Origin of the sequence: Paenimyroides marinum (assembly GCF_900108395.1) — a bacterium.
Taxonomy (GTDB): domain Bacteria; phylum Bacteroidota; class Bacteroidia; order Flavobacteriales; family Flavobacteriaceae; genus Flavobacterium; species Flavobacterium marinum.
In genome coordinates this window covers 1-49,626 of record NZ_FNXE01000025.1, presented here as the reverse complement: position 1 = coordinate 49,626, position 49,626 = coordinate 1, and the positions used below count along the sequence as shown (strand labels likewise).

The 49,626-nt window shown below is 35.6% G+C and carries 44 protein-coding genes; 16 read left to right on the top strand and 28 right to left on the bottom strand.

Annotated features, from left to right (window positions below; genetic code table 11):
• Positions 1 to 84: 84 nt before the first annotated feature.
• Positions 85 to 1,539, bottom strand: a complete 1,455-nt coding sequence (locus BLW20_RS09350) for a SusD/RagB family nutrient-binding outer membrane lipoprotein (RefSeq protein ID WP_091099570.1) — start codon at positions 1,537 to 1,539, stop codon at positions 85 to 87.
• A gap of 98 nt (positions 1,540 to 1,637) precedes the next feature.
• Positions 1,638 to 4,859 (bottom strand): SusC/RagA family TonB-linked outer membrane protein, encoded by a 3,222-nt coding sequence (locus tag BLW20_RS09345; RefSeq protein ID WP_091099567.1) that lies wholly within the window; start codon positions 4,857 to 4,859, stop codon positions 1,638 to 1,640.
• Between the two features lie 256 nt (positions 4,860 to 5,115).
• Between BLW20_RS09345 and BLW20_RS09340 the strand changes: the two genes are divergently transcribed.
• Both BLW20_RS09340 and gcvP read left to right on the top strand, forming a co-directional pair.
• A complete protein-coding gene (locus tag BLW20_RS09340) occupies positions 5,116 to 6,681 on the top strand; it encodes a calcineurin-like phosphoesterase C-terminal domain-containing protein (RefSeq protein ID WP_091099564.1) in 1,566 nt (521 codons plus the stop codon).
• A 191-nt stretch (positions 6,682 to 6,872) separates the two neighbouring features.
• On the top strand, positions 6,873 to 9,722 hold the full coding sequence (gene gcvP / locus BLW20_RS09335) for an aminomethyl-transferring glycine dehydrogenase (RefSeq protein WP_091099561.1): 2,850 nt from the start codon (positions 6,873 to 6,875) through the stop codon (positions 9,720 to 9,722).
• Positions 9,723 to 9,847: 125 nt separating this feature from the next.
• Here the strand turns inward: gcvP and BLW20_RS09330 are convergent, their stop codons facing one another.
• The 7 genes from BLW20_RS09330 to hmpA form a co-directional block, all read right to left on the bottom strand.
• Positions 9,848 to 10,489: an outer membrane beta-barrel protein gene (locus BLW20_RS09330; protein ID WP_091099559.1), complete on the bottom strand. Its 642-nt coding sequence runs from the start codon at positions 10,487 to 10,489 to the stop codon at positions 9,848 to 9,850.
• A gap of 278 nt (positions 10,490 to 10,767) precedes the next feature.
• Positions 10,768 to 11,349 (bottom strand): hypothetical protein, encoded by a 582-nt coding sequence (locus BLW20_RS09325; protein WP_091099557.1) that lies wholly within the window; start codon positions 11,347 to 11,349, stop codon positions 10,768 to 10,770.
• Positions 11,346 to 11,918, bottom strand: coding sequence for a hypothetical protein (locus BLW20_RS09320; protein ID WP_143037768.1), 573 nt, complete (start codon positions 11,916 to 11,918; stop codon positions 11,346 to 11,348). The genes BLW20_RS09325 and BLW20_RS09320 overlap by 4 nt, the downstream gene beginning before the upstream one ends.
• 7 nt (positions 11,919 to 11,925) lie before the next feature.
• Positions 11,926 to 12,924, bottom strand: a complete 999-nt coding sequence (gene lpxD, locus BLW20_RS09315; RefSeq protein ID WP_091099551.1) for a UDP-3-O-(3-hydroxymyristoyl)glucosamine N-acyltransferase — start codon at positions 12,922 to 12,924, stop codon at positions 11,926 to 11,928.
• 175 nt (positions 12,925 to 13,099) lie between these two features.
• On the bottom strand, positions 13,100 to 13,690 hold the full coding sequence (locus BLW20_RS09310; protein WP_091099548.1) for a Crp/Fnr family transcriptional regulator: 591 nt from the start codon (positions 13,688 to 13,690) through the stop codon (positions 13,100 to 13,102).
• 94 nt (positions 13,691 to 13,784) lie between these two features.
• Positions 13,785 to 15,041, bottom strand: coding sequence for a chloride channel protein (locus BLW20_RS09305; RefSeq protein ID WP_177165065.1), 1,257 nt, complete (start codon positions 15,039 to 15,041; stop codon positions 13,785 to 13,787).
• A gap of 65 nt (positions 15,042 to 15,106) precedes the next feature.
• A complete protein-coding gene (gene hmpA, locus BLW20_RS09300; protein ID WP_091099546.1) occupies positions 15,107 to 16,309 on the bottom strand; it encodes an NO-inducible flavohemoprotein in 1,203 nt (400 codons plus the stop codon).
• Positions 16,310 to 16,534: 225 nt separating this feature from the next.
• Here hmpA and BLW20_RS09295 point away from each other — a divergent pair, with 225 nt between their 5' ends.
• Positions 16,535 to 17,038 (top strand): hypothetical protein, encoded by a 504-nt coding sequence (locus BLW20_RS09295; RefSeq protein ID WP_091099545.1) that lies wholly within the window; start codon positions 16,535 to 16,537, stop codon positions 17,036 to 17,038.
• A 125-nt stretch (positions 17,039 to 17,163) separates the two neighbouring features.
• Positions 17,164 to 18,234: an NADH:flavin oxidoreductase/NADH oxidase gene (locus BLW20_RS09290; protein WP_091099544.1), complete on the top strand. Its 1,071-nt coding sequence runs from the start codon at positions 17,164 to 17,166 to the stop codon at positions 18,232 to 18,234.
• Between the two features lie 9 nt (positions 18,235 to 18,243).
• Here BLW20_RS09290 and BLW20_RS09285 read toward each other — a convergent pair whose 3' ends face one another.
• From BLW20_RS09285 to BLW20_RS09275, 3 genes are read right to left on the bottom strand one after another with little or no spacing between them, the layout of a single operon-like run.
• Positions 18,244 to 18,969, bottom strand: coding sequence for a YqjF family protein (locus BLW20_RS09285; RefSeq protein WP_091099543.1), 726 nt, complete (start codon positions 18,967 to 18,969; stop codon positions 18,244 to 18,246).
• Between the two features lie 11 nt (positions 18,970 to 18,980).
• Positions 18,981 to 19,547, bottom strand: a complete 567-nt coding sequence (locus BLW20_RS09280; RefSeq protein WP_091099535.1) for a DUF1572 family protein — start codon at positions 19,545 to 19,547, stop codon at positions 18,981 to 18,983.
• 8 nt (positions 19,548 to 19,555) lie between these two features.
• A complete protein-coding gene (locus tag BLW20_RS09275; RefSeq protein WP_091099534.1) occupies positions 19,556 to 20,440 on the bottom strand; it encodes a DUF72 domain-containing protein in 885 nt (294 codons plus the stop codon).
• Between the two features lie 88 nt (positions 20,441 to 20,528).
• Here BLW20_RS09275 and BLW20_RS09270 point away from each other — a divergent pair, with 88 nt between their 5' ends.
• On the top strand, positions 20,529 to 20,906 hold the full coding sequence (locus BLW20_RS09270; RefSeq protein WP_091099532.1) for a hypothetical protein: 378 nt from the start codon (positions 20,529 to 20,531) through the stop codon (positions 20,904 to 20,906).
• A gap of 58 nt (positions 20,907 to 20,964) precedes the next feature.
• A complete protein-coding gene (thiL, locus tag BLW20_RS09265; protein ID WP_091099530.1) occupies positions 20,965 to 22,011 on the top strand; it encodes a thiamine-phosphate kinase in 1,047 nt (348 codons plus the stop codon).
• Between the two features lie 34 nt (positions 22,012 to 22,045).
• Here the strand turns inward: thiL and aspA are convergent, their stop codons facing one another.
• The 3 genes from aspA to BLW20_RS09250 all read right to left on the bottom strand — a co-directional run bounded on the left by aspA (position 22,046) and on the right by BLW20_RS09250 (position 24,767).
• The gene (gene aspA, locus BLW20_RS09260; RefSeq protein ID WP_091099527.1) at positions 22,046 to 23,440 is read right to left on the bottom strand and encodes an aspartate ammonia-lyase; all 1,395 of its coding nucleotides are present in this window, start codon (positions 23,438 to 23,440) and stop codon (positions 22,046 to 22,048) included.
• Positions 23,441 to 23,512: 72 nt separating this feature from the next.
• Positions 23,513 to 23,869: a YraN family protein gene (locus BLW20_RS09255; RefSeq protein WP_091099524.1), complete on the bottom strand. Its 357-nt coding sequence runs from the start codon at positions 23,867 to 23,869 to the stop codon at positions 23,513 to 23,515.
• A 1-nt stretch (position 23,870) separates the two neighbouring features.
• Entirely contained in the window at positions 23,871 to 24,767 is an 897-nt protein-coding gene (locus BLW20_RS09250; RefSeq protein ID WP_091099522.1) for a S66 peptidase family protein, read from the bottom strand.
• Between the two features lie 211 nt (positions 24,768 to 24,978).
• Between BLW20_RS09250 and BLW20_RS09245 the strand changes: the two genes are divergently transcribed.
• From BLW20_RS09245 to BLW20_RS09225, 5 genes are all read left to right on the top strand, one after another.
• Positions 24,979 to 25,389, top strand: coding sequence for a BrxA/BrxB family bacilliredoxin (locus tag BLW20_RS09245; protein ID WP_091099520.1), 411 nt, complete (start codon positions 24,979 to 24,981; stop codon positions 25,387 to 25,389).
• 84 nt (positions 25,390 to 25,473) lie between these two features.
• The gene (locus BLW20_RS09240) at positions 25,474 to 26,205 is read left to right on the top strand and encodes a lysophospholipid acyltransferase family protein (protein ID WP_091099517.1); all 732 of its coding nucleotides are present in this window, start codon (positions 25,474 to 25,476) and stop codon (positions 26,203 to 26,205) included.
• A gap of 33 nt (positions 26,206 to 26,238) precedes the next feature.
• Positions 26,239 to 27,243 carry an acyl-ACP desaturase gene (locus tag BLW20_RS09235; RefSeq protein WP_091099514.1) on the top strand — a complete coding sequence of 335 codons (1,005 nt, stop codon included), beginning with the start codon at positions 26,239 to 26,241 and terminating at the stop codon, positions 27,241 to 27,243.
• Between the two features lie 121 nt (positions 27,244 to 27,364).
• Entirely contained in the window at positions 27,365 to 27,523 is a 159-nt protein-coding gene (locus BLW20_RS14950) for a GIY-YIG nuclease family protein (protein WP_317039283.1), read from the top strand.
• 206 nt (positions 27,524 to 27,729) lie between these two features.
• Positions 27,730 to 28,374, top strand: coding sequence for an HD domain-containing protein (locus tag BLW20_RS09225; RefSeq protein WP_091099511.1), 645 nt, complete (start codon positions 27,730 to 27,732; stop codon positions 28,372 to 28,374).
• A 47-nt stretch (positions 28,375 to 28,421) separates the two neighbouring features.
• Here the strand turns inward: BLW20_RS09225 and BLW20_RS09220 are convergent, their stop codons facing one another.
• From BLW20_RS09220 to BLW20_RS09205, 4 genes are all read right to left on the bottom strand, one after another.
• Complete coding sequence (locus BLW20_RS09220) at positions 28,422 to 29,366, bottom strand: mechanosensitive ion channel family protein (protein ID WP_091099508.1); 945 nt, start codon at positions 29,364 to 29,366, stop codon at positions 28,422 to 28,424.
• Positions 29,367 to 29,436: 70 nt separating this feature from the next.
• Entirely contained in the window at positions 29,437 to 30,630 is a 1,194-nt protein-coding gene (locus BLW20_RS09215; protein ID WP_091099505.1) for a C1 family peptidase, read from the bottom strand.
• A gap of 118 nt (positions 30,631 to 30,748) precedes the next feature.
• Positions 30,749 to 31,072 carry a magnetosome magnetite crystal formation protein family gene (locus tag BLW20_RS09210; protein WP_091099501.1) on the bottom strand — a complete coding sequence of 108 codons (324 nt, stop codon included), beginning with the start codon at positions 31,070 to 31,072 and terminating at the stop codon, positions 30,749 to 30,751.
• 37 nt (positions 31,073 to 31,109) lie between these two features.
• Positions 31,110 to 32,579, bottom strand: coding sequence for a lipopolysaccharide biosynthesis protein (locus tag BLW20_RS09205; protein WP_091099479.1), 1,470 nt, complete (start codon positions 32,577 to 32,579; stop codon positions 31,110 to 31,112).
• Between the two features lie 118 nt (positions 32,580 to 32,697).
• Between BLW20_RS09205 and BLW20_RS09200 the strand changes: the two genes are divergently transcribed.
• On the top strand, positions 32,698 to 33,177 hold the full coding sequence (locus BLW20_RS09200; RefSeq protein ID WP_091099576.1) for a methyltransferase: 480 nt from the start codon (positions 32,698 to 32,700) through the stop codon (positions 33,175 to 33,177).
• A gap of 1 nt (position 33,178) precedes the next feature.
• Positions 33,179 to 34,027, top strand: a complete 849-nt coding sequence (locus BLW20_RS09195) for a glycosyltransferase family 2 protein (protein WP_091099477.1) — start codon at positions 33,179 to 33,181, stop codon at positions 34,025 to 34,027.
• Here the strand turns inward: BLW20_RS09195 and BLW20_RS09190 are convergent, their stop codons facing one another.
• Together BLW20_RS09190 and BLW20_RS09185 are read right to left on the bottom strand one after the other, a co-directional pair.
• Positions 34,028 to 35,545, bottom strand: coding sequence for a glucosyltransferase domain-containing protein (locus tag BLW20_RS09190; protein WP_091099475.1), 1,518 nt, complete (start codon positions 35,543 to 35,545; stop codon positions 34,028 to 34,030).
• The gene (locus BLW20_RS09185) at positions 35,545 to 36,489 is read right to left on the bottom strand and encodes a glycosyltransferase family 2 protein (RefSeq protein WP_091099471.1); all 945 of its coding nucleotides are present in this window, start codon (positions 36,487 to 36,489) and stop codon (positions 35,545 to 35,547) included. The genes BLW20_RS09190 and BLW20_RS09185 overlap by 1 nt, the downstream gene beginning before the upstream one ends.
• A 108-nt stretch (positions 36,490 to 36,597) precedes the next feature.
• Between BLW20_RS09185 and BLW20_RS09180 the strand changes: the two genes are divergently transcribed.
• From BLW20_RS09180 to BLW20_RS09170, 3 genes are read left to right on the top strand one after another with little or no spacing between them, the layout of a single operon-like run.
• Entirely contained in the window at positions 36,598 to 37,338 is a 741-nt protein-coding gene (locus BLW20_RS09180) for an MlaE family ABC transporter permease (RefSeq protein ID WP_091099467.1), read from the top strand.
• Positions 37,338 to 38,099, top strand: coding sequence for an ABC transporter ATP-binding protein (locus BLW20_RS09175; RefSeq protein WP_091099464.1), 762 nt, complete (start codon positions 37,338 to 37,340; stop codon positions 38,097 to 38,099). The genes BLW20_RS09180 and BLW20_RS09175 overlap by 1 nt, the downstream gene beginning before the upstream one ends.
• Positions 38,100 to 38,106: 7 nt before the next feature.
• Positions 38,107 to 38,619: a hypothetical protein gene (locus tag BLW20_RS09170; RefSeq protein WP_091099461.1), complete on the top strand. Its 513-nt coding sequence runs from the start codon at positions 38,107 to 38,109 to the stop codon at positions 38,617 to 38,619.
• Positions 38,620 to 38,631: 12 nt separating this feature from the next.
• Here BLW20_RS09170 and BLW20_RS09165 read toward each other — a convergent pair whose 3' ends face one another.
• From BLW20_RS09165 to BLW20_RS09135, 7 genes are all read right to left on the bottom strand, one after another.
• Positions 38,632 to 39,702: a mannose-1-phosphate guanylyltransferase gene (locus tag BLW20_RS09165; protein WP_091099460.1), complete on the bottom strand. Its 1,071-nt coding sequence runs from the start codon at positions 39,700 to 39,702 to the stop codon at positions 38,632 to 38,634.
• Positions 39,695 to 40,306 carry a SprT-like domain-containing protein gene (locus BLW20_RS09160; protein ID WP_091099459.1) on the bottom strand — a complete coding sequence of 204 codons (612 nt, stop codon included), beginning with the start codon at positions 40,304 to 40,306 and terminating at the stop codon, positions 39,695 to 39,697. The genes BLW20_RS09165 and BLW20_RS09160 overlap by 8 nt, the downstream gene beginning before the upstream one ends.
• Positions 40,307 to 40,984 (bottom strand): SDR family NAD(P)-dependent oxidoreductase, encoded by a 678-nt coding sequence (locus BLW20_RS09155; RefSeq protein WP_091099458.1) that lies wholly within the window; start codon positions 40,982 to 40,984, stop codon positions 40,307 to 40,309.
• Positions 40,985 to 41,079: 95 nt separating this feature from the next.
• Positions 41,080 to 42,021 (bottom strand): M28 family peptidase, encoded by a 942-nt coding sequence (locus BLW20_RS09150; protein ID WP_091099451.1) that lies wholly within the window; start codon positions 42,019 to 42,021, stop codon positions 41,080 to 41,082.
• Between the two features lie 83 nt (positions 42,022 to 42,104).
• Positions 42,105 to 43,775: a pyruvate dehydrogenase complex dihydrolipoamide acetyltransferase gene (locus BLW20_RS09145; RefSeq protein WP_091099449.1), complete on the bottom strand. Its 1,671-nt coding sequence runs from the start codon at positions 43,773 to 43,775 to the stop codon at positions 42,105 to 42,107.
• 3 nt (positions 43,776 to 43,778) lie between these two features.
• Entirely contained in the window at positions 43,779 to 44,777 is a 999-nt protein-coding gene (gene pdhA / locus BLW20_RS09140) for a pyruvate dehydrogenase (acetyl-transferring) E1 component subunit alpha (RefSeq protein WP_091099445.1), read from the bottom strand.
• A gap of 210 nt (positions 44,778 to 44,987) precedes the next feature.
• Positions 44,988 to 49,469, bottom strand: coding sequence for an Ig-like domain-containing protein (locus tag BLW20_RS09135; RefSeq protein WP_091099442.1), 4,482 nt, complete (start codon positions 49,467 to 49,469; stop codon positions 44,988 to 44,990).
• Positions 49,470 to 49,626 lie beyond the last annotated feature (157 nt).

The window sequence follows — 49,626 nt, the reverse complement described above, 5'->3', positions numbered from 1 at the left end:
AAAAAAAATCCCGAAAATTTTCGGGATTTTTGCGTTTTGTGACTTTTTAGACAGCCTCTTTAGAAATATTAAAATTAGCATTCGTTATTTTATATCCCACCAAACACGTGTGTTTATATCATCAGGGCCGCCCATATTGTTCACGGCATCAAGGTAATTCTCGGTATTCTGGCGTTTAACATCTTGTGGATACGGATAACGCACCGGCATTTTTCCATCGTTGAAAAGATCAGGATGTTTTGGCAAATCAGGATATCCTGTTCTGTTGTATTCTAACCATTGTTGGTTATCGGTGAAATACAAAGCAAAATACTTTTGTAACATGATTTGCTCTAAAGTATTGTTATATGCTGTTTTTTCATTGCTGAAATAGTCTGCCGGCATATCAATATTCCAAATAGCCATAGCAGCTTCGGTGCCCTTTTTAAAATGGGTTTCAGCATCTCCGGCAATCAATCCTTTAAAAGCCAGTTCCGCTTTTATAAATTCAATTTCCGCATACGTCATAATGATATTTTTCATTGGAGCCTTGGCTGTATTATCATTCGGAGCGGATGGAGTATAATCAATATTGCTTTCAAACGAGTAACCTGAGTCAATCCCTTTATAACCAATAGGTTCCTTCTGCAAATTGGTTGCCTGTGTTGCCCAAAACGGTAAACGCGGATCGTTCCATTCCAGTAACTGATCTACAAAAAAGGTAGAAAGTCTTTTATCGCCTGCAGCATAATCTTGAATACGTGGCCAAGGTGTGGTATTTGGTGCTATACCGGTATTGATCAAAATGGCATCATCTGCAGATGATTCAAAAACAGGATAGGTTGCCGGATTGTTTAAAATGGTGTTTATTTTTGCTATTGACTCTGCCGATTGTACATCGCTTAAACGCAACAACATACGCAAATGCAATGAATTGGTGAGTTTTTGCCAATTTGCAACAGCTGTAATTCGTTCTCCGTATAATAAATCAGGTGCATAAATCAAGGTTTTAGATGTATCGTACAAACTATTCGCTTGTTCCAGATATTCTAAAACAGCTTTGTAAATTACTTGTTGGCGTTGGAATTTTGGTTTTACAATACCTTCGTCACCTTTTAATGCTTCTTCAAACGGAATGTCGCCAAAAACATCGGTAAGGTTCGCAAAACTCCACGCTTTTAAGGTAAGGGCAATTGCCTGATAATTTACATCGCCTGCTGTAACAGAAGCTTTTTCCATTTCATCAATATTTTTTAACCAGCGGTAATGGTTGTTCCACATGGTTTGTCCAATAGCATCGGTAACCCAGTAACGGTGATACCCCAAGGCATCGTTAGAAGGATAAGGTACAATACCCTGCATAAAATGTGCGGTGCGGTGATGCCACGCCGAATAAGAGTTGTGATTGGTTAACCCATATAAAACAGGATTTAACAACGATGCCGGACTAATGGTTTCTAATCGGTTGGGATCGGTGTTGATTTCTTCAAATTCTGCAGTACAGTTGTATAATGTGGCAGCTGCTATGAATGCTAATATGTTGTGTTTTATTTTTTTCATATATATCTATTTATTTTTTTTATTGGTTATATGGAATCGCATTATCATCATTGGTGTTTGTTTGTAACAAACCGTTTGTCCATGGCGATTTCATGATATTATAAACTTACTTTTAAATTAAAGCCATAAGTTGCAGGCGATGGCAATTGCCCCATTTCAACTCCGGGAACCATATTTGCCCCGTTTAAGGCTGCTGTTTCAGGATCGTAAATTGGGAAATCGCTCCATGTGTAAAGGTTTCTGCCAAATGCGCTTACTGTTAATCCTTTTAATTTATGACGTTCTAAAAACGATTTCGGGAAGCTGTAAGAAATACTGATCTCACGAAGTTTTACCCAGGTGGCATCAAACGTATTGGCTTCTACATTGGCACGGCGGTAATATTCTGAATAATAATCGGGTACTGCTACTTTTTTGGTATTTGGCGAGTAAGAACCATCGGCATTTTGTACCACGCCATCACCAATAATGTAACCGTCTTCTCGGCCAGGTAATGATCCGTTTAAGTGCCCGTGCTCCATCATTTTGTGGTATGATTGCGAATATAATTTTCCGCCAAAAGATCCGTCTAAAGTAACACCTAAGCTCCAGCCTTTATAAGTAAAACTATTCATCCATCCGCCTTTCCAATCGGCATACGCGTTTCCTTGATAGGTTTCTTCTGTTGGGCGAACAGGCAAACCTGTATTGGCATCGTAAATAATTTTGCCTTCTTCGTTACGAACAAATCCGTAACCGTACATATCTCCGGTAGAACCACCTACTTTACCAATAATTGACACGGTACCCGATGTTGCCAATACCTGCTCTTCTCCTCCTTCAATACCCGCTGCCAGTTCTAAGATTTCGTTTTTGTTTTTAGCGTACGTAAAAGTGGTTTTCCACTGAAAATTATTTGTTTTAATGGGCGAAAAATATAACATTGCTTCGATACCGCGGTTTTGAACTTTACCTGCATTAATGTACTGACTTGAATATCCTGTGGCATAATCTAACGGTACACTCAAAATCTGGTTGTCTGATACGGTATTGTAGTAAGCAACATCAAACCCTAAACGATCTCCAAACAAACGGGCATCGATACCAAATTCTGTTGAAGTAGTTTCTTCTGGTTTTAAATCAGCATTAAACAATTGATTATCTGTAATGGCTGATCCCACAAACGGACTGTTGTCGTAATACTTGCTTATAATGTAAGGTTGTGAATCGTTACCTACCTGTGCCCAAGATGCACGCAATTTGGTAAAATCAATCCAAAGAGGCGTTGCCACGGCATCGCTTAAAATAAAACTCAAGTTTGCCGAAGGGTAGAAATAACTATTGTTTCCTTGTGGCAAGGTAGATGACCAGTCATTACGCGCAGTAAGATCCAAGAATAACAAATTACGGTAAGAGAATGATCCTAAAGCATATATACTGTTTACCTTTTTATTTGCATCTGCCGATTCTGTATAAACATTACTGCTGGCGTTTGATAATTTATACACATCAGGCACTGCTAAACCGTTTGCAGAGGCGTCCATACGGCGGTATTTATTGCTCATAATATTTCCTCCGGCAGATAAGCTGTAATTAAAATGATCGGTTTCATTGCCTTTATAAGTCAATAAGAAATCGGTGTTGATTTCCTGAGATTTAATCATTTGACGCTCATAATATCCCGTAGCAAATTTCACTAAATCGTACGGACGTTTTAATTCTCTGAATTCGTTTTGAGAGTTGATTCCCGAGCGCATCATTAATTTTAAATTCTTAGAAAAATCTATGTCTAAACTTAAATTCCCTGTAAAAGTGTCACTGTTGGCACTGTTAATTACCTCGTTTACCAAAGCAAAAGGGTTGTCCAAATACGTACTAAACGGACTATTTAATTGGGTTTTTCCTTCATCTAACCACATTTTTCGATACCAGTCTATATTGTTATTGGCATTGGTAAGAATCATAAAGTATGATATGGTATGGTTGTTATATCCTGTTGAAGGCAGATTACCGCTGCTGCGGTTGTAGTAATTCATTGTAGAATTTAATTTAATGCCTTTAGCTATCTCGTAATCTCCTTTGGTTGATATTGCTACGCGTTCAAACCCCGTATTAGGCATGATCCATTCGTTATCAGAATAAGTTACCGATGCACGCATAGAGCCTTTATCATTACCGGCCGCGAAAGACAAACTGTTGGTTAATGTGGTTCCGGTTCTCCAGAAACCTTTGCGGGCATTGTCGTAATTTTGCCAAAGCGTACGTTGGGTACCCATAGTTCCTGTTGCGGGATCGTACTGATAATAATACTGTCCGTTAAAACGCGGACCAAAACCTAAATTACTTTGAGTGGCCGCACCGTCTTCACTTGCCTGATAAGAATAATACAGTTCGCCATTGGTGTTAAAAACTTTTCCTGTACCCGAACCGTACTGCGTTTGCCAATCGGGCCAGCGTTGAATAACATCAACACTTAGATTTGAATTAAAGGTAATTCCTAATCCTTGATTTTTTTTACCTGATTTTGTGGTAATCATAATCGCTCCGTTAGCAGCACGAGATCCATACAAAGCCGTTGCCCCTGCTCCTTTCAGAACCGTTACCGATTCGATATCTTCCGGATTGATGTCTGACATACCGTTACCAAAATCTACCGGAGAATCTGATGATAAATAACCGTTTCCTTCGCCCGAAGAAGACATTCCGGAATTAATTGGGATACCATCTACCACGATTAATGCTCCGTTTTTGTTAGAATCAACCGAACGGTTTCCACGTAAAACCACTTGTGTAGATCCCATTGGTCCTGAGCTTGACGAAGTAAAACTCATTCCCGGAACTTTTCCTTTCATGTTATCTACCCAGTTGTTCGAACGGGCATCAGTGAAGGTTTCATTTGAAAGTTTTTGTTGTGAATAGCCCAATTGCTTTTCTTCACGGGCAATTCCAAGTGCTGTAATTACAATTTCATCTAATTGTCCTTCTGTATCTTCATGAAGAACAATGTTTAGAAAATTAGCACCAGTAATGGTCTGTGTTACATCGGAATATCCTAAATAAGAAAAAACCAGAGTGGCGTTTTCAGGAACTTCCAATTCAAACACTCCCGATGCGTTTGTTTCTGTACCGTAATCTGCCCCTTTCACATAAACTGTTACTCCTTCTAACGGTTGATTATTTTTATCTACAACCTTTCCTGTAATAATTTTACCTGTTTGTTGTAATGCAATAACATTTTGTGAATGGGTGGGCGATGACCAAATGTACGATGTACTTAATGTTGCCGAGGCAAATAACATCATTTTTAGAAAATGAGCTGCCGTACGCGGATTTTTTTTCATTTCTTCTTTTACTAAAGATTAGTTAAATTTTGTTGATTAAAATGGTTAATGTGTTTGTTTTTTAAGCACAACAAAGTACGTTTGATTTTTTGAAAGCCCCGTATTTGCTGTGGTTAACAAAAATTTATTTAAATGTGTACCAAGTGTTACGAAAAACACAGCACAGCAGATTTTTATTAATAATTTCTTAAATGCAGAAAATTTGAAAAGTTGACCGTGTGCAGTTCTTTTGCAAACAACAAATTTTTATACAACTATGAAAAAATTATTTTGTGCTTCATTTGTTCTTTTAGCTTTAACAAGTATTGCACACGCACAAGAAAAAGTAAAAGGAATTGTTTATGAAGATGTAAACAATAATGGTAAAAAAGACAAAAAAGAAAAAGGACTTGCAAATGTTTTGGTAAGTAACGGAATAGATGTGATACCAACCGATAAAAACGGAAATTACGAATTAGATGTTACCAACGATTCTCCAATATTTGTGATTAAACCATCGGGTTATCAGTTTCATTTAGATAATTACAACCTACCAAAATTCTACTATCTGCATAAACCGCAAGGCTCGCCACAAAGTAAATATCCGGGCGTTCAACCATCTGGTAAATTACCTAAATCATTAAATTTTGCTTTGGTTTCGTCTAAAGAATCTTCTCAGTTTACAGCTTTCACTTTTGGTGACCCGCAAGCTTATACCAAAGAAGAAGTTCAGTATTTCATCACCGGCGTTGTTAACGAAATAGATAAAAGCAAAGCTGTTTTTGGTATCAGTTTAGGTGATTTGGTGGGAGACGATTTATCATTGCATCCGGATTATAAAAATGCCATAAAGCAAATTGGCTTGCCATGGTACAATGTAATGGGAAACCACGATATGAATTACGATGCAAAAACAGACGAACTTTCTGACGAAACCTATGAATCAAATTTTGGTCCGAATAATTTTTCGTTCAATTACGGAAAAGTACACTTCATTATTTTAGACAACATATTGTATCCCGATCCGCGTGATGGCAAAAGTTATTGGGGTGGTTTGCGCGAAGATCAGTTAAAATTTATTGAAAACGATTTAAAGTTTGTACCTAAAGATCATTTAGTAGTACTTTCTTTCCATATTCCGTTAGAAGATAATAACAACGAATGGTTCAGAGCTACTGACCGCGAACGCTTGTTTGAGCTGTTAAAAGAGTTTCCGAATACCTTATCTCTTTCTGCACATACACACATTCAGCAACAAATTTTTTACGGAAAAGACAAAGGTTGGAAACAAGAAAAACCGCATCACGAATACAATGTAGGAACCACATCGGGCGATTGGTATTCTGGCGAAATGAACGAACAGGGAGTGCCTGTTTCAACCATGCGTGACGGTACACCGAAAGGCTATGCACTGATTCACTTTAACGGCAACAAATATGAAGTAGATTACAAAGTAGCAGGAAAACCAGCAACATATCAAATCAATGTATTTGCACCAAAAGAAGTGTTTAAAGCAGAAAAAAGTCGTCATTCATTTTACGCCAACGTATTTATGGGATCGTCTGAAAACGAAGTTTTATACAGCGTGGACGGTGGTGAATGGGAAAAAATGAAATTCGCCAGTGAAGGTGACCCGGCATACGAAAGCACTTTTTATAAATGGGACGTTTCAGAAACAGCCGTAAAAGGCCGCCGACCATCAAAATCCATGTCATCAACGCATTTATGGTCTGCAAAATTACCAACCAGTCTTAATGCAGGCGAACATACCATTAAAGTAAAAGCCACTGACATGTACGGAAAAGTACATTATGGCGAAACAATATTTAAAATAACCGAATAGGTTTTATTCATTTTTACGTGTGTTAAAGCCGGTCTTTAGGGACCGGCTTTATTTTTAAAATTATGCTTACTTCATTGCTTCATAACTTGTTGCTGTTCACAAACTTTATTTTTTATTTTCGATAAAATTAATCAAATTTTAGTTGTATTTTTGCTTGCTTTAAACACAACTATAATTTTTATTAGCAGCAGATGAAAACAAACGCTTTTGCTTTAAGACATATTGGTCCGCGAGCAACCGATTTACAACACATGTTTGATACTGTGGGTGTAAAAGATATGGATCAGTTATTATACGAAACTTTTCCCGACAAAATTCGTTTAGAGAAAGACATCGTTTTAGATCCGGCAATGACAGAATACGAATATTTGGCACACGCAACCGCTTTAGGTGCACAAAACAAAGTATTCAAATCAATGATTGGTTTAGGATATAACGAGGCAATCGTTCCGGCGGTAATCCAACGAAACATTTTTGAAAACCCGGGCTGGTACACTGCTTACACGCCTTATCAGGCTGAAATTGCACAAGGGCGTTTAGAAGCTTTATTAAATTTCCAGACAACGGTTATTGAATTAACAGGAATGGAAATTGCAAATGCTTCTTTGTTAGACGAATCTACCGCAGCTGCCGAAGCTATGGCATTGTTGTTTGATGTCCGTACAAGAGATCAAAAGAAAAATAATGTAAATAAATTCTTCGTTTCTGAAGAAATTCTACCTCAGACTTTATCAGTATTACAAACACGTTCTACGCCAATTGGTGTTGAATTAGTTGTAGGAAACCACGAAACTTTCAATTTCTCTGAAGAATTCTTTGGTGCTATTTTACAATATCCGGGTAAATACGGACAAGTTTTTGATTATGAAACTTTCATTAATCAAGCACACTCAAAAAGTATTACAGTAGCAGTTGCCGCTGACATTTTATCATTAGTGCGTTTAAAATCTCCAGGAGAAATGGGTGCCGATGTGGTAGTAGGAACCACACAACGTTTTGGTATTCCGTTAGGCTTTGGCGGACCACACGCTGGTTTCTTCGCTACAAAAGAAGAATACAAACGTTCTATGCCGGGCCGTATCATTGGGGTTTCTCAGGATGCGAACGGCAACCGTGCTTTGCGTATGGCATTGCAAACACGCGAGCAACACATTAAACGTGAAAAAGCGACTTCGAACATTTGTACCGCACAGGTTTTATTGGCTGTTATGGCAGGTATGTACGCTGTGTATCACGGACCACAAGGTTTACGTCGCATTGCAAACGAAGCACACGCTAAAGCGGTTACTATCGAAACCGAATTAACGAAGTTAGGTTTTGAACAATTAAACGATTCTTATTTCGATACCATTTTAGTAAAAACCGATGCTGCTAAAGTAAAAGCCATTGCCGAAGCTAAAGAATTTAACTTTTATTATGTTGATGCAAATACTGTTTCAATTTCTGTAAACGAAACGATTTCTTTAGCAGATGTTAATTCGGTCATTTCTATTTTTGCTGAAGTTGCAGGAAAATCATTCGAGGCGATTACCGAATTTTCTCAAGAGGCTTTAATTCCGGTTAAATTAGAAAGAACTTCAACATTCTTAGAACACGATGTATTCAATACATATCATTCAGAATCACAATTGATGCGTTACATCAAAAAATTAGAGCGTAAAGACCTTTCTTTAAATCATTCAATGATTTCATTGGGGTCTTGTACCATGAAGTTGAATGCAGCAGCAGAAATGTTGCCTTTAAGCAACCCTAACTGGAACAACATCCACCCTTTTGCTCCGGCAGATCAAACCAAAGGATATTTAACCATGTTGCATAAATTAGAGCAACAATTAAATGTAATTACCGGTTTTGCAGGAACTACGTTACAGCCAAACTCTGGTGCCCAAGGTGAATATGCCGGTTTAATGGTTATTCGCGCATATCATGAATCTCGTGGCGAAGGGCACAGAAACATTGCATTGATTCCTGCTTCGGCTCACGGAACAAACCCTGCATCGGCAGCAATGGCGGGTATGAAAGTGGTTGTTACCAAAACAACAGCAGAAGGAAATATTGATGTGGAAGATTTAAGAGCAAAAGCAGAATTACATAAAGACAATTTATCTTGTGTAATGATTACTTACCCTTCTACTCACGGTGTTTACGAATCATCGATCATTGAAATTACTGATTTGATCCACGCAAACGGCGGACAAGTTTATATGGATGGTGCCAATATGAACGCACAGGTTGGCTTGACAAATCCTGCGAGAATTGGTGCCGATGTTTGTCACTTAAACTTACACAAAACCTTTGCTATTCCTCACGGTGGTGGTGGTCCTGGTGTTGGTCCAATCTGTGTGGCTCAACATTTAGTACCGTTTTTACCAACAAATCCTGTTATTAAAGTGGGTGGCGATAACGCAATCACGGCAATTTCGGCAGCTCCATACGGTTCGGCTTTGGTTTGTTTGATTTCTTACGGATATATCTCTATGTTAGGTGCCGATGGTTTGAAACAATCTACCATGACAGCTATCTTAAATGCGAACTATATGAAAGCGCGTTTAAGCGAAGGTTACGACGTATTGTATTCAGGAGAACGCGGACGTGCGGCTCACGAGATGATTATCGATTGCCGTATGTTTAAAGCAAAAGGTATTGAAGTTACCGATATTGCAAAACGTTTAATGGATTACGGTTTCCACGCACCTACGGTTTCTTTCCCGGTTGCAGGAACATTAATGATTGAACCAACCGAATCGGAAGACGTAGCAGAATTAGATCGTTTTTGTGATGCGATGCTTTCAATTCGTAAAGAAATTGAAGCGGTAACAGCAGAAGATACCAATAACGTATTGAAAAACGCACCGCATACGTTAGCTATGTTAACTGCCGAAACTTGGGAACAACCATATTCTCGTGAAAAAGCAGCGTATCCGTTAGAATATGTAGCAGAAAACAAATTCTGGCCAAGCGTACGCAGAGTTGACGATGCGTATGGCGACAGAAACCTTGTTTGTTCTTGTGCACCTATGGAAGCTTATATGGAAGCTTAATTTTAGTACAATGTATATTGTATAGATGTATATGTAAAAACAGATATTTAATTGATAATATTCTGTGTGTAAAACAAAACTCCCGAATTTCTTCGGGGGTTTTTAGTTTTTTAATCAGGTTCTTCTTAATACCAATCTGCGTGATGGTTTCTATTTCCTAAATAAAATACAAAACCTGCATTTGCTGTTAGAAAAAATCCGGTTTGAGCCTTGTAATCAGCATCAAGAAGGTTACCTCCGTAAGAATAATGCTGCATTAAATTTAACACCGGTGTTACATCTAAATAAAAAGCAACCTGATCGCTTATTTTTACCAAAGGAGTAACTCCAAGCTGTAAATTACCAATTTTCTCATAAACATCACGGTCTTTGGGCTCTAGTAACGAAATTCCTGCACCACCATGCACCAATAATGTAAAACGCTCTTGTAAACTAAAATTAAAATTCAGTGCTTCGCCTAAATTATAAACAGCTTCCAAAGTAATTTTGTGCATTGTTGTCTTGTTCAAATGATTTTCTTTATCCTGAAAATAAAAGTAGCCATACTGTCCCTTCAGTCCAATTTTTTCATTGAACATATACCGCCCCGAAACCTGAAACTGTTTCATAGAAATATAATTGGAAAGGCTTGTCTGATCTTTTGAATCTTTTGGATTGAAAGGAAAATGAGCTCCCCCTCCTAATTCCAACGAAAAATTATTAAATTGTTGTGCTTGTGTACTATTAAATGGCAGAAAAAAAAGGAGTAAAACAATGATAAAACGCATATAATTATTTTTTAATTGAATATTAAGTCTTCAACCAAGAAATACAAGAACCAACCCAGACAATATTAAATGAGCATGGTTTTATTTATAAATAAAACCAGATAAAATAGTTAAACCTACGTTTTATAAAAGATGAGCACATTATTACACAGGTTGTTAAAAAGAAATTACATCTATAGTTGTTGTATTGATTGTTTTGTATGCGTGTGGAAAAATTACTCAAAGGCAACAATTTTAACATATAAAATAAAACCTCCCGAATTTCTTCGGGAGGTGATTTATAATCTATCTGTATCTTTTCGAAAACTGTCTATGAATTCTGTATTTTTTACAAAAGATAAAAAGTTATTATCTGCTTCATCATTTAAAGTTAAAATTTGTATTTCTCCTGAATAATGAATGGAAAAAAGAATATTTTGACTTTCATCTGAAAAATAATGATCACAGAAATAGGCTTCAAACTTTGTTAGCGTAAAAAAGTGAGTTAAAAACTCATTAAAACTTTCTTTCTCAACTTTTACGGCTCCGTTAAACTTTGTCCAAATAGCATTGCTTTTGAAAAACTTAATAGCTTTATTGTAAATAACAGAACTAAACCGTTTAGACATTGGTTTTGAAATCCAAGGTTTATCAATCTGTCCTAAAAATATTAACTCTTTAGTTTCAAAAAAATTCAATAATTTCAATAACTCTTCTATTAAAACGGCATCATTTTCCTCTTTTAACTTTATCCAATAAAAACCTATATAATCCGGACAATAAGAAAAGTAATCATCTAAATCTTCCTCAAATGCTAATAAAGGAAAGTTTCTATATTTTACTAAAACTAAATCTCTATTTATTAACTTAACATTTTTCATTTTAAATAGAAATCAATCTTAAACTCATCAAACAATAATTTTTCTAAACTTTTAAATTTATCATCATTAGAAAAATCTTCTAAAGGGAAATATGTTCTAAAAACAAATTGATTGTACTTTCCGTCTTTTTTAAATTCAACAACATACAAAGAAAAAGGTTCATGATCTAATAAAATATCAAAATTTTCTTGATCGGTATAATCTTCAAGTTTAAGAGTTTCAATCTTTAGCATAAATTCTTTAAAACCACTTTTAGGTGAAACATCATTTTCTTTAAAAAAATACTTCTCCTTTGTTGAAAACAAACTTTTCTTATCTAAAAAACCTATTTCTAATAATTTACCTTGTTTTTTAAACAAAGAATCATCTGATACGGTAATTATCCTATCAACTGAAGTTCCATTATTAATCCATACACGCAATATCCAATCAGCATTATTTTTTTGAACAGGCAGTAAACTTTGTCCGGAATATGCCATATTTCTAAAGGGCATAAAAGCTTCTTTAGATGAAGAACACGATATTAGCAAATAACATATAAATACAAGTAATATCCATTTTCTATACATAATTAAACTACTTCTTACTCTCGTTTAACAAGCGTTTCATAATTGCCCATTGTTTTAGGGTATCGCGGGCTTCTAACGCAGGGTAGCCCAACATGGTTTTACCAGCTTCTACATCACCAGTTACACCAGAACCTGCGCCAATAACGGCACGGTCGCCAATGGTTGTATGGTCTTTAATAGAGGCACTACCACCAATAATTACACCGTTACCTAATTTAACCGATCCTGCCAAACCGCTGTTACCAGCCATAATACAAAACATACCCAATTCGCTGTTGTGACCAATTTGTACTAAGTTGTCTATTTTACAGCCATCGCCAATAATGGTTGAGCTGAATTTACCGCGATCTACACAAGCATTTGCTCCTATTTCGACCTGATTGCCAATAACTACATCACCGATTTGCGGGATTTTTACCAAACCTCTTTCCGGGCAAGGACGGAAACCAAAACCATCGGCTCCAATGGTTGCATTTGGATGAATGATGCACTGATGCCCTATTTTTGAACGTTCACGCACTACTGCTCCAGACCAAATCACGGTTTGTTTACCTATCACACAATCGTCTAATACAGTAACATTCGGATATAAAATAGTTCCGTCGCCAATCTCGGTACGTGGTCCCACATAACATCCGGCACCTATCCTTACCCCGTTTCCTATTTTTGCAGTTACATCAATGATAGCAGTTGTGTGAATATCAACGGAAAATTCGGGCATAGGCAAGGCAAACAGCTCCAAAATCTGCGACATCGCCAAATCCGCATTATCTACCTGAACAAAAGCCCTGTCGGTACCTGGTTCAATAGAAATATCTTTATTTACAACAGCTACACTGGCTTTTGACGTATTCCATAATTTTTCGTATTTTTTATTGCCAATAAAGGAAATATCGGAAACTTTTGCTCTGGTAAGTTCTTCTGTAGCAGTTATATTTTGAGAAGTTGCTCCAATAATGGTTCCCTTCAAAATGTCATTGATTTCAAAAACGGAATACGATTTCATTGATAGTAAAGTTTGATTTTGGGTTCAAATAAACTATAATAACTTTAAAATTCCTATTTTATTTTGAAAAGATTGTAAAAAAATAACATTTCATTTATAAAAACCTCCGAATAAAATTAGTCGTCCAGAAATTTATTCATCAACTAAAAAACGATTTATCGTTAAAGAAACTGCCTCACAAATAAATTTTCCCTTCTACAATAGTAAGTTCTTTTTGTTTTTCTAATTGCTTTATGGTTCTGATTACTGTTTCCACGCGTAAGCCGGTTAAATCGGCTAATTGCTGGCGCGATAATTCAACCATAAACGCTTTGTTAGTCTCGTTTTGCTGTTCTTTAAGGTAATGTAACAATTTAAGCAGACGCTTTTCAGGACTTTGCGATGAAAGTTCAGGTGCCATGATTGATTTATAAAATAAACGACGTGCCAAACTACGGTTAATTTCTATAGATATTTCGGGATCGTTTCTCAGCATTTCATAAAAAAGCGTTTTGGTGATCTGAACCACCACGCCTTTAGTTATGGCAATGGCATTTGCCGGATAACGTTCATTTATAAATAAGGGTGGCTCGCCAAAACTGCGACCTGCAGTAAAAATATCCTGTATGAACTCTTTGCCATCGTCGCTGTAATTATTCATTTTTACTTTTCCTTCAACTACCTGATAATAGTATGAGGGAAATTGTCCGGCTTCAAAAATCATTTCGTTTTTTACTACCTTACGCAACGTGGCACCACAACTTAATAACAAATCTACTTTAATCATAGCTTTAACCTAAGAACTACAAATATAAGACGATTTAAATAAATATTTTTAACGTAAGAACTGGTACGTTATTTAAAATTTTTCAATGAAAAAATCATTTTTTTAACGCCAGGGTATAAACAGTGTACGGAAATATTCTTTTTGAAATAAAAAAACTTAAGAATACCAAAATAATTAAAGGTATCCATAATCCGTAAGAGTTAAACATACCAAAGGTTAAAAACAATGCGGTAAAAGGTGCATGAAGCGTTGCTGCCACTGTTAACCCAACGCCTAAGATTACGAAATTAATTATTTGTGCATCGGAAAAAAAATAGGTTTGTACAATGAATCCTATCAATGCACCCATTATTGCCCCTCCGAAAATACTTGGGGCAAAAACGCCGCCATCACCGCCTAATTTTAAAGAAAAGCCTGTTGCAAATGGTTTTAGAAACAACGCACCTAACAAAAACCAAAATCCAACGGATACAAAGCGATTGTTGTGAATGATGTTTTCTATGGCGTGGTAGCCATCGCCATAAAGCTGTGGCAATACAAACAATAAGCCGCCCAATAGCAAACCGCCGATTAAAATTTGTAGATACGGATTAAAATCAAGGAAATTTTTACTTTTTATCCAGGTAACCATTTTGGTCATATATACGCCATATAAGGCAGCCAACAGGCTTAATATCACAAAAAAAGGTATTACCTGATAATGAATTACCGTATCGTGATTACCTAAATTAAATACCGGGTTAACATTCATTAACAATAGAATCAAAGTTGCAAAACTAACACTAACCAAATGTGTAATCCAGAAAACTTTTGTTCGCTGTTTACCAATGGTTTCGTATGAAAAAAACAGTCCTGCCAATGGACTACAAAATAGTAGTGTAACTCCGCAGGCAATAGCCGAGCCTATAAATTCTTTACGGTATTTTTTAAAAATAGGGTCTTTACGCGATGCCATATCTCCCAATGCCGAAGTAGCTACCACAGTTGAAACCTCGATACCCGTACTACCACCAAAAACCACAGTTAAAAATCCGTTGAAGAAATGCGAAGGTACTTTATATGCCGGTAGTTTTTTATCGTTACGTACTGCTTCTAACACTTCGGATATTCCTTTGTTTTTCTTTTTGTTAAAAACGTACATTCTAAGAAAATGAATAATCATTAATCCGATTACCGGAAAAATGAAAAAAAACAGTTTAAAATTCTGTGCTTTATTATATAATAAATGCTCATATTGTTCTACTAAATTCTTAAACATCAGGGTAATTAATCCTACAATGATTCCTACTAAAGCCGCACAATATACCACACGGCTCCATTTAACCCATAAAAAATTTTTCTTTGTTACCACACTATTGTTCATATACACAAAAAGAGAAGCAGTGCTTCTCTGATTTTTATTAATTACTTTTTTTATTAAATTGACTTTGGTCCGAATTCTTCATAAAAAATATGTTCTTCACTTACTTTATTTTCTGTGAGCTCTTTCACGGCTTTTTCTATGAAAGGTTTTGGTCCGCAAATATAATACTCTGCATTGGATTCAAACTGCCATTTATCAATTTTAGAAAAATCCAGCATACCTTTATATACTCCTTTTTCTGCTAATGTTTCATCAACTACGTCATAAAACTGATGTTGTTTTAGCCTCACATTGGTTTCTGCAATTGAATCAATACTATCTGAAAAGGCACGAACATCGGCATTTCTGCATGCATGAATCCAGACCAGTTCATTTTTATCTGATGTATCTTCTAAATACTCTAACATAGAAAGCAATGGTGTTTGACCTATACCGCCGCTTATAAATACTTTTTTAGAAAATAGATTCTGCAACGTAAAATTTCCTGCCGGTGCACTTAATGACAACACGCTTCCTTCGTGTACTTCATCGTGTAAAAAATTGCTGATCATTCCGTTTACATCTAACTTTTCATTACGTTCGCGTTTTACCGATATTCTCAAGTAGTTTTTATTTGGTGCACACGAAATACTGTATTGTCTGATTTGGGTTAGATTGATACCTGGAAGAAAAACCTTTACGCTAACAAACTGACCGGGAATGAAATTTGGAGCTTCAGAACCGTCTTCTGTTACCAAGTAAAAAGAAGTAATTTCTGTTGATTCCTTCTCTTTGCGTTGTACCACAAAATTCTTCCATCCCACCCATTGTCCAACGGTTTGTTCTTTATCCTGATACATTTTGGCTTCGTGACCGATCATTAGCTGAGCCAATTGACCATAAGCTGCTTTCCACGCATCTAAAACCTCATCGGTAGCCAAATCCTGAAGCACTTCTTTGATAGATGCCAATAAATGCATACCAACAATCTCATATTGTTCCGGCTGAATGTTTAAACTGGTGTGTTTGTGTCCGATTAAATCAACAGCTGGCATTAAAACTGCCGGATTTGAAATATTTTCAGCATAAGCTAAAACCGCCAAAGCCAAAGCTGTTTGCTGTTTGCCCGATTGTTGATTCCCCATATTGAACAGGTTTTTTAATTCGGGATGATGTGTAAACATTCTGTTGTAAAAATGCGTGGTTAGCGCTACTCCGCCCTCACGTAATAAAGGCACAGTACTTAAAATAATTTCTTTTTGTTTATCTGACAACATGTGAGCTTAATTTTATTTTTAGCAAAAATACCATCCTTTTCACTCCTGATTTTATGATTACAATCATAAGAAATCTCTTTTACCTAAAAATTCGCATTTTTATGATAAAATCAAACAAAAAAGACACCTATAAAACAAAACAGAAATAATCCCATAAAAATCAAAATTTGTTGCAAGCAGCAACTTCTTTTAATGAAAAAAATACAGTAATTTAGTTATAAAAAAATGAAATATCTGGGTTTTCTTTTGCTTTTAATAAGCTGTAATTCTTCTAAAGATCATTTTACGGATACTTTAACTTATTCTGATTTTGAGAGAGCACAATATGCAGATTATTATCTGGTGATTCCCCACAAAAGTTTTGTGTATAACGATTTAAAAAATACCATGCTGGCAATCAATGACCAATACCACCTTGAAATTGATACCATGGGCAGATATTTTGATAAAACCAAACAACAAATTGTTTTACCCGAAGAAAATGAAGATGAATTGTACCGTGGGGAATATTTTCCACGCAGATTTGAATCGGAAACTTTAAGCATTGAAAACGCTTATTTTTATACGGAAAACACAATAGAACCTAAGCAATATCCTACCGAAATGATTGTTGTTTCCGGTATGTTCGCCAACAAATCAAAAGCAGACAGTTTAAAAACTGTTTTAAAAGGCACCTATCCAAAAACGTATGTTTTAAAATCAAAGATTTACATTGGTTGTATGCATTGAGGGGGTGAAACTACGTGTTATATAGTTAATTTAATCTAATTTATAAATTAATATCATAATTCCAAAACTTTACCCTTTTCTACATAGAAATTTCAACGTAACTTTAGGCTGCAAATTTTGAATCTATGAGCTTATTATTTCAATCCTTACAATTAAAAAATCATACGTTACAAAACCGTATTGTGGTATCACCCATGTGTCAATATTCTGCCGAAGATGGTTTTGCGAATAACTGGCACCTGGTTCATTTGGGGCAGTTTGCTACTGGAAAAGCAGGTTTAATCATGCAGGAAGCTACAGCTGTTGTTCCTGAAGGGCGTATCACTTACGGCGATTTGGGAATTTGGAAAGATGAACACGTTCCGTTTTTAAAGAACATTGTAGATTTTGTTCATTCACAAGGCAGCTTAATGGGTATTCAACTGGCACATGCCGGCAGAAAGGCATCTACCAACAAACCGTGGATTAACCGCAACCAGTTTTTACCAAACGATGTAAACGGCTGGCAAACCGTTGGTGTATCACCCCTTCCTTTTCGTGAAACCGATCATCCACCGGTAGCTCTTTCTAAAGACGCTATTAAACAGATCATTCAAGATTTTAAAACGGCAGCACAACGTGCGGTTAACGCCGGCTACGATATTATTGAACTGCACGCAGCTCACGGTTATTTAATCCATCAGTTTTTTTCGCCGTTAATTAATAACCGTACCGATGAATACGGCGGTAGTTTTGAAAACCGTATCCGCTTTTTAATTGAAATCATTGAAGAAGTTTCAAAAGTACTTACAACTCAATCATTATGGGTCAGGATTTCTGCAACCGATTGGGCAGAAGGTGGATGGACATGTTACGAAAGTGTAAAGTTGACACAGATTTTAAAAAATATAAACATTGAAGTAATTGATGTATCAACCGGTGGTGCGGTGGCGCATCAGCAAATTCCGGAAAGCGAAAATTATCAGGTTCCGTTTGCAAACAGAATTAAAACCGAAACTGGAATGATTACCGGAGCGGTTGGTTTAATAAACAATGCACAACAGGCAGAAACAATTTTACAAAACAAAGAAGCCGATTTTATATCGGTTGCACGCGGCTTTTTACAAAATCCGCATTTGGTTTATGAATTTGCCAGCCAGTTAAATATTGCCATTGACTGGGCACCGCAATATGAACGTGGAAAAGAGTCTTTTTAAACCAAATCGTTAAACCGCTATTTTATCCCACGCAATAACTCGTACACCTGGCGAATAATGCACTTTCAATGGTTGTTCGTTTAAATCTAAATTACCCAATACATAATTGGTTTCCAGTTCGTATAAGTTTAATTGATTTAACTGCCATGGGAGATGGTGAATATCGTATCGATACAAACTTTTATCCGCATCAACATACAGACAATACCGTTCGGTTAAGAAACCGTCCAAATCGGTTTTATCTGTTATTTCAGAGCCTATTTCGTATTTGGCTGAAAACGAAAATTTCTTTTTAGTAAAGGTTGATTGATAGTAATCTTTATTGTTTCGATACATATCGGCATGTTCATAAGGTAAAACCGACAGTAATTTTGCTACGGCTACCGAAATGATTTTACCGGCTTCAATATTCAAAAAATACACACCGGGAATATCGTCTTTAATGACATAAGTTCGTAGATTGATCTCTTCAAAATTAGATACAGGCGCAAACGGAGGCAAAAATCGTGGTCGGATTTTTTCCATTGTAAATGCTACCAGCGACACATAGGCTTCGTTATTAAACAAGTCTATTTCTAAATTTTCAGGAAGCAGTTCTTGTAAATCAGCTGCGTTAACTTTCCAGTGAAAAAACAGGGCTCGGTTCCATTCCTGATAAAAGCTAAAGGGGATTTTGGGGCAAGTCCAGCTTCTGTGATCGGTCTGCTTTAGAATTTCTTTAATGGATAAACTCATAATCGGGTATCTTATTTATCGTTCAGAAATTCATCAGTAAAATGTCTGCGTTGTTTTCCTGCTGAAAATTTAGCAGCATTATAATCGTTTGATTTATTTCGGGGAATTGATAAAGACTGCCATTTTTCATTTTGAATCATCTTTCCGATAAAAACAATCTGCCCAACGTGATACGGATAGTGTGCCAATTGGCGGTTAATGGCTTCCAGCACCGTATGTCCTTCGTTGCGAATGTAAATAATACGTTCCAAATCGGTTGTTAACAAGCTGTTCAGTGTATTAAACAGGCAATTCCAACCGGCTTCCCATTTTTGTAATACTTCGGTTTTAGTCTTTAAATCGTTCTCAAATTCAGTATCGCGGTTGCGAGTTTCTTTTTCGCCATCAGTCGTGAAAATATCTGTCCAACGTGACAGCATGTTGCCCCACAAATGTTTCACAATAACCGCAATACTGTTACTTTCTTCGTTAAACTGCCAAAAGAAATCGGCTTCTTGCAGCTGGTCAAACGTTTTGTCGCCTAAATGTTTATAATAGGTAAACTGCATTTTTACACTTTCTATAAAATTTAAATCCATATAACTTTTTAAAATAATGATAAATTGTTTTTTTCGGGATAAGGTAAATTCAGATTAAAAACGGTATTCAATTTTTTAATGAAAAAGGTTGCCAGTAAAGGCGATTCTATTTCGATATTTTGATGAATGAAAAAGTATAGTTTTTGCAAGCCGCTTGCACGCCAGTCTTTTAAAACCTCTAACCAATCGTTCAAACGGTCATAATCAGCAGGTGTATTCGCACCTACATATCTTATAAAAGCCGTACTGCTTGTCAGTCGCATGTGAAGCATATCGCGCCTTCCGGCAGTATCAACAATAATATTGGCTGCGTTGTTCTGCTGCAACATATCACAATATTTATCTAAAACCGTTTTATTGGAAAACCATTCATCGTTACGAACCTCAACAGCCAACGGAAATCCTTTTGGAAAATCCTCAACAAAATTCTTTAAACGGTCAAAATCTTTTGGGTTGAAATTTTCATGCATCTGTAAAAAGATCATTCCTAATTTTTCTTCGAAAAAAGCTACCGAATCGGTAAACGTCAATACTTTTTCACGGGTATTTAACAACCTGCTGTAATGACTGATAGATTGCGGAATTTTAGGAAAAAACTTAAAGTCTGCCGGTGTTTTCTTATTCCAAGTACTTACCTGTTCTTTAGACGGGGTGTTGTAATAAGTAGCGTTGAGTTCAATACTATTGAATTGTTGCGAGTAATAAGCCAATTCATCTTTTATGCCTTTTGGGTAAAATCCCTTTAAATCAGTTTTGTTCCATTTGGCACATCCTACAAATACTTCAAAAGTATCGTTTTTTTTATAATTATTTAAAACAGTATATGTTTCAGCAGGTGTTGGTGGTAAGGTAAAATCTACTAACGACGGATTTGCTACTTTTCCGAATTTCATTTTTTGTTTAAATGTAAGAAATATGATTTAGAATTGGATATTTATTTATATCGATAAAATATAGTACTTTTAAACCAAAAGTAGAGTTATGAAAAATATTATTTATCTGTTAGGATTATCTTTAATACTAAGTTGCGGAATTTTAAAAAAAGACAGTAATAGCTACAACGGCACTTGGATTTTGCAATCAAAAAGTGGCGGTTTTGCCGGAATGACCAAAAAACCTGAAAAAGAAACAAAAATTGTTATTAAAAAAGAGAAAATGTTTAGTTATGAAGACGGAACATTAATTGCAGAAAGTGCTTTTAAAGTTGAAAAAGGAAAAGTGATTCAAAGTACTGAACCGCAGGATATAATTGTTGGCAACAAACTAATGAAACAATCTATTGCTGTAAGTGGCGACACCCTTATTATTGCCGACCAATGTTATGATTGTTTTACTTATTTTTATTTGAGAAAGAAGTAAAAGCTGTACATCTTTTTTATCAAACATATATTGTACTTTTGTCATAAAGTAAAGAATTATGTTAGAAAATAAAAATCAGAATAAAACCTCGTTAGCACAATTAGGCGAATTTGGTTTGATCAATCATATTACACAAAATTTCCCTGTTCAACAAAAATCTACTTTAAAAGGTATTGGAGATGATGCAGCTGTTCTAGATTTTAAATCGAAAAATGTAGTTGTTTCAACCGATTTATTAGTAGAAGGCGTACATTTTGATTTAAGCTATATGCCGTTGAAACATTTGGGATACAAAGCAGTCGTTGTCAATTTGTCTGATATTTGTGCAATGAATGCCAGACCTACGCAAATTACGGTTTCCATTGCGGTATCAAACCGTTTTCCTTTAGAGGCTATTGAAGAATTGTATGAAGGTATCCGTTTAGCTTGCAACAGTTATAAAGTCGATTTAATTGGTGGTGATACCACATCAAGCACAACAGGATTACTGATCAGCGTTACTGCTTTGGGCGTGGTAAAAAAAGAAGAAATTGTTTATCGTTCGGGAGCTAAAGAAAACGATTTACTGGTCGTTACCGGCGATATTGGATCGGCTTATATGGGTTTACAAGTGTTAGAACGTGAGAAACAAGTGTTTTTAGTCAACCCGAACAATCAACCCGATTTAGAAGAATATTCTTATATTATTGAACGTCAGCTAAAACCTGAAGCACGTACAGATATAAAAGAATTACTTGAAAAATTAGATGTAAAGCCAACAGCAATGATTGATGTTTCTGATGGAATTTCATCTGAAATACTGCACATTTGTAAGGCTTCAAACACAGGATGTAATTTATACGAAGAAAAATTGCCCTTAGACCCGCAATTTATCAACGTGTGCGAAGAATTTAATTTAGACAGTACCACCATTGCCATAAACGGCGGCGAAGATTACGAATTATTGTTCACGATTTCTATGAATGATTTTGAAAAAATTAAAGCCAATCCGCATTTAACGGTTATTGGTCATATCACTGCCGAGAACGAAGGCACACATTTAATAACACGCGAAAATACAAAGCTACCTTTAAAAGCCCGCGGTTGGAATGCGTTAACCGAATAATATAAAAAACCAGAGCAAATTCTCTGGTTTTCTTTTAATGCGGATTCAACATGTTTTTTGGGTCTAAATACGTATCTAATTGTTCTTTTGTTAAAATGTTATGTTCTAAAATTAAATCGTACACGCTGCGGTTTTCTTCTAATGCCTGCTTGGCAATTTTGGTACTGTTCTTATAACCAATGATTGGGTTTAACGCCGTAACAATTCCAATGCTTCTATACACTTCATTCTTTAAATGTTCGGTATTTGCGGTTATTCCTTCCACACATTCCACACGTAATGTATCAATGGCATTTGATAAAATCTCAATAGATTCGAATAAGGTTAAAGCAATAATCGGTTCCATTACATTCAGTTGTAACTGTCCGGCTTCAGCAGCAAGACTTATAGTCAATTCGTTGCCAATAATTTTAAAACACACCTGATTAACCACTTCCGGAATCACCGGATTAACTTTCCCCGGCATTATAGACGATCCCGGTTGTTTTGCCGGCAGGTTGATTTCGTACAATCCGGCACGCGGACCAGAAGCCAGCAAACGCAAATCATTACAAATTTTTGAAAGCTTAACGGCTAACTTTTTCATTGCTCCGGCATACGCTACAAAACCACTGGTATCAGATGTAGCCTCTACTAGGTTTTCAGCCAGTTTAACCGGTTCGTTTAATAAAGCAGCTAGTTTTTCGGTACATAGTTGCGCATATCCTTTAGGAGCATTTAGACCGGTTCCAATTGCGGTTGCCCCCATATTGACTTCTAAAAACTGATATGCATGTTCTTGCAAATATGGAATTTCTTTTTTTAGTGTAAAGGCAAATGCTTCAAATTCTTGTCCCAATGTCATGGGAACGGCATCTTGTAATTGGGTACGTCCCATTTTGATAACACCTTCAAATTCTTTGGCTTTGCGGTCTAATGAAAAAAACAGCTTTTCCAACGCATCGGTTATTAGTTTTGACGATTGAAACAAAGCCAATTTTAAAGCTGTGGGGTACGCGTCGTTTGTAGATTGGGATAAATTAACATGATCATTTGGCAAACAATGCTGATAATCACCTTTTTGGTATCCCATTTTTTCTAAAGCAATGTTGGCAATTACCTCATTTGCATTCATATTCACCGACGTACCTGCTCCACCCTGAATCATGTCAATAGGGAATTCATTAAGATACGCACCGTTTAACAGCTCTTTACAGGCTGCAGAAATAGCATCTTTTATGGTTTCGTTTATTAATCCCAGTTCATAATTGGTTTCAACTGCGGCTAATTTTACAGCTGCTAACGATTTGATAAAAATGGGGTATTGGGATAATTTGTGGTTTGATATTTTAAAATTGTTTATGGCACGTTGTGTTTGCACACCGTAGTAAGCGTTTACAGGAACTTGCAAATCGCCTAATAAGTCTGTTTCTGTTCTAAAAGAATTCATACTTTTTCCTTTAAAAGTACAAAAAAACTAACAGATTCGTATCTTTTAAAAGAATATTAACAAATTAATAGCTTAAAAGAAATAATACGCATTTTCAATATGATTGATTTCGGTTTCTTTTCCTAATATCACCGAGATAATATCTAAACTTACGTTATAATCAATATTTTTCTCGTTGATATATACATTGGTTGCCTCTAAAATCAGCTTGATTTTTTTGTTGTTTACAAAACTTTCAGGTTCACCAAAATGGGTTGAAGTTCGTGTTTTTACCTCGATGATTGCCAACGTTTCGTCTTTTGAGGCTATAATGTCAATCTCTGCTTTTTTATAACGGTAATTGGTTTCTAAAATAGTGTACCCATTGGCAATTAAATATTCTTGTGCCAGTTTTTCGCCTTTTGATCCGGTATCATTATGCGTTGCCATTTCAGATATATTTTAATGTGGTGTATTGACCGGTTACATTCAAAGCTACTTTTGTTCCTAATTTCAAAGCGCGATTGTCTGAAATATGTCCGGCAGGAAAATCAAAACAAACAGGGAAACAATATTCTTTACAAATATCCAGGACAATTTGTTTTACATCATATCCAAAAGGAATCTGATTATCGTGCATATCGGTCATTCCCCCAATAATCAATCCGTTTAAATGCTCTAAACAACCGTTTCGTTTTAAATTGTAAAACATACGGTCTATGTGGTACAGATACTCATCTAAATCTTCCAGATACAAGATTTTTCCTTGAGTATCCATAGCTGATTTAGATCCCAGCAAACTGTAAATGATAGATAAATTTCCGCCAACCAGCAATCCTTCTGCTACACCTGTTTTATTGCTTAAATCAGCAGGAATATTGAATTCATAACTTTCGCCAAATAATGCCTTACGCAAAGTTTCTTTTGCATCATTGCTTGCTTTTGGAACCGAGTACGGCATAATGGCGTGCAAAGTAGCAACTCCTAAATTGTGAATGTGGCTGTGCAATACCGTAATATCGCTGAAACCGATAATCCATTTAGGGTTTTTAAGAAACCCAGAGAAATCAATTTGATCAATAATCCGTACCGTTCCGTAACCACCGCGGGCAACCCATATTGCTTTAATAGCCGGATCGTCTATCATTCGTTGTAAATCATCGGTACGTTGCTGGTCGGTACCGCCCAATTGGTTAACATTGACATCGATTGTTGCTCCGAATACGATATTTAATCCCCACGATTTAAAAAGTTCTACTGCCTCAGTGGCTGCTTCACAAGAAAAACTTCTGGCGGTACAAACCATTGCCACAGTATCGCCTTTTTGTAAATATGCGGGAATTTTCATTGTGATTTATTTTTCAACAAATGTATTTAAAAATCTTTGATAAGGAAAGTCTAATAGTTGGTTGTGTTTTTTAAACACTGTCAGAATTGGCTTGTTACTTATCCTTTTATTTTGTTGAAATGCCAAACAAATAACATTTCTTTAGGTCTTGTTCGTTTTTAAGTATAATTAAAAATCATTAAATTTGTAGAAATTTTTAATTTAATTGATTATGTACCCAGAAGAAATCGTAAAACCAATGGAAGCAGAATTGACTTCGGCTGGTTTTCAATCATTACATACATCGGCTGAAGTAGAAGATGCTTTGGCTAAAGAAGGAACAACATTAGTAGTAGTAAATTCTGTTTGCGGTTGTGCGGCTCGTAATGCACGTCCGGGAGCGGTAATGAGCTTGAACAACTCTAAAAAGCCATCAAACATTGTAACTGTTTTTGCCGGTGTGGATAAAGATGCCGTAAATACAGCACGTGAAAAAATGTTTCCTTTTCCACCGTCATCACCTTCTATGGCGTTGTTTAAAAACGGAGAATTGGTTCACATGTTAGAGCGCCATCACATTGAAGGGCATCCGGCTGAAATCATTGCAGAAAATTTAAGAGAAGCCTACAACGAACATTGTTAATCTTTTAATGTAATTTATAGAAAAATCCACTGTTTCTCGGTGGATTTTTTTATTTGTCGTATATTTGTACATAAATTACATAAAGTGCACAAAATCTTATCTTATCCTGTAAGTATTGTATATTATTTGTTCTTGAGCGTGAGCTTATTACTTTTTCATCCGATACAATGGATTTGTTTGAATTTGTTTGGATATCAGGCACATAAAAAAAGCGTAGATGTTTTACAATGGTTTTTAATGCGCAGTGCAAATATTTTAGGTACAACCTTTTCAGTAAAAGGTCGCGAAAAGTTGCCGTTAGACAAACCCATTATTTATGTATCAAACCACCAATCAATGTTTGATATTGTATCGATTATATGGTTTTTGCGGGCAACACATCCAAAATTTGTAAGTAAAAAAGAATTGGGTAAAGGGATACCAAGTGTATCGTACAACTTAAAACACGGTGGTTCGGTTTTAATTGACAGAAACGATCCAAAACAAGCACTGCCAACAATTAAAGGTTTAGGAGAATATATACAAAAACACCACAGATCGGCAGTTATTTTTCCGGAAGGAACCCGATCAAAAAACGGAAAACCCAAACGTTTTTCTGAAAACGGTGTAAAAATGCTTTGTAAATTTGCTCCCGATGCATACGTTGTTCCGTTGACCATTAACAATTCGTGGAAGATGTTCCGATTCGGGATGTTTCCAATGGGATTAGGAAGCACCATTACCTTAGAAGTACACGAAGCAATGAAAGTTTCTGATTACGATTTTAAAACGTTATTCGAAAAAACAGAACAAGTTATTGTTTCTTCAATTAAATAAACGCAACTAAAAGTTGTTTAAATATAAAAAAAGATGTCTATTCAAAATGTACGATTAGAAGTAATGCAGTTCCTGGAAAAGAACATTGATACTTTTGTACAGAATTATTTAATTCCTGTAGAAAAGATCTGGCAGCCTTCTGACATGTTACCCGATTCACGCAGCGAAAATTTTTTAGAAGACGTTCGTGAACTACAAGCTTATGCCAAAGAATTACCTTATGATTTCTGGGTGGTTTTAGTAGGCGACACCATTACCGAAGAAGCTTTACCAACGTATGAATCTTGGCTAATGGACGTAGAAGGTGTTGACCAAAGAGGAGGTGAAGATGGAGACGGAAACGGATGGGCTAAATGGATCCGCCAGTGGACGGGTGAAGAAAACCGTCATGGTGACTTGTTAAACAAATATTTGTACCTGTCGGGGCGTATAAATATGCGCGAAGTTGAAATTACAACACAACATTTAATTAACGATGGTTTTGATCCGGGTACCGACCGCGATCCTTATAAAAACTTTGTATTTACCAGTTTTCAAGAATTGGCTACGTATGTTTCACACAACCGCGTGGCACAATTGGCAAAAAAATACGGAGATCACAAATTGTCAAAAATTTGCAGAATTATTGCCGGAGACGAAATGCGTCACCACCACGCATATTCAGAATTTGTTGAACGTATCTTTAAAGTAGATCCGTCAGAAATGATGAAAGCTTTTCATTATATGATGAAGAAAAAAATTACCATGCCGGCTAATTTAATCCGTGAATCGGGCGGTGCAATTGGCGATGCGTTCCATCATTTTTCTGAATCGGCTCAACGTATCGGCGTTTATACCTCTATGGATTATGTAGATATTTTAAACAAGCTGATTAAGCGTTGGGAAATTGATAAAATCAACAACCTAACCGATGAAGCCGAAAAAGCACGCGATTATCTGATGAAATTACCAGACCGTATGGCAAAATTAGCCGACCGTATGAAAATTTCAGACGAATCACATATTTTTAAATGGGTAACACCAGCAATTGTAAAATAATTTAAAGCCGATAGAAATATCGGCTTTTTTAATCTTTGGTAAATCGTGTGTCACTCTGAACTTGTTTAACTTCGTTCTGTTCGCAAGCTCGGGTCAGGGTCGCATAATAAATGTGTGTTTTATGAATCTATATTACATTTATATACTAGCTAATGTATATCGTACAACATTTTATATCGGAGTTACAAATGATTTAAACAAGAGAGTTTCAGAGCATAATGATAAGATTGGTTCTGTTTTTACAACTAAATACAATGTAACTGATTTTAATATATTATGAAACGTTTGAAGATATTAATAAAGCAATTTCCAGAGAGAAACAGTTGAAAAATTGGAAAAAAGAATGGAAATTAAATCTAATAAAATTGAAGAATCCTACTTTAGAAACGCTTAGTATCTTGTGAGATACTGAAACAAGTTCAGTATGACAAGCATGTCGTTTAATATATTGCATCTGAAATTAAAAATCAAAGTCCAATAATAAATATGAATTACATAGATCAAACCATAACTTTCGTTAAAAAAGAATTAGAAGGCGCCGAAGCCGGTCACGACTGGTTTCACATTGAACGGGTGTATAAAAATGCGTTGAATCTTTTAAAAACCGAAGAAGGTAATGAACAAATTGTGCTTTTAGGTGCTTTGCTACACGATATTGCCGATAGTAAATTTCATAACGGCGATGAAACTATTGGACCTAAAAGGGCTTATGAGTTGATGACTTCCATAGGGATTGATGAAGAGGTAAAAAAGCACGTGGTTTTGATTATTGAAAACATTTCGTTTAAAGGCGGTAATTTCAACAGAACGTTTCATTCAAAAGAATTAGAAATCGTACAAGATGCCGACCGGTTAGATGCTATTGGAGCTATTGGCATTGCACGCACGTTTAATTATGGTGGATTTAAAAACAACCCTTTACACAATCCTGAAATTCCACCAAAATTAAAAATGACCAAAGAAGAATACAAAAATCATAAAGGCACCACCATTAACCACTTTTACGAAAAATTATTGCTTTTAAAAGACTTAATGAATACCCAAACCGGGAAACAACTGGCAGAAAACCGTCACCAATATATGGAAGGTTTTTTAAATCAGTTTTTTAACGAATGGGAAGGAAAAATTTAAAAATGTCGTCCGAAAACTCTTTTTATCAAGATATTTTCGGACAGTTATTATTTCTCAGGTGTTTCGTTAATTATCCGAATTGGTGTAGCCGCAAAAGGATTGTTAAACCCTCCTTCGTAAATGGCTTTTTTAATTTCGTCTTGTATTTCAAAGTTTAATGACCCGTAATTGGTTTTAGATGCCCAAACCTGAATCGTTAAAACCACTCCGTTTGAAGCTAGTTCTTTTACAAAAATCTGCGGTTTCGGTTCTTTTAACACACGTTTATCGGCAGCTAACTTATCTTCTATCACCTGTTGTATACTCTGAATATTATCGGCATAACTAACCGTTAAAAAGAATTCTATTCTGCGTTTTGATATTTTTGAAAAATTACGAATTACAGAATTTGCTAATGTTCCGTTTGGACTAAATATTTTGATACCGTTTGATGCATTTAATGTCGTGTAAAGCAAGTCTATTTTCTCAACAGTGCCTTCGGTTCCCGCAGAATTTTCGATATAATCACCTACATCAAACGGACGAAACAATAATATCAAGACACCGCCTGCAAAATTTGATAATGATCCTTGTAAAGCTAAACCTGCCGCCAGGACTAAACCAGATAATGCTCCTAAAATTGCTGTGGTTTTAAAACCTAAATTTCCTGCAATAGTTAAAAGCAATAAAGCATAAAGTATAAACTTGATGATCGACATTAAAAAATCTCTAAGAGACAAGTCTACATTTCGTTTTTCAAAACGTTTGTGGATTATTTTTAACAAAAACCTAATAATTAACAAACCTACTATTAATCCGATGGTAGCTGCAACAATAGCTGGTATAGCATCTAAAAATCTCACAATAGTTTTCTCTACCATGTCAGAAAATGATTCCATACGTTCTATTATTCCTTCTTTTACATTTTCCGGCTTTGCAGCATTTAGAATTTCTTCTTTTTCTGCTGCCAGCGACAAGGTATCGTTTACTATGTTTAATGAATCCTTTAACATAACTTTGTTTTTCTACAAAAATAAAAAAGAGATGCTTTAGGGCATCTCTCTTTACAAAATATTTATGTTTTTATATCGCTAATTTTTTAGCTATATTTTTTGGTAAAGCGTTTTTGTGAACCATAATATCGGTTGCTTTGTATTTCATAAATTCTTTAGTCATATACATATACCCTTTATAATCGTTTGATAATCCCCAAGAGTTTTTAACAATGTAGTATTCTTTACCGTTTTGGTCTTTAGCAATCCCTATAATGTGCATTCCGTGGTCATCGGTTGTTTCGTAGTTGTCAAACGCTTTTTGACGATCCGCATCGGTAACCTTTTTCTCTGGTTTTGGTCCGTTAAACATCTCTGCCTTTTGTTCTGCGGTCATTTGTGTAAAATCAATTTCAGGAATGTAAGCTACACCGTTTTTCCAACTAAAACCTTTTTCAGAAACATCTCCTCCCCAAGCAACAGTATATCCGTTCTTTAAAGCATTGTCAACAATTTCAACCAATTCGTCTTGTTTAACATTCCAAACCTGGTCAAACGCCCAGTTATCAGGAACTAATAAAGTGAATTTAGTGTACCAAGGATATTCCTGGAAAGAAGAAATTTCTACATAATCATCAGGATTAATTCCTACCACTTGGTCTGCAAACGTTTTAGGCGTATATTTTTTACCCTCATACATAAATTCTGTCGGAGCTTCGCCTAAATACGTATCAATAACAGCTGTATAAGCTTTTAACCAGTTTTCAGACAATTTATCATTTTTAATAACCGCCGCTAAAACAGATTCGGTCATTTTAGACATTTCAGAAAAATTGTTACGTGTTTGTCCTTCCTGTAAACCGGTATAAACACTTCTTGGAACCGTACCGTATTTTTTGTACATATTCATTACATCGTGAAACGCACCGCCTTCGCCCAACGTAACCGCACCGTGCATTTTTACATACATTTTTCCTTTTTCGATGTATGCATTACGTGCTGTGAAGATTTGTGCCAGCTCAACCGGTTTTTTACCCATACGGATCATTTCAGATTCAATGAACGAGTTTCCTGAATAACTCCAGCAAGTGCCCGATGAACCTTGATCTTTAATAGAAGTATTTTCTAAATTAATTACATCGGTAAATGTAAAATGGTCTTTACTGTTAGCACTTTGATTTGATTTTACTTTATTGATTAAATCATCTTGTGCCGATGCATTTGAAGTTGCTGCTAATGCAATTAATACTGCCGCAAATAATGGTTTTAATTTTAATCGAAACATATTTATAGTTTTGAATATTTTTATAGTGGGTACGAATTTAGGAAATTTGTTACAAACGACGGAACATATTTATATAAAATAGCACTAAAAAAGCTGCCTTAACAGACAGCTTTTTGAATTATCCTATAAAAGAAAATTTATCTTCAAAATATTTTCCTATTACCGGTAATGGTTTCATTTCTGCATTGTTGGCATTAATAATACCTATAATCATCAAAATAAGAAATGCAATATTAACAATACCCAACATTCCTAAAAACGGTGAAATGGCTACTAAGATATTGATTACAATACCAAAAATAAAAACCACAATTGCTAAACCTAATGATTGGCGCAAATGATATTTAGATAAAGCATCTAACTTGTCTTTTCCTACTAAATAGGCAATTAACCACCCAATAATGGTGATGTAAGAAACGATTGAAACTGTTTTGTTATCCATAATGCAATTTTTAAGAATATCAAAAATATGCTTTTTTTTAATCTTTAGAAATTTTATTTTTAAGTTTTTCTATATTCTTATTTAATTCAGGCACCCAGCCTGCTTTATAAATCAATAAAAACAAGGTAATGGTAAAAAAACTGCAACGAGTAATAAAATCAAACTTTCCAAAAACAGATAAAGGCAAAACAAATGAAAGCATCAATAAAAAAACGCTGCTTAAAATGGTTTTGAAATAATTACTATTCATTGGCAGCAAGCCAAACTTTTTATAAATAAACCACATTTTGCTGGTATTAAAAGCCAGCATGGCAAAAAACGATGCATACGCCACACCAATTATACCTAAGGTTGTCTGTGTTAAAACATAATAATTCAACCCAATATTTAAAAGGGCTAATAATAAAATAGCTATTAAATTAAAACGGTAAAATTTTGAATAGGCAATAATTTCGGTATTAAAACCGGTTGCCATATTCAGTACCACATTTCCACCCAAAATATACAATACCGGCAAAACAGGAACTAATTTATCTGCTGTGGGTAACAGTTCAAACAAACCACGCATTCCTAAAAGCACACATCCGTAAAGCACTATACCAATAAAAAACAGGTTTTTGGCAACTTCGGTATATTTGATTTTTAATACCGATAAATCATTTTTTTTTAGCGAATCTGATATCAACGGACTGTATAAGGCAAATACGCCGGTGGCAGGAATCATTAGTGCATTGGCAAGGTTTACACCTATATTAAAATCTCCATTTGCTGTATTGGATATGAACTGGGGAATCATTACCGAATCAATCCTAAAGGCAAAAAACGATCCTAAACTGGCACAAAAAGCATACAAGCTGTACTGATAGTATTGTTTTTTAGAGATTTCATGGAATAAATCGGTAAAATTCAAACTGTACGCCGGTTTAAAATGCCTAAATAAATAACTCGCTACCAAAATCAACATTAGTGTAAATGATAAGGCATAAAAGATTAATCCTCTTGTCTCAGAAACATTGTAATACAGTATCAAAACAAAGACTAAAGGCAAAAATATTTTTGGAATTACTTTTTCATAGAACGTAGGTACAGCTAATTTTTGAAGGTTAGTTGCTTGTCGTTTAAACAAGTCAACATACGCCAAGCAAACAGCAATAACAAAGCCATAAATAAAATATTGTTTGTTTTCAAGCCAATCAAACCAATAAACAATGCTTACTCCAATGGCAGAGAAAAAAATCATCCCCAAAATAGAAATAAGGCTGTATGAAAATAATTTCCGTTGCAGTAAATCATTCAATTTTGGCTGAAAGTTCAACAAGGCGGTAGATGCCCCCAGCACCATAATGGGATAAAGTATCTGTGCAAAACCATCGATAAAACGAATGATTCCCAGCAAATCTTTGTCGTACGGATAGATAAAAAGCGTGGAAACCGTGCCAATAAGCACGCCAAAATAGTTGATCAGCGTAAACCATAAAGCTTGTTTGCTTGAAAAGCGGGTATCCATTCTAGTTATTTTTACAAATATAACCGTTAATCTTTAAATTGATTTTAATTACTTTTACAAATCTAAATTTTCAATGATGTACGAGAAAAGTTATCCTAAACAACGTTTTAACATTACAATGGATTTTCTAAACCAACACATTCCTAAAAATGATCGAATTTTAGATTTGGGTGTTGAAAATCCGTTGTCGCGATTAATGAAGGCTGAAGGATACAATGTGGTAAACACGTCGGGCGAAGATTTAGACGATGACCAAACCATTTTAAACCAAACCGATTACGAAGTATTAACTGCCTTTGAAATTTTTGAGCATTTGTTAAATCCGTACACGGTATTAAAAAGTTGTAAGGCAAAAAAAATAGTTGTTTCGGTTCCGTTACGCTTGTGGTTTTCACCCGCCTACCAAAGTAAAACTGATTTGCGCGACCGTCATTATCACGAATTTGAAGATTGGCAACTGGACTGGCTAATTGAAAAATGTGGTTATAAAATTACCGCACGCAAAAAATGGGCACACACGGTAAATAAATTGGGCATTCGTCCGTTATTGAGAAGATTTACTCCACGTTATTATTTGATTTTGGCTGAAAAGATTTAATATGAAGATTTGCTGCGTTATTCCCACATACAATGAAGAAGCTTTTATTGGTAAAACATTGGCTTCTATTGCCTCACAAACGCATTTGCCCAAACAAGTAGTGGTGGTAAACGATAATTCTACTGATGATACCCAGCAAATTATTGATGAATATGTAGTTAAACATCCGTGGATTTCTTCGATTTATAATTCATCAGAAAATAAACATTTCCCGGGAAGCAAGGTTATTCGTGCTTTTGAGAAAGGATTTGAAACACTAAACAACACCTTTGATGTTATTATAAAATTAGATGCCGATTTAATCTTACCCAACAATTATTTTGAACGGATTGTTGACGTTTTTAAGTCTGATGCCAAAATTGGAATGGCAGGTGGTTTCGCTTATATCGAAAAAAACGGAGAATGGATTTTAGAGAATTTAACCGATAAAGATCATATTCGCGGTGCTTTTAAAGCTTATAGAAAAGAATGTTTCGAACAAATTGGCGGATTAAAACCCGCTATGGGGTGGGACACCGTTGATGAATTGCTTTGCAAATACTATCATTGGGAAGTTGTTACCCTGCCCGATTTAAAAGTAAAACATTTAAAACCAACAGGTGCCACTTACGATCAATCAGCTCGATACAACCAAGGTGAAGCTTTTTACACTTTGGGCTACGGTTTTCTTATTACAACCATTGCCGGTTTAAAACTGGCTTTACGCAAAGGCAAACCTTTACTTTTTATTGACTATTTAAAAGGATTTTTTAAAGCAAAACAAACTAAAAAAACTTTATTAGTTACCAAAGAACAAGCTGAATTTATACGAAAATACCGCTGGAAAAAGATACGAGAGAAGGTGTTTTAGTTATTCTTCTCCCCTTTCAAAATCAATGATAGCTATATCGCCTTTTATTCTCAAAGTGTAATAAATATTTCGATCTGCAATTGGATATTCAGCAATATTTTTTAAAATTTCATTTCTTTCCTCTCCTCCGATATATATACTTGAGATATTGTCAAATTTATTGAGACGGATAATTCCCCATCCCCAATCGTTGTTTTCATAAATAGGTGCCAATTTGTAAATAATCGGCATAGTATTATAGTTAACCGTAATGTTTCTGTGAGCGGTTTTATTAGTTCCTTTTATGATGACTTTTATCCGATCGTGTTCCAATAATTTCGGAGAAACAAGATTGATGATATAGTCTGAAAAATCATCTTGATTTTTCAAATAAATTCCTAATTGAGAAGACAGTAAAAATGAATAAAACACAAAAGGAATCAGAGCGAAGCTTAAAATTAAGTTTCTGTAATTTTTGTTGAGCAAAAGCGGAAAAAAAAGTAAATACATAGCAAAACCCCAACCTATCATAGCTCTTGGCACCCAGCGTGGTTCGTAAACAAACATATTGACGCCCGCAGTAAATATTGCAACACAAAAGATGATTAATACTACAAATAACAGCTTTAAAGGAAGTTGTTTATTGACAATGGTTTTAACATTTGTTCTGAAATAAATTACCAGGCTGATGGTATTTAAAACCAACAATATCAGAAACACTGATTTATAAGAAGATTTAAACAACAACTTAACCAAATCAATCATTCCGTGATAACGGTCTTTGAGCAACTGAAAAAGATTGGCATCTTTAAAAATAAAATCGCCTCTTCGGTCTTGAAGCAATTCCAGATCCAGAAAATCCAAGACAACTTTATAAATAAAAAATGCTGCAAGAAAGGCAATTGCCGACCACAATATAGTAAAAAGTCCTTTTTTATATTGTTCGTTCCAAACATCTTTGATGAGAAAAAGACAAATAATAATACAATAAGACATAGCTGTTGTCTGGTACAATCCCAAAGAAAGGAAGATGCCTAGAACTGAAGCTATGAAGAAATGTTTTCTTTTGTCGAAAAACAAAAACGGAAGCGTAATAAACAAAACAGACAAGCTTATCGGAATGGAATCAAATCGGTATGCCAGAATTTCTAATAGAAACGGACAAGTGGTTAATAATAAACTTCCGACAAATAAAATAGTTTTATTGCGAACTCCCAAGGAATAAATAACGATTAATCCGGAAAGCGATAATAGAACCGAACCTATCATCATTGAAAACGGATACAGACTAAACACCACACCAGACTGAAAAGACAAAATATGCATAATAACAGAACTGATATATCTGCCATCGTGATTCCAATTGTAACCAGCTACTGTTCTATTAAGATCATCAACATAGTAGGTATTTGCTAAAATCAGCGGAAGTGCATATAAAATAGAAATAAAGATCAATAAAAAAATAAAAGTCTTGTTCTCCACAATGATTTGCAGTAATTTATTGATTCTACGATGAAAGAAATCTATAGTATTTTTCATTATTCGTTAGTATTTTTCATTTTCTTTTTAATAATATATTTTGGTCTGCGTTTGGTTTCTAAATACGTTCTGCCTAAATATTCGCCCAATACACCAATACCTATTAGCTGTACACCGCCAAAAAACAAAATCGCTACCATTAACGAAGCATAACCCGATGCACTGATACCGAAGAACAGCTTTTCAACAATAATCTTCAATCCGTATAAAAAAGAGATGAATGCAATGATGCTGCCAAAATACGTCCATACTTTTAAGGGTAAGGTAGAAAAAGAAGTGATTCCCTGAACGGCTAGATTCCATAATTTTAAGTAGTTGAACTTGGTTTTCCCCTGCATTCTGTTAGGACGTGTGTAATTAACAACGGCTGTTTCAAATCCCACCCAACTCATCAACCCTTTCATAAACAACTGATTTTCTTGCAGATGAACAATCTCATCGACTACCTGACGGGTCATTAACCTGAAATCGCCGACATTTTCCTCTAATTTTAAAGCAGACATTTTATTGTTCAGCCTGTAAAACCACTGTGCCGAAAAACGTTTTAAAAACGTATCGCTCCCCCGGTCTGATCTTCTTGCCAAAACCACTTCTGCCCCATTTTCATACGCATCAATCATTTCAAAAATCAACTCAAACGGATCTTGTAAATCTACATCCATTGGCACCACTAAATCTCCTGTTGAATGTTCCAGCCCGGCAAATAAAGCGGCTTCCTTTCCAAAGTTTCTCGAAAAAAACAAAGCACTGCAATTGTTGTTCTCTTTAACCAAACGTTGTAAAATAACTGCTGTTTTGTCTTTGCTTCCGTCATCTATAAACAACACATTGGCGTGGTAATTTTTTTTTAAAGAAAGAGCCTGAAACTTCAGAAATTCTTCAAAAAACACATCAATGCTTGCTTCTTCATTATAAACCGGAACAATTATAGAAATTTGTTTCATAGTGATTTTATTAGAGCAAGTCAAAAATACATTTTTAAGCTATAACTTTATAGTATTATCAAATCAAAATAAAATTTATTTGGTAATTTAGCACATTAAAACGATGTTATGATTAAAATGTTAAGCAACATTGGAAAGTACTTCATTATGCTGGGCGAAATTTTTCGTCGTCCAACAAAATGGCGTCTTATGAAAAATCTTATTTTTAAAGAAATCGATGAATTAATTATTGGTTCACTAGGCATTGTAGCTTTTTTATCGTTTTTCATTGGAGCGGTTGTTACCATACAAACGGCTTTAAACTTAAACAACCCTATTATTCCTAAATATTTAATTGGTTTTACGGCACGTCAATCGATCATCTTAGAATTCTCGCCTACGTTTATTTCTATTATTATGGCGGGACGTATGGGCTCATATATCACATCAAGTATTGGAACCATGCGGGTGACCGAACAAATTGACGCGCTGGAAGTAATGGGCATCAATCCTTTAAATTATCTGGTTTTCCCTAAATTAATCGCTTCTATCACCTATCCGTTTGTGATTGCACTAAGCATGTTTATAGGAATTTTAGGAGGATATGTTGCCGGATCTTTTGGCGGATATCTGGCTCCTGAAGAATTTATCAAAGGACTGCAAGACGATTTTACGCCGTTTCACATTGTATATGCTTTTATAAAAACAGCTGTTTTTGGATTTATTCTGGCAACTGTGCCTTCTTTTTATGGATATTATATGGAAGGCGGTGCGCTGGAAGTTGGTAAAGCATCTACCAAATCATTCGTGTGGACATCGGTTGCCATCATTGTCTGCAATTATGTTTTAACCCAAATACTGTTAACCTAATGATAGAAGTAAAAAACTTAAAAAAGTCTTTTGACGGAAAAGAGGTTTTAAAAGGCATTTCGACCACTTACGAGCCCGGAAAAACCAACTTGATTATAGGTCAGTCTGGTTCAGGTAAAACCGTAATGCTTAAAACATTGTTGGGCGTACACGAACCCGACAGCGGTCAAATTTTGTTTGACGGAAAAGATTTTGCTGCGTTAGATCCCAATGAGAAACGTAATTTAAGAACTGAAATGGGAATGGTTTTCCAGGGCAGTGCCCTGTTTGATTCTATGAATGTGGAAGAAAACATTGGTTTCCCTTTAAAAATGTTCACTAACAAAACAAATGCTGAAATAAAAGACCGGGTACAGGAAGTAATCGACCGGGTGAAATTGATCGATGCCAATAAAAAAATGCCCTCTGAAATCTCGGGCGGTATGCAAAAACGGGTGGCAATTGCACGTGCTATTGTTAACAATCCCAAATATTTGTTTTGCGACGAACCCAACTCGGGATTAGATCCTAAAACATCGATCGTAATTGATGAATTGATTCAGGAAATCACCCATGAATACAACATTACAACGGTAATTAATACCCACGATATGAACTCGGTATTGCAAATTGGCGAACATATTGTTTTCTTAAAAGACGGCGAACTGGTGTGGGAAGGCAACAGCATAGAAATTATGCAAACTGATAACGAAGACATTGTTGATTTTGTGTATTCGTCTGAATTACTGAAAGAAATTAGAAAATTTCACACAAACAAATAACTGAATTATGTTTTCATTCTTTAAAAGTTCCATAGAAAAAGATCTGATTAAATTAGGTTTTGGTGAATTGGTTAACGGCTACAAGTTAAAAGTTAAAACCAAAGAATGGACCAAACAACAATACATCGATGCTTTGCATGAATTCCATAAGCAGCACCAGACTGAAGTTGAGAATATGAACAATGTAAATGTTGCCACACGACAATCTTTTGATGTAACCGAAACCATTGTTCCACTTAACCTGCAAAATATTCAATTAGAATATATCGATGTTGATTTTCTTTACAGTTCCCTGTTGTTTGAGTACAATAATTACCAGCGGATTCATTCAAAAGCGTTATACGAATTAGATAAGTTGTTACAAGAAAAACATCCCGACGCAACAATTTCAACAGAAGATGAACAGAAAATTAAACATCTTGCTTTGAAAGAATTAATTAATGATGCTACATTACCTTTTTCAAATGAAAGCAAGAATTATCTGAAAGCTGTTTTTAAGGAATTGACTGATAGGATATGAAAACTCCGAACTTTAATCCGGAGTTTTTGCATTTATTTTTGCGACAATTTGTTTGATTTCCTGTTCTTTCTTTTTAGGATAAATCAATAACACATTGTCTTTATCTACAATAATATAATCTTCTAAACCTCCAATAACAACTAACTTTCCGGGATTGGTTCTAATGATATTGTTTGTAGCGTTTTCAACTACCAAATTACCGTTTATCATAGCATTTTCACAATCGTCTTTCGGTAATTTATCATATAATGATCCCCAGGTTCCCAAATCGTTCCAATCAAATGTAGCCGGCAATACAAAGACATTATTTGCTTTTTCCATTACCGCGTAATCAATCGAAATGTTATCAGCCTTGTGATAATTTACTGCAATGAATTGTTTTTCTAATTCGGTATTAAACGTATCATATCCGTTGTTGAATAACTGATACATTTCGGGCTGAAATTTTTCAAATGCGTTTAATATTGAAGTCACACTCCAAATAAAAATACCTGAATTCCAAAGAAAGTTTCTGCGCTGTATAAATTTTTTCGCTGTTTGATAATCGGGTTTTTCTCGAAACTGTACTACTTTTTTTACCTGACGGGAATCTAATTTATCGTATTCAATGTAACCATATCCGGTATTTGGAAAAGTGGGTAAAATTCCCAAGGTCATCAATACGTTATCGTGTTCACAAATATCAAACGAACGCTGTAAATTAGCTACAAACTGCACTTCGTCTTCAATCCAGTGATCAGACGGAGCCACAATCATTACCGCATTGGGATTTTGCTTTTTAACCTTCATTGAGGCATATAAAATACATGGTGCTGTATTGCGCATATCGGGCTCTAAAACAATCTGCTCATCGGTAATTGCGGGCAACTGTTCTTTTAAAATATCGCGGTATTTATCGTTGGTAAGTATTAAAATATTTTCTTTAGGAATCAACTGGCTCAACCGTGCAAAAGTTTTTTGAACCAATGTTTCTCCCGTTCCCAGCATATCGTGAAACTGTTTGGGGAATTCGGGCGTACTAACCGGCCAAAAACGCGAACCAACGCCGCCTGCCATTATAATTGCGTAATAATTTTTATTCATTTGTGTGTGTATTCAAAAGCTCAACCTGTATATTAGGTTTAAACAAATATACTTTGTTATTTCTTACATCGGTGCATTCAAAAAGTTTTACTCGTAACTTTCCTTTTTTAAAAACACGTCCGTTTTCAATTTTAAACAAGCTGCCCAAAGGCAATTCATCTACAAAAACTTTATATGTGGGTCCGTCGTACTTTTTGAGCTGCATAGACAAAATAGCATCGGTATCGCTACTTGCCGCAGGGTTTTTAAAATGATTTGCCAAAAAAGGCAGCAGCTCATTCGGAAAGACCAACGGATTGATAAAAGGCAACATCAACAACCGAAAGGTCTGTTTCCATTCAATGCCGTGTGGTTTAATATTGCGTCCGTATTTTTGAAACGCCACCAAATGTGCGATTTCGTGTATGGTTGTAATTAAAAACCGATAGCTGTTTAGCGTGGCATTGACTGTAATTTGATGCGATCCGTCTGGATTTTTCCGATAATCACCATGACGGGTTACCCGTTCATTTACAATTTTAAAATGAATTCGATACGCCTTAATCAACTCAAAAACAGCATCAACAGCATTTTCGGGAATATATTTTGCTAAAACTTCTTTCAATTACGGTGTGGTTGATGAAACTTGCAATACTTTTCCGTTGAAAAATTTATTGCCGGTTAGGGCAAAATCTTTGATATAAGTAGCCATTTCTAACGGATTAATGGGTGCCTGATAACCTGGAAATGCTTCCTGAAGCATTTCGGTTTGCACCGCACCCAGTGCCAGAACATTAAACGCAATACCTTGATCTTTGTATTCTTCTGCCAACAATTCAGAAAGCGTAATTACCGCCCCTTTACTGGAACTGTATGCTGCCAAGCCCGGAAACTTCATACTGCCCTGAATACCGCCCATACTGCTAATTGTCAGCACATGGCTGCCGGCATTCATCAACGGTAAAATCACACGGTTTAAAGCGGCTACACCAAAAACGTTTACTTTGTAAACATATTCAAATTCAGCAGCCGAAATCTCCGCAAACGGCTTATTTACTATAGTTCCCGCATTGTGAATAAGTATGTCAACCGAATTAAATTCTGCTTTCACTTGGTTTGAAAAATGTATTAATCCTGCTTCGTTACTTAAATCGACCGATTTAAAAAAAACATTTTTCAATGATTCAAATTCAGGATTCGCTTTGCGGGAAACAGCTATTACCTGATGCCCTTCGGCAACGAATTGCTTTACCAGCTCTGCTCCTATTCCCCGGCTTGTTCCCGTTATTATTATGGTTTTCAATTTTAGTAATTTAGATATTTTATGATTTAAAATTAATACTGATGTTCTCGACACGCTTTAGCTGACGAAACATAGAACATCAGTCAATATTTACATTAATTCACCTTTATTTCTCTTGTTTCTGCATTAATCATTTTAGTTACCACCGGTAACATTTTTTGAGCAATGTTTGTCATAAACTGTGTATCCATTACTTGAAATTCATCTTTTGGATGATGATAATATTCAAAATTTGAAAAATCAAAGGCAGAAACGGTATGTGACGGAATTCCGAATTGTTTGTAAAACGGATAATTATCCGAGGCTTTAAACAAATCATATTTCTCTGCCATATCTGATTTTCCGACCAAATTACTTCCGGCATATTCGTTTAATTTAGCCATCATATTGGAAAAATCATATCCTGTTATAAACACATCAAAATCGTATTTCATAGGCACACCCACCATTTCAAAATTAAGCATGGTGTACACATTTATTCCTTGATTTTTTAATTTTTCAGCTAAATGTTTAGAGCCTAACAAACCTTTCTCTTCAGCCGAAAAATACACTATTAAAACAGAACGTTTATTGTTTTTAATTTTACCCAAATATTTTGCAACTTCACTTAAAACCGTAGTTCCCGAGGCATTGTCATTGGCTCCGTTGTTGATAAAATCGCCTTCAAAACCTTTTTCTGTAATACCAATGTGATCGTAATGTGCACCAAGAATGACAAATTCGTTTTTTAACTTTTTATCTTTTCCTTCAATATATCCCACCACGTTGTATGAAACGTCTTTATAGTTTGAAAGTGTATCGAAATAAGTAGAGAAATACGGTTTTATTCCGTTTTCTTTAAACTGATTTTGCAAATACAGTGCTGCTTTTTCGATTCCTTCACTTCCCGAATCTCTGCCTTCTAATTCGTCTGACGCCAGATATTGCAACGTTTTGGCAACATCTGCCTCTTTAACCTGGTAATCTGAAACATCTATATTTTGAACCGATTTGCACGCAACCAGTGACATAGCTGCCAAAAGAAGTATTTTTCTCATTATTTTCTGTTTTAAACAAAAATACAAAAAAACCCGTTCCTGAAAGAATCAAAAACGGGTTGATATAAAATAATCTTCTGTGTTTATGCAAGCATTGTCACAGGATTTTCAATATAATGTTTCAAAGTTTGTAAAAACTCCGCTCCTGTAGCACCGTCAACCGTTCTGTGGTCACATGCCAACGTAACTTTCATCGTATTTCCTACAACGATTTGTCCGTTTTTCACCACCGGTTTTTCAATAATGGCTCCTACTGATAAAATTGCCGAATTAGGTTGGTTGATAATCGAAGTGAATTCTTCAATACCAAACATTCCTAAGTTAGAAACGGTAAAGGTAGAACCTTCCATTTCTTTAGGCTGCAATTTTTTGTTACGGGCTTTTGTTGCCAAATCTTTAACCGCTGTACCAATTTGCGACAAAGTCAATAAATCGGTATGATTAACCACCGGCACAACCAATCCGTCTTCAACAGCTACTGCCACCCCCACATTTACATGGTGGTTGATTATTGTTGCTGCATCGGTCCAAGTTGAATTTACCTGCGGATGTTTTTTCAACGCCATAGCACATGCTTTCACCACCATATCGTTAAATGACACTTTGGTATCAGGCATTGAATTGATGGTTTTACGCGCTTCGATGGCATTGTCCATATTTAATTCAACTGTTAAATAGTAATGCGGAGCAGTAAATTTAGATTCTGCCAATCTGCGTGCAATGGTTTTACGCATTTGCGAGTTTTTCACTTCTTCTGCACGTGTTTCTCCCGCCGGAACAAAAACCTGAGCTGGTGCTTTTACAGCTTCTGTTTTAGTTTGTGTAACAGCAGTTTTTGCAGTTGGTGTAAAGTTTTCCACATCGCTTTTAACGATACGTCCGTTTTCACCCGTTCCTTTTACATCTGACAAATTGATTCCTTTATCTTGTGCAATTTTTTTAGCCAAAGGCGATGCAAATACTCTGTTGGAATCATTTGTTGCAGATGAAGAATTTTCTGTTTTAACAGCAGTTCCTTTCTCTGTATCTGACTCTTTTTTATCTTCTGTTGTCTCTTCTTTTTTAGGTTGGGATTTTGTTGCCGGCTTGGCTCCACCAGACAAAATACCGGAAACATCTGTTCCTTCAGGTCCAATGATTGCTAATACGCTATCAACCGGAGCTGATCCTCCTTCTTGAATTCCAATGTGCAACAAGGTTCCCGAATAGAATGATTCAAATTCCATCGTTGCTTTATCGGTTTCAATTTCAGCCAATATATCTCCTTCAGAAACTTTATCGCCTACTTTCTTTAACCAGGTCGCTACCGTTCCTTCGGTCATCGTATCACTTAAACGAGGCATGGTAACTACGTTAACATTGTCAGGAATTTCTGTAGCGGTTTCTTCTTGTTTTACTTCATCTTTATCAGATGTATCGTCTTTTGAATCAGATGTTGTTTGCTTTTCTTCTTTCTCAGATGCTTTTTTTTCCCCTTCAGAAGAAGATCCGTCTAACAAAGATTTATATTCTTCGCCTTCTTTTCCTATAATAGCCAAAACACTGTCAACAGCTGCTGTTTCACCTTCCTGAACACCGATATACAAAAGTGTTCCTGAGTAGAATGATTCAAATTCCATCGTTGCTTTATCGGTTTCGATTTCAGCTAATATATCTCCTTCAGAAATTTTATCACCAACTTTTTTTAACCAAGATGCCACGGTACCTTCTGTCATAGTATCGCTTAAACGAGGCATTGTAATAATTTCAGCCATTTTTTATAATTTATGAGGAATAAACGGATAATTTTCTTGTTCGTAAACTACATCGTACATAACGTTTGTTTCAGGATACGGAGATTCTTCGGCGAATTTTTCACACTCTGAAACCAGATCACGTACACGATTGTCTATCGTTTCAATTTCTTCATCGGTTGCCCAATTGTTTTCTTTGATTACGTCTAAAACCTGAGTAATTGGATCGATTTTTTTGTATTCTTCCACTTCGTCTTTGGTACGGTAATGCTGTGCATCAGACATTGAGTGACCGCGGTAACGGTATGTTTTCATTTCTAAGAAAGTGGGTCCTTCACCTCTGCGTGCTCTTTCAATGGCATCGTACATAGCTTCGGCAACTTTCACCGGATTCATTCCATCTACTGCATAAGAAGGCATTTCGTAGCCTAATCCTAATTTCCAAACATCGGTATGGTTTGCCGTACGCTCTACAGAAGTGCCCATTGCGTATCCGTTATTTTCACAAATGAATACCACAGGAAGTTTCCACAACATTGCCATATTAAAAGCCTCATGTAAAGAGCCCTGACGTGCAGCTCCATCACCAAAATAGGTCAACGACACCCCGCCGGTTTCTAAATATTTTTCTGCGAATGCCATTCCGGCTCCCACAGGAATTTGTGCTCCTACGATTCCGTGACCACCATAAAAACCGTGCTCTTTAGAGAAAATGTGCATGGATCCTCCTAAACCTTGAGAAGTTCCGGTTCCTTTTCCTAAAAGCTCCGCCATTACTCGTTTAGGATCAACTCCCATACCAATTGGCTGTACGTGGTTACGGTAAGCGGTAATCATTTTATCTTTAGACAAGTCCATAGCGTGTAACGCTCCTGCCAAAACAGCTTCTTGCCCGTTGTATAGATGTAAGAATCCTCTTACTTTTTGTTGAATGTATAATGCTGCCAGCTTGTCTTCAAATTTTCGCCAAAACAGCATATTTTCATACCATTTTAAATATACTTCTTTAGTAATCTCTTTCATAATACGAATATCTATTAATCACCAATATCTCTAAAATTGGCAATAAGCAAAAATAAGACTTCAAAAGTATATCTGAAAGTAAAATAAGTTATTTTTAATTGAACCACGTAAATTAATTGTAAAAGAATGGTATGTTTTTTTTACTTGATACATTATATAAAAAGAAAACGAGAGGCTGTACCTCTCGTTTCTTGTTATTTATTTTAAAGATTACTTTTTAACAATCTTGATAAACTGCGATCCTGTATCGGTATGAACTTTTACCATATACGTTCCGGCAGCTAAGGTAGAAACATTTATTCTTACCTCATCTGAATCAAATTGTTGTGATTTAACTTGTTTTCCAGCCAAATCATAAACCTCAATTGATTTGATTGCTTCTTTATAAGAAATGGTCAATTCAGAATCGGTTGGATTTGGATAGTATTTCAATGATGCTAAATCTAAATCGTTTAATCCTAAGAATATGTTTACTGTTACAGCTAATGGTAAACTTGGACAATTCCCTGTACCGATTATCACACCGTAGTAAACTTTATCTTTTACCAATGGCGTAGAAGGATATAATGGATTTACATTGTTAACAGCATCGTTATACGATTCAAACCAAACTACATTTGCTTCGTTTGTTTTTAAATCCTTAACTTCCGCATAATCCGGGAATGACTGATTAATGTTACCAGTTGGTGCATTTGGTCTGGCATTCACTGTTACATTCACCGCTGCTCTCGCAGTTTCACAGCCGTTTTCAACTTTAGAAATATAGTAAATTCCTGTAGTAACAACGTCATTCTGCCCCATTTCAGTAGCTATATAAGGTGTTGCGTAAACTTTATAACTAATACCCTGAGCAGGATTTAACGGAAGTGATGAGACAGTTGCATCTCCACAAATCTCCATAGCATTTATCACTGGTTCATTTACACTTAAAATTCTTACACTTACTGCACGTTTTGGAGAGTCACAATCCCCAATTGATTGACCTACATAATAAGTCCCTGTTACTAATGTTGTACTACTTGCTAAAGGCGTATCAGATGTGCTATAACCATACCAGTTTACATTTGCTCCTGCAGTTGTAGCAGTTGCCATTAAATCACCTACCGTTCCACTACCACAGAAAGTCTGAACAGTCGTTGCAGTAGGCATTGATAAATTCTGGATTGTTGAAACATTTACTGCTGTTCTAGCTGATTCACAATTTCCAATTTTTTGCGAAATATAATAGGTTCCAGTTGTTAAGACTGTTGTATTAGCTAACGGAGTAGTATCAGCTATATTTTGGTACCAATTTACTGTTGCACCTGTAGCAGCATTAACATTAATATCATCGATAGTAGATGTTCCACAGATATATACATCATTTAAAGATATTGCCGCTGGAGTAGCACCAACAGTTACGTTTACCACAACTCTGCTAGCAGATGTACAAGTTCCGTTGGTAAACTCACCATAATACGTTCCATTATTTATAGGTGCTGTACTTGCTAAAGCCGTACCTCCTGTTGCTGTTAAGTACCATTTCATCTGGAATCCCTGAACAGCATTAAACGCAATATCATTAACTGTCGCAGAACCACAGAAGCTTTGAGTTGGGGTTGCAACCGCATTAGGGGCTGCAGGGTTAATTACAACTGTAAATGGAACTCTTGCAGATTTACATTTTGAAATTTCTTGCTCAACATAATAAACACCAGAACTTGTTATCTGAGTAATTGGTGAAGTTGAAGTTTGGCTATTGTAATACGTTAAAACTCCATTAGGGTTTTTACCAAAATTCGTTGTTGAAACATCAATTGGACCACAACTATCTATATCATTCACGACAGGAGCTTCTTTTAGACCTATACTAACAGTAAAATTCTTCTCTGTTTTACAACCATATTGATTTTCAATCACAACATTATAAGGTACATTTAAAGAATTTGAAGTACCTTTTAGGTAAACTGTACCCGTATTGATTGTTCCGTCATAAGGAACAGTTGCATTTTGATCATAATATAGATTAGCAATTGGCGTCCAGGTAACTTGATAATTACTTATTGGTTTAATCTTAACATTATCAATATACCATCCTGGAAATTGAGTATTACCATCTGCTCCTATTCTGAATCTTACTTTAAATGTTCCTGTTCCAGTAAATTCATCAGCTGGTACAACAAATTTTTCTGTTTTCCAAGGCGTTGTAGTTGGAACAGCAGTTTGTTGTATTCCGCTCCAATCTGCATAGGATGTTGCTGTAAAAAACATTGCCTGTGTTCCACTAGGTTGTGTAAGAGTTGTATCTGCAAGACCAGTATAGTCATCTTCTAAGAACGGCTTCCAAGTTGTACCGTTATCAGTAGTATACTCCAAATATCCATAATCCATAACTCCTGTAGAATCAGATTGCAATGCCGCAATATGATCGAATTCAACTACTATAGATTTAAGATTATTCATATTTATGGATGGTGAAAAATCTAATGTCGCATTAGTCTGAGCACCATAAGACAATTTTAAACTTCCCGTGCCTTCAGAAAACAATGTTGTATCATTTGTAATTGCGTCTCCTGTTATCGTATTATTTAAGGTAACACCTGTTGTATTACCATTAAACAAATATTCATTTGGAGTCTCATTAATAAAATTGTCAACTTTTAATTCTTGAATATCGTTATAACAAAGACTATAATCATTTTCTAATTGTAACATTGTTGGAGATGCAGGAAGTTCAACTTTTACTTCTGCATAATTGACACATGCCTCTCCTCCCGGGAAAGTATTACTTTGCTTAACTGTTAAGTGATAAGTCATAGGACTTACTGGATTAAATGTCCATCCAACATTCTCATCTCCAGCCACAGCATTATCAGGATGATTTGGATGTGTAGGATCGTTCGCAGGATCATTTGGATCATTTGGATCTACAGGTTCTATAGTCCACTCATAAGTATCAAAATCACTAACTCCAGACAAAACATACACTTTAGGAAGCGGCTGATTTGCACAATTATTAATAATTGAGTCAGACAGCACTAAAGTTGGAGCTTCCTTAAAATTAACATTTATTATCTTAGGTTCATTAAAACAACCTTCAATTACATCAAAATAACCATTAGGTCTATAAATTAAACGCGTGCCAGTTACTTTATCTTTTATGGTGGTCATATTATCAACACTATTCTTTACATATAATGTTCTATTAGATGTTCCAAATGAACTAAGTATATTAGCAGTTGCTGCGGGTACCGCTGTGGCAGTAAGATCACTATAAGTAACTTGAACAACTATATTAGAAACACCATCCCACATAAATGGTGCATCCAATGTAAACATATTCACCTCATTAGACACTAATAATTGATCCCCCAAATTTTTAACTTCTTTTAATCTATTCGTAGGAATAAATTTATTGTCATCAGGAAACTCTTCTAATTGGGTTTCTCCCATATGAATCGTAAAATTATCTCGTTGCAGTGTTCCTCCACTAGTCCCTACCTTAAAACCGAAAGCCTTTATCACCCCTCTGCTAAACCCAGCTGCTGTCAATTCTTCTGCTAAATAAATATATTGAATTTTTTGAGACTTCGTATCGGCAAAAGGAGTTGCATCCGTTGCCGAGGTAACACCAGCACCTGCTACAATTGTATCTAAAAGTGTTCCAAAGATACCATTATAAACCTTATAAACTTCAGATTTAGTAACTGGATCTATAGTATAACTATTAGTAGCTTGTGCTACTAAAGAATCATTTTCATTATACCAAAAACTAACACCACCGCCTGTAACCTCCATTTTTAATGGTTGAATACCACAAACATTATACGTGGTAGGTATAGTAGAAGTTGGCGGCGTACACATTGTAGTTACATCTATACCTATCCAAAAACTACTATCAGTAGCATCACAATTAGATCTGATGTAAACCTTATAATTTGTACTTGCCGACAGCCCAGTAATAGAAACCGATGTTGCTGTCCCAACGGGGCCAGCGGGAGGTGTTGTTGTTACAAGTCCGGCAGTTCCACTGCCAGGAGCACCACTTGTTCTTACTTCAAACTCATGATCCAACAATGTTGAATTTGTAGCAGTCCAATTCAAAGTAAATCCAACATCTGTTTTGTTAGTAACGTAAACATCATCAGGCATAAAACATGTTGGCGGAGTTCCTTGATCTACAGAGATATTATCTAAATAGAAATAATTATCTCCAGCAGCACTTGTATTGGAAACTATTAATCTTACATATAACTTTCCAGCCTTTGGTGCAAAAGTTGCAGTCTTAGTTGCACAATTAGTCGAAGGCGAATGACTTATATTGTCTATTGTCTCAAAAGTGTACCATGGTCCCGATGTAGAATTAGACCACTGCCATCTTGCGTCTATTTGATTAGCAGGACCGGCTACTGGAGAATTCATATTACTATTATACACCAACCATTTATAGTCAAATGAAAAAGTTATCACTCCTCCTGTAGCAGTAAACAATAAAGGAGACTTTAAAACTGATGTACTAAATCCCTCAGTTCCTCTTACTCTAGTCCTTAGAGAATGTGTTCCTTGACAAGGTAATTGTGTTGTTACATTAAAAGTTTGTTTTACTTCTTCCCAAGGTGATACATTAGTAGAACCATCCCAGTCAATTGAATAAGGTTGCCCCCAATTAAGAAAAGGAATCAAGAGCAACAAAACTAGTATTAATCGTCTCATAATATTTAATTTAATTTTAATACCAAGAGCAAAATTTTTGCTCTTGGTATAATAATTTACACTTACTTTCTAACAATTTTAATAAACTGGCTGCTGTCTTTGGTTTTTACATTCAGCATATAAGTACCTGAACTTAATTTACCAAAATCCAACTGCA

Excerpts from the sequence above, each read along its gene's own strand:
- BLW20_RS09175 (WP_091099464.1), top strand. The coding sequence starts at position 37,338 with ATGATAGAAGTAAAAAACTTAAAAAAGTCTTTTGACGGAAAAGAGGTT.
- BLW20_RS09195 (WP_091099477.1), top strand. The coding sequence starts at position 33,179 with ATGAAGATTTGCTGCGTTATTCCCACATACAATGAAGAAGCTTTTATT.
- aspA (WP_091099527.1), bottom strand. The coding sequence starts at position 23,440 with ATGAATTCTTTTAGAACAGAAACAGACTTATTAGGCGATTTGCAAGTT.
- pdhA (WP_091099445.1), bottom strand. The coding sequence starts at position 44,777 with ATGAAAGAGATTACTAAAGAAGTATATTTAAAATGGTATGAAAATATG.
- BLW20_RS09225 (WP_091099511.1), top strand. The coding sequence starts at position 27,730 with ATGAATTACATAGATCAAACCATAACTTTCGTTAAAAAAGAATTAGAA.
- hmpA (WP_091099546.1), bottom strand. The coding sequence starts at position 16,309 with ATGTTGTCAGATAAACAAAAAGAAATTATTTTAAGTACTGTGCCTTTA.
- BLW20_RS09345 (WP_091099567.1), bottom strand. The coding sequence starts at position 4,859 with ATGAAAAAAAATCCGCGTACGGCAGCTCATTTTCTAAAAATGATGTTA.
- thiL (WP_091099530.1), top strand. The coding sequence starts at position 20,965 with ATGTTAGAAAATAAAAATCAGAATAAAACCTCGTTAGCACAATTAGGC.
- BLW20_RS09190 (WP_091099475.1), bottom strand. The coding sequence starts at position 35,545 with ATGAAAAATACTATAGATTTCTTTCATCGTAGAATCAATAAATTACTG.
- BLW20_RS09200 (WP_091099576.1), top strand. The coding sequence starts at position 32,698 with ATGGATTTTCTAAACCAACACATTCCTAAAAATGATCGAATTTTAGAT.
- lpxD (WP_091099551.1), bottom strand. The coding sequence starts at position 12,924 with ATGAAATCGTATTCCGTTTTTGAAATCAATGACATTTTGAAGGGAACC.
- BLW20_RS09185 (WP_091099471.1), bottom strand. The coding sequence starts at position 36,489 with ATGAAACAAATTTCTATAATTGTTCCGGTTTATAATGAAGAAGCAAGC.
- BLW20_RS14950 (WP_317039283.1), top strand. The coding sequence starts at position 27,365 with ATGAATCTATATTACATTTATATACTAGCTAATGTATATCGTACAACA.
- BLW20_RS09145 (WP_091099449.1), bottom strand. The coding sequence starts at position 43,775 with ATGGCTGAAATTATTACAATGCCTCGTTTAAGCGATACTATGACAGAA.
- BLW20_RS09135 (WP_091099442.1), bottom strand. The coding sequence starts at position 49,469 with ATGAGACGATTAATACTAGTTTTGTTGCTCTTGATTCCTTTTCTTAAT.
- BLW20_RS09325 (WP_091099557.1), bottom strand. The coding sequence starts at position 11,349 with ATGAAAAATGTTAAGTTAATAAATAGAGATTTAGTTTTAGTAAAATAT.
- BLW20_RS09285 (WP_091099543.1), bottom strand. The coding sequence starts at position 18,969 with ATGAGTTTATCCATTAAAGAAATTCTAAAGCAGACCGATCACAGAAGC.
- BLW20_RS09340 (WP_091099564.1), top strand. The coding sequence starts at position 5,116 with ATGAAAAAATTATTTTGTGCTTCATTTGTTCTTTTAGCTTTAACAAGT.
- BLW20_RS09165 (WP_091099460.1), bottom strand. The coding sequence starts at position 39,702 with ATGAATAAAAATTATTACGCAATTATAATGGCAGGCGGCGTTGGTTCG.
- BLW20_RS09170 (WP_091099461.1), top strand. The coding sequence starts at position 38,107 with ATGTTTTCATTCTTTAAAAGTTCCATAGAAAAAGATCTGATTAAATTA.
- BLW20_RS09205 (WP_091099479.1), bottom strand. The coding sequence starts at position 32,579 with ATGGATACCCGCTTTTCAAGCAAACAAGCTTTATGGTTTACGCTGATC.
- BLW20_RS09275 (WP_091099534.1), bottom strand. The coding sequence starts at position 20,440 with ATGAAATTCGGAAAAGTAGCAAATCCGTCGTTAGTAGATTTTACCTTA.
- BLW20_RS09210 (WP_091099501.1), bottom strand. The coding sequence starts at position 31,072 with ATGGATAACAAAACAGTTTCAATCGTTTCTTACATCACCATTATTGGG.
- BLW20_RS09290 (WP_091099544.1), top strand. The coding sequence starts at position 17,164 with ATGAGCTTATTATTTCAATCCTTACAATTAAAAAATCATACGTTACAA.
- BLW20_RS09320 (WP_143037768.1), bottom strand. The coding sequence starts at position 11,918 with ATGTATAGAAAATGGATATTACTTGTATTTATATGTTATTTGCTAATA.
- BLW20_RS09350 (WP_091099570.1), bottom strand. The coding sequence starts at position 1,539 with ATGAAAAAAATAAAACACAACATATTAGCATTCATAGCAGCTGCCACA.
- BLW20_RS09280 (WP_091099535.1), bottom strand. The coding sequence starts at position 19,547 with ATGGATTTAAATTTTATAGAAAGTGTAAAAATGCAGTTTACCTATTAT.
- gcvP (WP_091099561.1), top strand. The coding sequence starts at position 6,873 with ATGAAAACAAACGCTTTTGCTTTAAGACATATTGGTCCGCGAGCAACC.
- BLW20_RS09245 (WP_091099520.1), top strand. The coding sequence starts at position 24,979 with ATGTACCCAGAAGAAATCGTAAAACCAATGGAAGCAGAATTGACTTCG.
- BLW20_RS09235 (WP_091099514.1), top strand. The coding sequence starts at position 26,239 with ATGTCTATTCAAAATGTACGATTAGAAGTAATGCAGTTCCTGGAAAAG.
- BLW20_RS09255 (WP_091099524.1), bottom strand. The coding sequence starts at position 23,869 with ATGGCAACGCATAATGATACCGGATCAAAAGGCGAAAAACTGGCACAA.
- BLW20_RS09180 (WP_091099467.1), top strand. The coding sequence starts at position 36,598 with ATGATTAAAATGTTAAGCAACATTGGAAAGTACTTCATTATGCTGGGC.
- BLW20_RS09270 (WP_091099532.1), top strand. The coding sequence starts at position 20,529 with ATGAAAAATATTATTTATCTGTTAGGATTATCTTTAATACTAAGTTGC.
- BLW20_RS09250 (WP_091099522.1), bottom strand. The coding sequence starts at position 24,767 with ATGAAAATTCCCGCATATTTACAAAAAGGCGATACTGTGGCAATGGTT.
- BLW20_RS09220 (WP_091099508.1), bottom strand. The coding sequence starts at position 29,366 with ATGTTAAAGGATTCATTAAACATAGTAAACGATACCTTGTCGCTGGCA.
- BLW20_RS09295 (WP_091099545.1), top strand. The coding sequence starts at position 16,535 with ATGAAATATCTGGGTTTTCTTTTGCTTTTAATAAGCTGTAATTCTTCT.
- BLW20_RS09310 (WP_091099548.1), bottom strand. The coding sequence starts at position 13,690 with ATGATTAAAGTAGATTTGTTATTAAGTTGTGGTGCCACGTTGCGTAAG.
- BLW20_RS09215 (WP_091099505.1), bottom strand. The coding sequence starts at position 30,630 with ATGTTTCGATTAAAATTAAAACCATTATTTGCGGCAGTATTAATTGCA.
- BLW20_RS09330 (WP_091099559.1), bottom strand. The coding sequence starts at position 10,489 with ATGCGTTTTATCATTGTTTTACTCCTTTTTTTTCTGCCATTTAATAGT.
- BLW20_RS09150 (WP_091099451.1), bottom strand. The coding sequence starts at position 42,021 with ATGAGAAAAATACTTCTTTTGGCAGCTATGTCACTGGTTGCGTGCAAA.